We start from the raw sequence: 56,590 nt of genomic DNA, 5'->3' as shown, positions 1-56,590 counted from the left end.
CCGGAGCGGTTTGTTCGTCTCTTGTATGTTGTTTTCAGAGGTACGAACGCTTTCGGCTATGCCTCAGGTGCTTCTTTTCCAAGAAAAAGAAGGAGCCCCCGCGGCGGTGAGCGGTTCGATACCATAGCCTCACATCTATTGGAAACCAAGGAACAATAGGATTTCGCAAAACTTTCCCCGGACAACAGTGACCTCCGGGTGTTGACCATGCACATTCAATTGCAAAAATCTGCCGCTAAATTACCGCTATCATTCAGCCAATTCGGCTTAAATACCTATCTTTGCCCATGCACGAAAAAATCATTATTCTCGATTTTGGTTCGCAGTACACACAATTAATTGCACGCCGCGTACGCGAACTGAACGTTTACTGTGAAATCCACCCTTTTAACCACATTCCCGAATTTACTTCAGACGTAAAAGGTATCATTCTGTCAGGTAGCCCTTATTCGGTTCGCCAGGCAGACGCGCCGCAGGTAGACCTGTCGCTGTTCCATCAAAAATATCCGGTTCTGGGTGTTTGTTATGGGGCGCAGTACCTTGCTCAGCAATCGGGAGGAGAGGTTCAGCCATCAACCATCAGGGAGTATGGTCGTGCAAACCTGGGTTTCATTCAACATGAGGATAAACTTTTTAAGGGTATTCCGGCGCATTCGCAGGTCTGGATGTCGCATGGTGATACCATCGTCGGCACGCCTGAAAATTTTGAAATTACTGCAAGCACCGATACAGTTCGTGTAGCAGCCTACCGCGTAACAGGCACCGAGACCTATGGCATCCAGTTTCACCCGGAAGTTACACACAGTACTGATGGTAAGATGCTGCTGAAAAACTTCCTTGTCGATATCTGCGGTTGCAGCCAGGAATGGACACCGGATTCTTTTATCGAAGAAACGGTAGCCGCTCTTCAGACCAAACTGGGTAATGATAAGGTTGTGCTCGGACTATCAGGGGGTGTGGACTCAAGTGTAGCTGCCATGTTGCTGCACCGCGCTATTGGTACAAACCTGCACTGTATTTTTGTAGATAATGGGCTGTTGCGTAAAGACGAATACGAGTCTGTTCTGGAACAATACAAACACCTTGGCCTGAATATTCGCGGTATTGATGCCAAAGACCGCTTTCTGAGTCAGCTTGCAGGTATAAAAGATCCGGAATTAAAACGAAAAGCGATCGGCCGTGTTTTCATAGAAGTATTTGACGATGCAGCGCACGATGTGCAGGATGTGGTCTGGTTAGGGCAGGGGACAATTTATCCGGATGTGATCGAATCAGTTTCGGTAAAAGGTCCGTCTGCAACAATTAAATCGCATCACAACGTTGGTGGTTTACCCGATTTTATGAAACTTAAAATCGTTGAACCGCTGAACACGCTGTTTAAAGATGAGGTTCGCAGGGTAGGTAAAAGCCTGGGACTGGAAGATTTTATCCTTGGAAGACATCCTTTCCCTGGTCCGGGTCTGGCCATCCGCATACTTGGCGAGGTAACCGCAGAAAAGGTAGCCATTTTGCAGGAGGCAGATGCTATCTACATCAACAACCTCAAAGAAGCCGGTCTGTATGACCAGGTTTGGCAGGCAGGCGCGATTTTCCTTCCGGTACAATCGGTAGGGGTGATGGGCGATGAGCGTACATACGAAAATGTGATCTGTTTACGTGCAGTAGAATCACTGGACGGGATGACGGCAGACTGGTGTCATTTGCCTTACCAGGTGCTTGCGAAGATCTCAAATGAAATTATAAATAAAGTAAAAGGCATTAACCGGGTTGTTTATGATATTAGCTCGAAACCACCTGCGACGATTGAGTGGGAATAGAATTTGCTTTTTACTCGTTCTGCTGGTCATAGCCGGCTGTTCGCCAAAAATTCGTAAACCGGCCGATACGCCGGCGCGGGAAAAGGAAAAGGCAGTTGAAAAAAAGGAAGTAAAAAAGCGGTTCATGCAGGCGAACATTTCCCTGCTGCTGCCCTTTGATATTAACCGCGCCAAGCTGTCGACAATGACCAAACAGGATCTTGATAAGTCCTCGATGGCTATTGACTTTTATCAGGGTTTCAGGCTCGGACTGGACTCGGCGGCACAGTCGGGCCTGAACTTTCAGTTGAATGTGTTTGATACCCGCGATGATAATGCCCAGTTAGCTGCGCTTTACAAAAGGGAGGACTTTCAAAAAAGTCACCTTCTGGTTGGGCCGGTGTTTCCTGAAGGGCAAAAGTTTATTGCGGCCTATACCACAGAGAACCAGGTACCGGTCGTTTCCCCGCTTGCGGCCTCGCATCCCCGGGAATTTAATAACCCGAACCTGATATCTTCCGTCGGTAATATCGGCCTGCATGCCTCGAAAATTGTCGATTACATTGCCGCGCATTATGACCCTGCACGAACCGTCGTTGTGCTGATCAATCCTAAAAAAACAGACGATGAGGTTTTTGCTGCCCCGCTGCGCAAGCGCTTTCAGAGTAAGCCGAAATTTGTGTTTCAGGAATTTACTTCCGTTTACACACTTGAAAGGCGTCTGATCAAGGGGAAAAATTATGTTGTGATCATTGCATCGCACGACCGCAGCTTTGTAACGCCAAGCGTTGATAAACTTTATAAGCTCAAATACCTGAAAACCGGCGGTTATCCGATCAGTCTCTTCGGGCATCCGAACTGGGTTAAACAAAGTTACAATACCGATAAGCTGCAGAAACTCAACACAAGCATCACCAGCTCATACCGGGTTGATTATAAAGCAGCAGCTACGAAATCATTTATAAGAAAGTATCGCAAGGCCTTCGGTTTTGAACCCGGAGAGTATGCCTTCAAAGGCTTTGATAACGGCTATTTTTTTGGGCACCTGCTCTCCAGGTATGGCACAGATTATCCGAAATATCTGACTAAGGAGCTGTACAAAGGGCTGCACAATCAATTCCGTTTTGTTTACGACCCGGAGCTTGGCTATATCAACACCGCCATTATGCTTCTTCGTTACAGCAATTATTCATTGCAGGTTATTGATTAATATGAAGGCAGTGCACCAACTCAGAACGTTTGAACAGGTACTGTCTGCCTATGACGGAAGCCTGCCTTTGCATCGCTTTTTGCCCGGTTTTTTTAAGCAGAACCGGAAAATGGGTTCCACAGACCGGCGCTGGGCATCGCGTTACATATATAGTTATTTCCGTTCCGGAGATATGTTTTCAGCACTTCCGGCCGACCGGAAACTAGCATATGCAGATTTTCTTTGCCACGAAGACCTGAGTCCGGTAACAGCCTATCTCGAACCGCAGCTAGCAGGTATGGAGACATGGTCTGTAGAAAATAAATTAAATTTTCTTCAGGGAATTGGTCTCCCGGCCGATGATAAGCAGATTCTGCCATTCAGCGGACTGCTTTCGCAGGGAATTGACGAGGTAACCTTCAACAGATCCATGTTCATACAGCCCGATCTTTATATACGGATCAGGGATGAACACGTGCTGCGCTTGCTGGAAGCTGCCGGACAGCCCTTCGTGCAATTGAGTGATCGCTGCATTGCGTTGCCGAACGGGGCCAAACTGGAAAATCTGCTGCCTGAAAACAGTTATTATGTGCAGGACCTCTCGTCCCAGCACACCGCTACTTTTTTTGAGCCAGCCCGTTACTCCAAATGGTGGGATACCTGCGCAGCCTCCGGCGGAAAGTCACTTTTGCTGCATAGCATAGAACCTACCGTCGAGTTGGTTGTAAGCGATATCAGAGAGAACATTTTAGATAACCTGGAAGAGCGCTTTGCGCAGGCAGGAATAAGAAAATACCAGCGCAAACAGCTTGATCTGCTTCAAAACAACGACCAAATCCTGAAACACTATGCTTTTGACGGGATTATTCTGGACGCCCCCTGCTCCGGATCAGGCACCTGGGGAAGAACACCCGAACTTGCGCGGTTTTTTGACCAGCGCAGAATCGGGCAGTTTGCTGCCCTTCAAAAATCTATAGCACGAAACGTCGTGAACTACCTGAAGCCGGGCAAACCCCTCATATACATTACATGCTCGGCATTCAAGGCCGAAAATGAAGATGTTGTACAGTTTATGCTTGAAAATCTGCCGCTTGAACTGGAGCGAATGGAATTGATCTCAGGCTATACACAAAAAGCAGATACCATGTTTGCAGCCCGGCTCATTGGCAAATGACCCAAAAAAAATCCCCTCGCTGAGGGGATCCTGTTAATTCTGAACCATTCTGAGGAAAGCTGCAATCTTTGCTTTCATAGCCCGGCGATCTACTATAAAATCGAGAAATCCGTGTTCCAGAACAAACTCTGCTGTTTGGAATCCTTTCGGCAGATCTTTTTTAATCGTTTCCTTTATTACACGCGGACCCGCGAAGCCGATCAGCGCACCTGGTTCTGCAATATTGATGTCACCAAGCATTGCATAGGATGCGGTAACGCCACCCGTGGTAGGATCTGTAAGCAGCGAAATGTACGGAATCTTTGCCTGGCTGAGTAAGGCCAGTTTTGCTGATGTCTTGGCCATTTGCATCAATGAAAATGCCGCCTCCATCATTCTCGCACCGCCCGATTTTGAAATCATCAGGAAGGGCACCTTGTTTTTCAAACTGTAGTCGATCGAGCGTGCTATCTTTTCGCCCACTACAGATCCCATCGAACCTCCGATGAAATTGAAGTCCATACAGGCAATCATCAGTTCCTGGCCTTCAATCTTTCCGTGCGCTGCACGGATCGCGTCTTTTAGCCCGGTTTTTCTCATGCTGTCCTGAATGCGCTCGCTATACGGTTTGCTGTCTACAAAACTCAGCGGGTCGCCAGAGGTGATGTCTGCAAACAGCTCGGTAAACTGGCTGTCGTCAAATAAAACCTCGAAATATTCTTTTGAGCCCACACGAAGGTGGTAGCTGCAATAGTGACAAACGTATTTATTTTCCTGGAGTTCTGACTGATGAAGCGCCTTTTTACAGTTCGGACACTTGTTCCAGAGTCCGTCAGGAGCCTCTTTTTTTTCTTCTGTAGAGGTAATGATACCCTTTTTTTCTCTCTTAAACCAAGCCATATTTTTTTGAAGAATCGGTTACAAAGAAACGAAAAATATTAGAACTACGCGCAATAGATTGGGCAGCTACGCGTTCTGGGCGTTGAATTGTATACTGCGGTTTTTTTTTATAACTTCGGGCGCAACAAAAATCCAACTACAATGAGTTTAAAAGGCTACAAAGGCGTAATTTACGGAGATGCCGTTCAGGAATTATTTGAACAGGCAAAAAAACATCAGTTTGCTTTACCAGCGGTAAACATTACAGGAACAAACACCCTGAATGCCGTTATGGAGACAGCAAAAGCGGTGAACTCTCCGGTAATTATCCAGTTATCGAACGGCGGAGCCCAGTTCTATGCCGGCAAGTCATTAGACAATGAGAAACTTCAGGCATGTATCTTAGGTGCTGTTTCTGCAGCCCGCCATGTACACCTGCTTGCCGAACATTATGGTGTTGGCGTGATCCTGCATACCGACCACGCTGCAAAAAAATTGCTTCCGTGGATCGATGGCCTGCTTGAGCATGGTGAGAAGTTTTTCGCAGAAACCGGAAAACCTCTGTTCTCTTCACACATGCTTGATCTTTCAGAAGAGCCGATTGAAGAAAACATGGAAATCTGTGTTAAATACTTCGAGCGCATGAGCAAACTGAATATGACAATTGAGATTGAGCTTGGCGTAACAGGCGGTGAAGAAGACGGTGTTGATAACAGTGATGTTGACAGCTCTAAATTGTATACCCAGCCAAGTGAGGTTTGTTTTGCATATGACGAACTGAGCAAGGTTTCGCACCGTTTTACCGTGGCTGCAGCATTCGGCAATGTGCATGGTGTTTACAAACCGGGCAACGTAAAACTACAGCCGGTAATTCTTAAGAATTCGCAGGACTTTATCCGCGAGAAATATAACCTGGAAGCAGAGAAACCGATCAATTTCGTTTTCCATGGCGGCTCAGGCTCATCGCAGGAAGAGATCCGTGAAGCAATTTCTTATGGTGCCATCAAAATGAATATTGATACCGACATGCAATGGGCATTTGCTGAAGGCGTATTCGGTTACTACAAAGCAAACGAAGCTTACCTGCAAGCTCAGATCGGTAATCCCGAAGGCGATGACAAGCCTAACAAGAAGTATTATGACCCGCGGGTCTGGCTGCGTAAGGGCGAAGATGCCTTTGTAAAACGTCTGAAGGTTGCTTTCGAGGACCTCAATTGCGTAGATGTAAACGACAAGCTGTAAACCAGCTTTGTCAAACCCATATAACGCCGTATGCCCTGCGCATGCGGCGTTTTTATTTGTTTTTTCCGGCGGATCCTCCAACCTTATACCACACATGTATCCGCATATAATTTTAAAACATGGAGCAGACACTCACCGTTTCCAGGATAGATAGCGCGGAAGACCTGGAAAAAGCATTTGAAATCCGCAGAACAGTCTTCGTAGGCGAACAGAACTGTCCGCCGGAGCTTGAGTGGGAAAATGACGACGTAGCTGTCCATTTCCTGGCACTGTATGGAACGGCACCCTGTGGAGCCTGTCGCTGGAGGCAAACCGACCAGGGATACAAACTGGAGCGTTTTGCCGTACTGAAGGAGTACCGGCAGATGGGCGTTGGCGGGGCACTCGTTGCCGCGGCTTTGTCAGACCTGCCTGCCGATGCAGCTTATGTCTACCTGAATGCGCAGCTCGAAGCAGCCGGCCTGTACGCGCGTTTCGGCTTCATAGCGGAAGGCGAACAGTTTGAAGAGGCAGGGATCCAGCATGTGCGCATGGTAAAAAGGAGCCAGCCCTGAGTTTACTGCAGGTCTGCCCCGGCAGTCTGATAAATACTTCCTGAATCTACAGACATTACCCATACCCCCGGTCGTAATCTGACCGGGGTTTTTCTGTTCAAGGGCAAAGCTAAACATCCGGGGTGAAAAATCGGGAAGATTAATTTCTTGGCCTTTCCGATTTTTTGTAATTTAGTATATGTGGGAGATCGATTTAAGCTACCGTGCAGAATTTGAAGACAGCTTCCTCAGGCTTGAAGAGAAGGCATCTGTTCTGCGGGCAAAGCGGCCATTGTCTGCAGCGGCGCTGAAAAAGATTCGCGAGAGCCTTACTATTGAATGGACATACCACTCAAATGGTATAGAAGGAAATACCTTAAGTCTGCGCGAGACACAGATGGTGTTACAGGAAGGTATCACGGTAAAGGGCAAAACCTTACGCGAACACTTTGAAGCCTTCAATCACGAAAAGGCCATTGATCTTTTGTATAACCTTGCTGGTCAGGACTCACAGCTAAGATGCATAGACATTTTGTCTCTGCATGCCATGGTCCTGCGCAGCATAGAAGACGAGTCTGCCGGCCGCATTCGCAATGCAGGTGTGCGCATTTCGGGCGCAAACTTTGCTCCGCCGAATGCCTCCAAGGTGTCTGGTCTCTTAGATGAGCTTATCCAGTTTACAGAAAGTAATCCTCAGCAGCTCAATATCCTAGAGCTTGCTACCGTTTTTCATCACAAGCTGGTCTGGATACATCCGTTTTTTGACGGCAACGGGCGTACCGCGCGCCTGGCAATGAACCTGTTGTTAATGCGTAATGGTTATCCGCCGGCAATAATTCTAAAAGATGACCGTAAAAAATATTATGATGCGCTAAACCAGGCCAATCAGGGAAACTATCAGAAACTTACTTTACTCATGCTTCAGGCCGCCGAAAGAACACTTAACATCTATATCCAGGCACTACCAGGTCATGAAGAAGATTACATGGATATTTCATCCCTTGTTCGCGAGCCCGATATGCCCTACGGGCAGGAATACATCAGTCTTCTGGCCAGGCAGGGTAAGATTGATGCGCACAAGGAGGGGCGCACATGGGTGACAAGTAAGCGGGCTGTGCTGGCCTATACAGAGGCTCAACAAAAGAAAACCATAAAAAATTAATGAAATATGGAGCCTGATAACTGTATGGCCTCTTCCCACTTTTCAAAGTTGAGGGGCGGCAGTTGATTCTGTGCATTCAGATAACCGATTACCTCTTCTGTTGCAATATTTCCTGTCAATTGATCTGAAGCCATTGGGCAGCCGCCATATCCCCTTAATGCGGAATCAAATCTGCTGCAGCCTGCTTCAAAGGCAGCGGTTATCTTTTCCAGACGCTGTCCGGGCGTGGCATGCAGGTGAAGCCCGATCTCTGCCTCAGGCAGACTGTTGGTCAGCACAGGCAGAAGTTCGCGTATTTGACGGGCTGTAGACACGCCGGTGGTATCGGCAAGTGAAAGTATCCCTGCACCCTCACTGACCAGGCGTCCCGCCCAATCTGTAACCAATTGTGGGCTCCATTCATCTCCATAGGGGTTTCCGAAACCCATTGATAGATAAATTACAGCTGTCTTGTCTTTTGCCGAACAGATTTCCAGCAGCCGCTTGATGGTATCAACAGATGCAGCCATGCTGCTGTTTGTATTGCGCTGCTGAAAGGTTTCAGATATGGAGAACGGAAAGCCCAGGTAATCAATCTGCGCATGCTGTGCTGCTTCTTCTGCACCACGAACATTTGCCACTATAGCAAGAAGTCTGGAACCGCCCGCGGGCAGATCCAGAAGATCGAGCACAGCTGCGGTATCCCGCATCTGAGGGATCGCTTTGGGCGATACAAAACTCCCGAAATCTATCGTATCAAAACCTACCTGCAGCAGCAGATTCAGATAAGCCGCTTTCAGGTTCGTAGGTATAAAGTCATGCAGACCCTGCATGGCATCGCGCGGACATTCGACAAGTTTAATCGGGTGATTTCTCATGATCATTTTTAATGTCTTCGAGCAGGTTCAGAATACCGAGCGGCTCCTGATCCGGGCGCTGCTTTCTGAAATCTGACAGCGCCTGTTCATAGTAACTGATGGCTTTTGCCCGGTTCCCCGATAACTGTTCCAGCTGACCCAGCATAGTAAGTTGCTGCACATTGCCGCCCGCATCCGCCATGTTTTTCACATAGCCCATTGCAGAGGCCAGCACCTTCGGATCAGTCACCTTTCTGAGAACTGTGTTCGTTGCAAAGGCGTTTCTGATTTCGTCAGGACTTTTTCCCAAAGCCAGGAAAGAAGTGTCTTCCAGGCTCTTCAATAAATTATTATACTGTTTGTTATGAAAGTAATAATCAAGCTCAGTTTGCCACTTTATACTATTCTGATCAGGCAGCTGACTTATAGCCAGCTTTTCCATTGCCCGATCGAGCACTGCCCGATCTGATTGCCGGCTGGCATTATAAAGTGTGCCGTACATAGCCCGGTTTAATAAGTTCTGGCTTGCACCCTGGCCAAGAAGTGAATCGGTCCGGACCCTGTGCAGGCGGATATACTTGTAATCGGGAAGCTCGTCTGAAGAAATGTATCGCTGGCTATATTTCACGAGCGAGTAACGCACAAAATCAGCCTCGCTGGCGCTCATTACGAGCTTTTTGTATATCTCTGCAGTCATGGCAGGTTTTCTTTTCTCTGCCAGTTTCAGATAATCGAGCAGGAAGGGAACATCATGCCTGCCTGACGCAAATTGTGTCTCCATTTTTTTTAGCATCCGCTGCTCGGGGCTTCTGCTTTCGCGAAGTTTCACGAGCAGACCTGCGCCTGTCTGAAACCCCGCAAACGTAAATAATTCTTCCCCGGTATGGTCCAATACAACAAAGGCGGGCAGGGCCATCTTGTATTTTTTCTGCATCTTCAGCCCTTCAGCATCTTCATAGGCGGCTTTAACCGGAACAAAGTTTTCGTTTATAAAACGTATTACACTGTCTTCACGAAACGTTCGCTGTTCCATTTTAAGACAAGGACCACACCATTTGGAAGTAGCATAGAGGAGCAGGGGCTTTCCTTCAGCTTTTGCAAAGTTTAGTAAAGACGACAGACTGCCTTTTTGAAACCTGATATGGTCCTGTGCTTCGCTTGTTGAGGCAATGAGGGACCACAGCAAAATTATGCTCAATACGCGCATAAATATTTTATTTTAAGATCCGTTGCGTCCTACCAGCCTGTTTTTGTATGCATCGTAGTCGGTTAGCTGCGTCTGGTATTCTGACTGCATGAAAGGTGAAGATACTAAAAAATCGGCAGTTGCCCGGTCGCATGCCATTGGGATATTCCAGAGAATTCCGATACGCAGCAGGGCCTTAACGTCCGGGTCATGCGGCTGCGCTTCCATCGGGTCCCAGAAAAAAACAAGCATATCTATTTCACCCTGTGCAATGAGGGCGCCGATCTGCTGATCGCCTCCGAGTGGCCCGCTTAACATTTTACGCACCGGGATTCTGAGGCGTTCTTCAATGATCTTGCCTGTTGTACCGGTCGCAATCAGTTCATGCGACTCAAGCGAGTCGCGGTTAGCTGTAGCCCATTCAAGCAGGTCATCTTTCCTGTGGTCATGCGCCACAAGCGCAATACGTTTGTTCGGTTTTAACGTTCTGTATGTCATAAAATGGTTTCGCTGCGTTCAGGCTCCTTCCGCTCGCGCTCGTATTCCCTGATGATCAGCCTTGTCCCGCGGTCGTAACTGAAATAGTTCCATACCCAGTTTACAAAAACCACAACCTTGTTTCTGAAGCCTACAAGTGTCATCAGGTGAACAAACATCCATGCAAACCAGGCAAATACACCCTGGAACCGGATTTTGTGCAAATCGACAACAGCCTTGTTTCTGCCTACAGTGGCCATTGCGCCTTTGTCAAAATACTTAAAAGGTTCGAGTGCGCGATTGGATATGCGATTATACAGATTTTTTGCCAGGTGTTTACCCTGTTGTATCGCAGCAGGAGCTACGCCCGGCAGTCCATGCGGCGTTTCAGCGGTAATCATGGCTGCTACATCACCGATGGCATACACGTTCGTATAACCTTCTACAGCATTGAACGCATCTACTTTCAGCCTGTTTCCCCTGATGATGCTTGACGGAGCAAAGCCCGGAATCAGTTCGCCCATCACACCGGCAGACCAGATTACGGTAGAAGTAGGAATTGTCTGCCCATCGGCAAGTGCAAGTGTGGAGCCATCATATGAAAGGACGCGCGACTCGGTTAAGACAGTGACGCCCATCTCAATCAGAAAGTCTTTGGCTTTCTTCTGAGCCTGTGGCGACATCGCGCCGAGCAGTTCGGCAGAACCTTCTATCAGGTAGATATTAACTTTATTGATATCAAGCTCCGGATAATCTTTTTTCAGTACGTGCCGCTTCAGTTCAGAAAGCGCACCGGCCGTTTCCACACCCGTAGGACCGCCGCCAACCACTACAAAATTAAGCAGGGTATCGTATACGACTTTATTATTTTCGATAAGCGCATTCTCCAGATTTTGAAGAATCAGGCTGCGCAGATTCAGCGCCTCCGGAATTGATTTCATAGGCATTGCGTTTGCCTCGATCTCTTTCTGGCCAAAATAATTGGTCGTTGATCCCGTAGCAATAACCAGGTAATCGTAGCTGATCTCACCTATGTCTGTAATCACTTTATTGGCGTCTGTGACCACCTCCAGGACTTCAGTAACACGGAAAAGAAAGTTCTCCTGACCTTTAAAGATCTTACGCAACGGGAATGCAATCGAGTCAGGTTCCAGGCCGCCGGTAGAAACCTGGTAGAGCAGGGGCTGGAAGGTATGATAATTATGCTTGTCGAGCATGACAACCTGGAACGGTTTGTTCCTGAGTTTCTTTGCGAGTTCTATTCCACCGAATCCACCTCCGATCACCAGTACCCTGGGATGTTCGCTTTTTGGGAGTTCCAAATTCATTCTTGAGGGTTGTATATACAAATGTACAAAATAAAAAAAGGCGTTCTTTTTTTAAGAGAACGCCTTTTTGCGGGGAATGGTTTTCTAAATTATTTTTTGCCCTTTTGCGCCAGGTCGATAACGATTGGCGTAGAAATACAAAGTGACGAATACGTACCAATGATCCGGCCGATCAGCAAGGCGAAGATAAATCCGCGGATGCTGTCTCCACCAAAGATGAAAATAACCAGGAGTACAAAGAACACAGTTAGTGAGGTTAGAATGGTACGGCTTAGTGTGCTGTTCAAAGCAAAGTTGATCAGCGTGTTACGTTCTTCACCATACATATCTGTTTTGCCGGCTTCATTCAGGCGCTCACGGATCCTGTCAAATACAACTACCGTTTCTGTCATCGTATAACCCATAACCGTCAGGATCGCGGCGATAAAGTCCTGGCCGATTTCCAGCGAGAAAGGAAGCACACCATCAAGAATGGTGTAAAATGAAAGTACCATCAGTACGTCGTGGAAGAGGGCGATAACCGCACCCAGACCATATTGCCATTTGCGGAACCGTACAACAATGTAGATAAACATCAGGATACAGGAGAACAGGATGGCGCCATAGGCACTTGTAACAATATCGCTTGCAATAATCGGATCGACACGCTGTGAACTTACAATATCATATTTCACCGCTGCACCGTCCAGGCCTTTTTTCAGGGCCGATTCTACTTTTGCATCTGTAGCCTGACCAGGCTCAGAAACCAGGTAAGCGGTGGTGATTTTTAACTGGTTGTCGCCACCGGCAGTTTTTACTTCAGGTGCCTCATCTTCGAATGCTGTGGTCAGTTTTGCGCGGATGTCTTCCGTCTCCACGTTTTTATCGAAGTGAACCAGGTAGGTACGGCCACCTTTGAAGTCAATACCCAGATTTAAACCGCCATTTTTGAAATAGAAGATTATACCGAGTACAATGATCACCGACGAGATGATATAATAGAGCTTCCGGCGACCAACGAAGTTAAATGCAATGTTCTTGAATGCATTTTTCGTCAGGCTGTTATCAAAGCTGATGTCAATTTTGCGGTTCAGCATCGAGTCGAAGATGACGCGTGAGATCAGAACAGCAGCAAACAGTGATGAAGCGATACCGATACACAACGTGGTTGCAAAGCCCTGAACCGGCCCGCTGCCAAAAGCGTAAAGGATACCACCAAGAATGAACAATGTAGCATTCGAGTCAATGATTGATGACATGGCGTGTCTGAAACCGTCTTTGATTGACTGTGCCGTGCTCTTGCCCTGCGCCAGCTCTTCACGAACGCGTTCAAAGATCAGGATGTTCGCATCAACCGACAAACCGATCGTAAGAACGATACCGGCAATACCAGGCAGCGTAAGCACTGCACCAAGCGATACCAGGATACCCATGATGAAGAACAGGTTGATCAGCAATGCAAAGTTTGCCACCCAACCGGCCCGGTGATAATAAAGAGCCATAAACACCAGGATCACGATAAATGCAATCACGAATGAGATAAGGCCATTGTTAATTGCCGTCTGACCCAGGGTAGGGCCGACTACAAACTTACCGACAATTTTAGCCGGTGCAGGCAATTTACCCGCTTTCAGAATGTTTGCAAGGTCTTTCGTGTCATCTACAGTGAAGTTTCCTGAGATCGAAGAAATACCGTTTGGAATTTCGTTTTGTACGGTAGGCGCTGAGTACACATTGTTATCAAGAACAATGGCAATCGCTTTTTTATTGTTAGGGTCTGCAGATGCCTCAGCAGTGAGTTTCTTCCACTTGGTAGCACCTGAAGGTTTCATATACATGGTAACCTCAGGGCTGCCTTTCTGATCGTAGTCTGCACGTGCTTCGCTGATCGCGTCACCGCCAAGGGCAGGCTGTCCGTCGGCGGCCGTCACCTTGATGGCATACAGTTCAAATTTCTTGCTTTGTGCGTCAGGTTTTACGCTCCACATAAATTTCATGCTCTGTGGAATCGTAGCAGCGATCTCCGGCTTACGCAGGAAACCGTTTACTTTGGCTGTGTCTCTTTTTTCTACAAAACCAATAATTGCCGAGGTAGGATAAACCTGCGGACCCTGCTCGCTCTGGAACATCGGAAGCTCAAGAACGGCGAAAAGCGGGTTGCTTTTGCTTAGTTCCGACTTGCGGATATCTGTAGAATCTTTGCTGCCGCCTTTTTTTACAAGGTCGCCAAGTTTTCCGCCATCTTTTTTTGCGGTATCTGTAGCAGCGGCTGCAGTGGTATCTGCCACTTTACTGGTTGAAACAAGTGTTTTGTTGATATTATCAAGCAGCGGATATACCTCCTGCAACTGATATACCTGCCAGAACTGCAGTTCAGCAGACCCCTGGAGCAATTTCTGAACACGCTCCTGGTCCTGAACACCCGGCATTTCAATCAGGATGCGGTTGGTACCTTCCTGTTTCTGCATGTTCGGGCTTGCAACACCAAAACCGTCAATACGGCTGCGCAGAATGATAAATGAGCGGTCAATTGCGCTTGTCGCCTCACGTGAAAGGTAGTTCCTTACTTCCGTGTTGCTCGAAGTGGAATTGATCTGTTGTGAATTCTCGGTAGTTGCAAAGAAATCGGCCAGTTTTACACCGGGGCTCAGTTTTTCGAATTCAGAAATGAACAGGTTGATAAAATCGGTCGTGCTGCCCTGATCCTGAAGGCGCTGGGCATTTTGCAGGGCTTTATTGAAGTTTGCATCCGACGTGTTGTTTGCCAGCGATTTGACAAGCTCGTTCAGGGAAATCTCCATGGTTACGTTCATCCCACCTTTAAGGTCGAGACCCAGATTCATTTCCTTGCTTTTGCAGAACTGGTAGGTAAGACCAAAAACGGGGTAAACAGGCTCGGTCGCAATTGAATCCAGATAGGCTTTCTCTTTCACCGCATCGCCCTTGGCATACTCTTTCGCATCTTTCTCAACCTTAGCTGTGACCAGGTTGAACGACAGATAGTACGCACAGACAATAGCCAACAGTATTGCCAAAAACTTTATAAAACCTTTTCCTTGCATTGTTTGTTATAATTTTTTTATTCTATAGCTGTTTTTTAAAACAAGTCGGCAAATCTAATTAATTTTTCAATTAGTCGAACGCCCTTACTGATAATTTATTAAGATTATTTTGAAGCCCTTTTCCACTCTGAAAAGGTAAATGCGAAGGCATGTTTTTCATCTTTTTCATGCCGCTCTTCACCCGTCTTTTCCCATTCTGAGAAGTCTACTTCGGGAAAGTACGCATCCCCCTCAAAAGAGCTGTGTACAGTAGTCAGGTAAAGTTTGTCTGCAAGCGGGAGTGCCTGTTTATAGATCTCGGCGCCGCCAATAACAAAGATCTCATCTGCCCCTTCAGCCAGGCGGATGGCTGTATCAAGGCTGTTCATAAGTTCAACCCCCTGGATATCCAGATGCGGATTGCGGCTGATTACAATATTTTTTCTAAGCGGAAGCGCGCGCCCGATCGATTCAAACGTCTTTCTTCCCATAATGACAGGGTGCTGCGCAGTAATTTTTTTGAAATGCCTGAGGTCTTCGGGCAGGTGCCACAGCATTTGGTTGTCCTTGCCAATGGCACGGTTTTCTGCCATGGCAACAATGAGAGAAACTGGAGGTATGGCGGTCATGGGCCTGTGTTTGAGGTGTGTACTGAAGATTGGTGCCGGAGATCAGACCGCAACCACACCTTTAATATGCGGATGCGGATCGTAGTTCTGCAGATTGAAATCTTCGAATTTGAAATCAAAGATATCTTTTATTTCCGGGTTCAGATGCATAACAGGCAGCGGTCTGGGCTCGCGGCTCAATTGCAGTCTGGCCTGCTCAATGTGGTTATTATAGAGATGTGCATCGCCGAGCGTATGAATAAACACGCCATTTTCAAGGCCGCATACCTGAGCCACCATCATGGTTAAAAGCGCATATGAAGCGATATTGAATGGAACGCCCAAAAATATATCAGCACTCCGCTGGTAAAGCTGGCAGCTCAGTTTTCCGTCAGCAACATAAAACTGGAAAAAGGCGTGACACGGCGGTAAAGCCATCTGGTCTACATCGGCAACATTCCAGGCAGAAACGATCAACCGGCGCGAGTCGGGATTGGTCTTAATAGAATGGATCACTTTGCTGATCTGGTCAATGTGCCCGCCATCCGGGGTGGGCCAGGAGCGCCATTGTGAACCATAAACTGGTCCGAGGTTGCCCTCAGCGTCTGCCCATTCATCCCATATTCTTACGCCATGCGCTTTTAGATATGCAATATTTGTATCGCCCTTTAAAAACCAGATCAATTCATGAATGATGGATTTCAGGTGCAGCTTTTTGGTAGTAACCAATGGGAAACCTTCATTCAGGTCAAAACGCATCTGATAGCCGAATACACTGATTGTACCGGTGCCGGTACGGTCATGTTTCTGCGTGCCCTGATCGAGCACATGCTGCATTAAATCCAAATATTGCTTCATGTTCTTTTTACTTGATGTCCCGATGCGGGTGTACTGCAAACATCGTAAAAATATCTCTGATCGGCCGTCACCCCTCGGGCAGATTTTTTTGCGCAGGCGCTTTCGCAGCTTTTTCAGATATTTACAGCCATGCTCAGTTTTCCAAATGCAAAGATCAATCTGGGATTGGATGTTACCGCCAGGCGCCCCGATGGCTACCATGACCTTGAAACCGTTTTTTACCCGGTTAAAATCTTTGATGCTTTGGAATGTACCGAAGCAACCCATACACGCTGCCTGGTGGCGGGAAATGATATTCCTGATGATGGGCGGGATAATCTCGTATTACGGGCATTTAAACTTGTGTCAGCTGATTATGCGGTGCCCCCGCAGGAGATCAACCTGCTCAAGCGAATTCCCGTCGGGGCGGGCCTGGGTGGAGGTTCGGCTGATGCCGCTTTTCTCATCCGGCTGCTGAATGAAAAGTTTGCTCTGGGCATGTCTTCGGCGCAAATGCAGGACTATGCGCGGCAGCTCGGCGCCGACTGCGCTTTTTTTATAAATAATGTTCCCGTTTTGGCCTCCGGCCGGGGCGATGTGTTCGAACCGTTTCCCATTGATCTGTCAGCCTGGTTTCTTGTGGTTGTAAAGCCGCCTGTTCACGTCAGTACAGCAGATGCTTATGCCCGAATAAAACCCGAAAAGCCTTTGACATCGCTCAGAGAAACCTTACATTTGCCCCCGACAACATGGAAGAACAGGGTCTTCAATAGTTTCGAGCAATCTGTATTTGACTTGTACCCTGAAATTTCTCAAATAAAAGCCGATTTATACCATGCAGGAGCTGTATTCGCACTAATGAGCGGAAGCGGTTCTTCTGTATTTGCGATTTTCAGCGAACCCGTAAAATTGCAGGAATTGGAACAAAACAACCTTGTTTATTACAACATCTGATCAAGAATGGAGATCAACCTGATCCGCAAAAGCGGAAAATTTAATTTTGAGGCCTCTAACGAAAGCGGTTTCACCGTCGAACTGGATGCAAAAGCGGCAATTGGCGGCGAGGGTAAGGGCTTTCGCCCGATGGAAATGCTCCTGGTTGGCCTTGGCGGCTGCAGCGGAATCGACATGGTTAACATCCTGGAAAAACAAAAGGAGCCGCTCGAAGATATCAGCATCAGTATAAGCGCAACGAGACGGGAAGAAGAGGTTCCGGCCATTTTCGACGTCATCGACATTCAATTTGCGCTGAAAGGTCAGCTGAATCCGCAAAAGGTAGAACGTGCGCTGGAGTTGACGTTTGAAAAGTATTGTTCAGTTTCAAATATCCTCGGGCGCTCGGCAACGATCAATTTCAGCTACGCAATTATCGATTCAGAGTAACACGCTTTTACATTCATTTCCACTTAACAAATCAAGAGGCAAAACACACCATGAGCACCGAAAATTTTGAGACCATAGCGATTCGCACACAGACCGACCGCAGCCAGCATAAAGAACATTCTTCTCCTATTTACCTGACATCAAGTTATAAGTTTGATGACGCCGAAGAAATGCGGGCGTTGTTTGCCAATGAAAAGGAAGGCAATGTATACAGCCGCTATTCAAATCCAAATACATCAGAATTAATTGAAAAGATGGCGCTGCTGGAAGGCAGCGAAAGCGGCTGGGCTACTGCCACCGGCATGGCCGCGGTTTTTACAACTTTTGCCGCCTTTCTTAAGAATGGCGATCACGTCATTTCAAGCCGCTCTGTTTTTGGCTCAACGCATCAGCTGCTCAGCAATATTTTTCCAAAGTGGGGGGTAAGTTTTTCTTATGCGGATCTTGATAAGCCGGCCGACTGGGAAACACTCATCCAGGCCAATACAAAGATGATCTTTGTTGAAACCCCTTCCAACCCTGGTATAGACATTATTGATCTTGCCTTTCTTGGTGATCTGGCCCGGCGGCATGATCTGCTGCTTGTTATAGACAACTGTTTTGCAACTCCATATCTTCAGCAGCCGCTTAAATTTGGCGCACACCTTTCTATTCACTCAGCAACTAAATATATTGACGGGCAGGGCCGCACATTGGGGGGCATCATCCTGGGTACCCATAAACTGATTGCAGAGATCGAGGCCTTTGCACGCCACAGCGGACCCGCTATGTCGCCCTTCAATGCATGGATCCTGTCGAAAAGCCTGGAGACCCTTGCTGTTCGCATGGACAGGCATTGTGACAATGCGCTAAAGGTTGCCACATATTTGGAAAACCATCCAAAGATCAAATTGGTAAAGTATCCATTTTTAGCGTCCCATCCGCAGTTTGAGATTGCTAAAAAACAGATGCGTGCCGGCGGCGGCATTGTAACTGTTGTGGTAGACGGGGGTGCTGAAGGCGCCGGCAAATTTATGGATGGACTAAAAATGTTTTCTATCTCTGCAAACCTGGCAGACACGCGATCAATCGCAACACATCCTGCAACCAGTACCCACTCAAAGTTAACCGAAGCGCAGCGTCTTGAAGTCGGCATTGAACAGGGTTCTGTCAGGCTCTCAATTGGTCTGGAACATATTGATGATATCCTGGCAGACATTGAACAGGCCCTTGCCTGAGCCGTAACATGACAGATGTTGATTTTATAATCAGCGAACTCAGGACAGCGGCAGACCCGCAATACCTGGTACGGATGCAGCACTTTGGTATCAATGCGTCTAAAGCACTTGGTCTGCGGGTACCACAAGTCAGAGCGCTTGCCAGACAGATCGGGAAAAACCAGCCACTTTCGCTGGCATTGTGGAATACAGGCATTCATGAAGCGCGGTTACTGGCGGCTTTTATTGGGGATTACACACTGGTTACACCCGAGCAGATTGATGCCTGGGTTGCTGATTTCAGCTCCTGGGATATTTGTGATCAGGCAAGTACACTTTTCATAAAGACTCCCTGGTTTGCTGATAAAGTTTTTCTTTTCGCTGCGCGTGATGCTGAATTCGAAAAGCGCTGTGCTTTTTCAATGATTGCCGAAGCTGCCGTTCACCTGAAAAATGAGCCGGACGCAAACTTTCTGAAATTTTTCCCCCTCATTGCTGAACATGCCGCAGACAACAGGAACTTTGTAAAGAAAGCAGTAAACTGGGCATTACGTCAACTCGGTAAGCGCAGCGCTTTTTTACACGCCGCTGCGAAGTGTTGTGCAGAAGAAATCGTAGATCGGGGCGATAAACACGCTTCCCGGGTAGCAAAGCATGCGCTTGTTGAATTGAACAGTCAAAGTGTGTTCAAAAAGCTCGATTTGTACTCGTAGTCTTTCTTAACCTACATCAATAACAGCCCGGTTTCAGGGCTGTATTTTTGTATCATAAACGAAAGGAATTAAACATGGCACAATCAGTTTTGCACACCGCCAATATGCGCGGACACGCCAATCACGGATGGTTAGACGCTCACCACACGTTCAGCTTTGCCAATCATTACAATCCCGAGATGATGAATTTCGGTGTACTCCGGGTATTGAATGATGACCGGGTAGCCGGGGGCCGGGGGTTCGGATCGCATCCGCATGACAACATGGAAATCATTACCATCCCGCTAACAGGCAGCCTGGCACATGAAGACAGCATGGGCAATGCATCAGTGATCAAAAACGGCGATATCCAGGTCATGAGCGCCGGTACCGGCGTATATCACAGCGAATACAACGCAGATCCTGATCAGGAAGTGAACCTGCTGCAGATCTGGCTCTTCCCAAATAAAAAAAATGTAACACCTCGCTACGGTCAGCTGTCGCTTAACCTTGATGAGCGGCATAACCGGTTTCAGCAGATTCTGTCGCCAAATGCTGATGACGAAGGTGTCTGGATTCACCAGGATGCCTGGTTTTCACTCGGCAGGTTCGACGCCGGTTTTGAGACAGCCTATACAATTCGCAAGCCGGGAAACGGGGCCTACTTTTTTGTAATCAGCGGAAAAGTAACTGTAAGCGGGCAGCAGCTTGACACCCGCGATGGCTACGGTGTCTGGGATGCCGCTGAGATCAGTTTCAGGGCAGATACCGATGGTGCCGAAGTTCTGGTTATGGACGTGCCGATGCAATTACAATAACAGGTCAACAAACAGCCTGTGGTAACGTTTTACCACAGGCTTTGCTTTTTTTTATGGATACAAATATACTCTATATTGGCCGCGACCCGAAAATGTGCGCCATTCTGCACCGGCTTTTAAACGCCCGCGAAGGCTGGAACGGTTTCACCGCGCTGACCAATGCCGAAGCTTTTGAAGTGGCCAAAGCGCAGAGACTGTCTGTTGTTCTGCTGGGAAGCGGCATTACCGACGATGAGGAACGCGTGCTGCGGGGCTTTTTCGGAACCTTCCCTGATCTTAAAATAATCCAGCATTATGGCGGAGGAAGCGGCCTGCTTTACAATGAGATCCTTCAGGTAGTTGGCAATAGCCATGATTAGGGTTTCCTTATAGACCTCCGCGGCTTGCGAATCAAAGCGAGGTTTCTTACCTTGCAAAACGTTTTAGTAACCAATTCATATGAGCCATCATCATTTCAAAGCGCGCTTTTGTCGCCGCATATCGGGGTGTCTGTTTGCAGCCTTCCTGGTTGCTTTTGCAAGTCATTTTGCACAGGCCCAAAAGTCTTCGGCCACAAATTCCAGGCTTACCAGGTTTGTAGATCCGTTTATCGGCACCGGTTTTCACGGTCACGTTTTTATGGGCGCAAACGTTCCATTCGGGGCCGTACAGGTTGGTCCGGCTAACCTGTCGCAAGGCTGGGACTGGTGCTCGGGCTACCACTATTCAGACTCTACCATCATTGGCTTTGCACAGACGCATTTAAGCGGTACAGGTATTGGCGATCTTGGCGATATCTCAATTATGCCTGTTACCGGTGATGTAAAAATGGTAAAAGGCGAAGCTGGCAAACCGTCTTCAGGATATTACTCTTCATTCAGCCATGAGCAGGAAACGGCTAAAGCCGGATATTATTCCGTTCAGTTGCTGCGTTACGGCATCAAAGCAGAACTCACTGCTACAGAACGCGTTGGTTTCCATCAGTATACCTATCCCGCAGGTAAGGCGGGAAAACTCGTGATCGACCTGAAAGAAGGCATTGGCTGGGACGGGGTGACCGAGAGTTATATCAAACAGATCAATCCGACAACCATTGCCGGTTACCGGTACAGCAAGGGTTGGGCAGAAGATCAGAAGATATATTTTACCATGCAATTTTCCCGGCCAATCGAAACGCTCGCTGTTTTTGACAATACAGCCCTGAAGACCGGAAGCGAACTCAAGGCAAAGCGCACAAAAGGTCTCGTTACTTTCAGTGGCAATGGCGGCGTAGTGCAGGTAAAGGTCGGTATCTCGCCGGTTAGTATGACCAATGCAGCGGCAAATATTAAAGCCGAGTTGCCCGGATGGGATTTTAGCAAAACCGTAGCGGCGGCTGATGCCAAATGGGAACGGGAGTTACAAAAGATCCGGATCAAAACCAAAGACGAAGCGCGGCTTCGTACGTTTTATACAGCCATGTACCACAGCATGATCGCACCTTCGGTGTTTAACGATCACAACGGCGATTACTACGGTACCGATAAAAAGATCTACTCAAAACCCGGCTTTACGAATTACACGACTTTTTCGCTTTGGGATACCTACCGTGCCGCGCACCCGCTTATGACCGTGATTCATCCGGAGAAAGTTTCTGATATGGTGAACACCATGCTCAATATTTATAAGCAGCAAGGGAAATTACCGGTCTGGCACCTGATGGGCAATGAAACCAATTGTATGGTGGGTAATCCCGCTATAACCGTTGTTGCAGATGCTTACCTGAAAAGATTTGGCGGTTTTGACAAGAAGCTCGCCTATGAAGCGATGACAAAAACAGCCATGCTTGACGAGCGCGGACTAAACTTTGTTAAGTCAAAAGGATACATCCCGGCAGACAGTATGCCCGAATCGGTAGCGAAAGGAATGGAATATGCCATTGCAGACTGGGCAATCAGCCAGGTTGCAAAAAAAGATGGTAAAGCAAACGATTATGCCTACTGGCTGAAGCGAGGAAAAAATTATGTCAATTATTTTGAAAAAGGCAGCGGTTATATGCGCGGACGGATCAACGACAACACCTGGCGCAGTCCGTTCAATCCTTTCGAGTCCATTCACGGCAAAAACGATTATACAGAAGGCAATGCCTGGCAATATCTCTGGCTGGTACCGCAGGATGTAGAAGGACTGATCAATCTGATAGGAGGTGAAAAGCGTTTTATTCAGAAGCTTGATTCTCTTTTTATTGTGCAGGGCGACATGGGGAAAGAGGCATCGCCTGATATCAGCGGATTGATTGGTCAGTACGCACACGGGAATGAGCCAAGTCACCACATTACTTATATGTATGCCTATGCAGGTCAACCCTGGAAAACGGCCGATCAGGTTCGTCATGTTCTTGATCACCTTTATACAGATAAGAATGACGGTTTGAGCGGCAATGAAGACGTTGGACAAATGTCAGCATGGTACATTTTCTCTGCCCTTGGCTTTTATCCCGCTAATCCGGCAAACGGATTGTATGTTTTTGGCAGCCCGGTAGTCGATGAGGCAGAGATCCAGCTTGGAAAGGGTAAAACAATGAAGCTGCGGGTGCTAAACAATTCAAAAGAGAATAAATATATTCAGTCTGTGAAACTGAACGGGCGCAATTATAACAAGTCGTATATTAGTCATCAGGATCTGGTATCCGGTGGCATACTGGAGCTGACAATGGGTGCTAAACCATCAGCAACATGGGGTGTCGCTGCAGCAGACCGCCCTTATTCAGAATTGAAATAGTAGATACACCTTAGTCTTTGTTCGCAATGACTTGAGCATACAATGCCGGCCCCACAGCCGGCATTATTTTTTATAACAAAGATGACAGGCATGAAAAAGCCATTCAGGAGAGGACTCGTTGCAGGAGCTGTCGTAGTGGCAATCATTGTCAACGTGCTTACCTCTTATGCCCAAACGGCTGATTTGAGCCGCGCACCGTACAAAAATGCCCGTCTTCCCGTCGGTGAACGGGTCCGTGATCTGGTGGGCCGGATGACCGTCGAAGAAAAGGCCGGTCAGCTGCTTACCCTGCTGGGCTGGGAAATGTATACCGGTACTGCGGGGCGGATGACCGTATCTGAAAAATTCAAAACCGAAATCACAACCCGGCACATCGGCGCCCTGTGGGCAACGTTGCGGGCAGATCCGTGGACCAAAAAGACGCTGGCAAACGGGCTCAATCCGAGAACGGCGGCTGAAGCTGCTAACGCGCTTCAGCGATATGCGGTTACACGAACACGTCTTGGTATACCCTTGTTACTTGCCGAAGAATGTGCACATGGCCATATGGCTATAGGGGCGACGGTTTTTCCGGTTCCGCTGGCACAGGCCAGTACATTCAATCCTGAACTTATTGAACGGATGGCTGGCGTTACGGCAGTTGAAACACGACTGCAGGGAGCTCACCTTGGGTACGGCCCCATTCTAGACCTGGCCAGGGAGCCGCGGTGGTCGCGTACCGAGGAAACTTATGGCGAAGATCCCTTTCTTATGGCCGCCATGGGCAAAGCTGTTGTTAAAGGCTTTCAGGGTACAGATTTGAAGAGCGGAAGAAATGTCGTTTCTACATTAAAACACTTTGCAGCATACGGTACGCCAGATGGCGGACAAAATGGGGGCAGCGTGAGTTTAGGAAGGCGCGACCTTCTAGAGAACTTTCTGCCGCCCTTCGAGGCAGCTGTACGCGCAGGTGCCGGCTCGGTCATGACTGCTTACAGTTCTATAGATGGCGTACCAGGTAGCGCAGATCAGTTCCTTCTTAACGAAGTACTGCGGAAACGTTGGGGTTTCAATGGTTTTGTGGTCTCAGATCTCGGTAGTATCGGCGGACTTGTTTCGGGACACCATGTGGCCCGCAATCTGGAGGACGCGGCAGCCATGGCCATGAATTCCGGTCTTGATAACGACCTGGGCGGCGAAGCTTTTTATTTACCGCTGCTGCAGGCCATCAAATCAGGGAAGGTGTCCATGCACCGGCTTGACGAAGCTGTAGCCCGGGTGCTGCGCGTAAAATTTGAACTCGGACTTTTTGAAAATCCGTATGTCCAGCCAAAAGCTACAGGGATTGTAAACAACGCAGCGCATAAAAAACTGGCCCGGGAGGTTGCTGAAGAATCGCTCGTGTTACTAAAAAACAACGGTGATTTGCTGCCGCTTAAACAAAAACTGAGGCGTGTAGCTGTAATCGGGCCGAACGCAGATACGCAGTACAATCAACTGGGCGATTATACCGCCCCGCAACCACCTGAAAAAGTCGTTACGATACTTGAAGGTTTACGTGATGCCCTGGGAAAAGAAACACAGATTGATTATGTAAAAGGATGTTCAATCCGTGACACAACGGGCACTGAGATCCCGGCTGCTGTTGCTGCCGCCGGAAGAGCTGATGTGGCCATTGTGGTCTTAGGCGGATCAAGCGCCCGTGATTTTAAAACAACATACCTCGAAACAGGAGCTGCAGCCGTAAAAGAAGACCAGATCAGTGACATGGAAAGCGGGGAGGGGTTTGACCGGGCCAGCCTCGATCTGATGGGCCGGCAACTGGAATTGCTGAAGGCGGTTGTTGCAACCGGGAAGCCTGTTGTGCTGGTCTTGATAGAAGGGCGCCCACTAAACATCAACTGGGCCGCCGAAAACGTACCGGCCATTCTCAATGCATGGTATCCCGGGGAACAGGGCGGTCATGCCGTGGCCGCAGCGATTTTAGGCAGCATAAATCCTTCGGGAAAACTTCCGGTTTCGATACCCCGATCAGTCGGACAACTCCCGGTGCATTACAACGCGAAATTTCCGACGCGTCATGACTATGTTGAGGAAAGCGCCAGACCAAGGTATGCTTTTGGTCATGGTTTAAGTTACACGAACTTTGTATACAGTGATCTGAAGATCACCGTACAGGATAGACTTCCTTCACCTAAAGTTACCGTAACACTGAATCTGAAAAATACCGGCCGGTTTGCCGGCAGTGAGGTTGTTCAACTGTACCTGACTGATGTGGTGCGCAGTGTGTCAGGACCGCAGAAACAATTGAAGGGTTTTGCGAAAGTCAGGCTCAAACCAGGTGAGCAGCAGTCTGTCAGTTTCCAGTTGAGCCATCAGGAACTGAGCATGATTGATGTGCACGAGAGACATGTGGTAGAGGCCGGTGAGTTTCGCATCATGCTGGGCAGTTCTTCAGAAGACGTCCGCCTGCGGGGGAAATTTGATCTTTAATATCGACTGCACAACCGCCGTAAATATAGGTTTTTCCGCTAGGGGGTGGAAAAAGGCATCGCCTTGTACATAGGTAACGTAAGAAAAAAGGAACTGCCTTTATCTGGACCTTTACTGCGGGCCCAGACCTGGCCACCATGTAATTCTACCAGCATTTTAACAATAGATAAACCCAGGCCGTTTGAACGTTCATGCGCTGTGGGCACCGAGCTGAGCCTGGCGAATCTGACAAAGACTTTTTGAAGATCTTCTTCGGTCATTCCGACGCCCTGGTCGCGAAACTCAATTGTGGCCATGTTTTCAGATGATTCAACTATCAGCCGGATTTCAGCGTCACGGTGAGAATACTTAATGGCATTACTTAAAAGGTTATCCAATACATCCTGGATACGTTCCCTGTCTATATATAAGGTCAGACCGGCCGGTTGTATAATGTGCAGTTTCTGTTTCTTGTTATTCAGGGATAATTCGAACGTGTTTTTTAGTGTTTCTGTCAAGTCCGAGAACAGTACCGGCTGCTCGACAAGGTAGATGCCTTCATTGTCTATCTTGGCTTCATTAAGTACATTATTCAGATGCTGCTCTACACTTTTTGCGGCCGTCTCAATCTTATTCGATATTTCAGAAACCCGTTCAACCGCAAGCATTTTGCGCCCCATGATCTGGGCATACATTGAAATTGATGTGATCGGGTTTTTCATGTCGTGCACCATGCGGTGCAGACGGTCATCATAGGCCCTGATTGTCCGCCTCCCTGCAAGCCGTGTTTCGAGTTTTTCTATGACGATGAAAGACAGCAGTTCCAGCATTTCAAGCTGCTCCGCTGTTATGTCATTGCGGGGTTTTGTATCTGTGACGCAAACCGTTCCTATTCTGTGGCCGTCTGAGGTGATGATGGGAGCACCCGCATAAAAAATGATTTCCTGCTCAAGCAGTGCTTCCAGATCATATTCATCGCTTTCCAGCTGCCGCGTATCAAGAATCAGTGTAGGGCGCTCACTTTCAATTGCAATCGAACACAAACTTTCAATGCGCGTAAATTCGCGATACCGGGAATTTATTGTGCTTGATTTTAAAAATACCCTGTCGGCATCAACAAAAGTGATGAAGCCTGCATGCGCCACGAAAAGTCGCTGGGCAAGCCTGGCCACAGTATCAAAAGAAGCCTCCGGCGGAGTGTCCAGAATCTCGTACCGGTGCAGTTTCTTTACGCGTGATGCTTCATTTACAGGTGAAAGGTGTTCTGCCTGCTTTTTGTTTTTCATAGTTAGGTTTCCCCTGTACAGGTAATTTACTAAGGTCTTTAAAGATAAGATATTAGATGAAAAAAAGCTAAACGGCGTCGGATAAGGCCTGGTTCACTGCTACGGAACGGCTCCGGGATAGGTAGTATGGTTTGAAATACTGCCTTTTATTGAGTCATAGCCTCCAAATTTTTATATTCGCCCGAAAAATTAATTTGAGTCATGCATGCAGATATAAAAGTAGTGGCTTTTGATGCGGACGATACACTTTGGGCAAATGAAGGGTATTTCCAGGAAGTTGAACAGACCTACTATGAACTCATGGCGGGATACGCTTCAAAACAGGAACTGAGCCGTACCCTGCACGAAACGATTCTTGCGAACCTGCCGCTATACGGCTACGGAACAAAGGGTTTTATTTTATCTATGACCGAAGCAGCCCTTGCTGCAAGCGGAGATAACCTGCCGGGGGCGCTCTTGCGGCAAATTCTTGAGCTTGGAAAGAAACAGATTAACCAGCCGGTAGAACTGCTGGAAGGTGTTGAGCAAGTGCTTGCTGCACTAAGGCCTAAGTACAGGCTGGTTCTCGCTACCAAGGGTGATTTGCTTGACCAGGAACGAAAGCTGCGCAAGTCAGGATTGATGCCGTACTTCCACCACATAGAGATCATGTCTGAAAAAGATGAGGGCAATTACAGCAAGCTGATCAAACACCTTGATATAGAGGCTTCACAACTGTTGATGATCGGTAATTCGCTGAAATCAGACGTGCTGCCCGTGCTCAAAATCGGGGGTTATGCCATTCATGTTCCCTATCACATTACCTGGGCCCACGAAATGGTTGATCACGATATTGACGATGACCGCATGGCTGTCGTTGAGCGTATTACTGATGTCTTGAAGATCGTGTGAGGGGGCAATGAGATCAAAGAAAAAGAACAAAGAGGCAAGACCGTTGCTGAGTTGAAAGTAAAAAGTTGAAAGTATAAAGCCCTGGGCGCCTGACTCCTCACGAGACCAAAGAAAATGGAAAAAGGATGAAAGACCGCTCTAAGTTAAAAGTAAAAAGTTGAAAGTATAAAGCCCTGGGCGCTGCCCCCTCACGAGACCAAAGAAAATGTAAAAAGGATGAAAGACCGCTCTGAGTTGAAAGTCAAAAGTGAAAAGTTGAAAGCCCTGGGCACCTGACTCCTCACGAGACCAAAGAAAATGGAAAAAGGATGAAAGACCGCTCTGAGTTGAAAGTAAAAAGTTGAAAGTATAAAGCCCCTGGGCGCCTAACCCCTCAATACGCCATACTGGCCGAGGGGTTCTGCACCCTGTCCAAATACGAACTACGAATACCTATGTACTACTGCAGGTCTCAGGACTCAAATCTCACATCTCAAATCCGGCAGAAGTGCGCCACGTCTAAATACGAACTACGAATACCTATCCACTATTAAGGTCTCATATCTCAACAGGAAGGCCTATAAAAAAAAGAAGGGATAACCCTATCCAGGCATTATCCCAATCTAACCAAATATAAACCTGTTATGAGCCAGGCTTGCCTTTACAGGTTTGCGTAGTACTCGACAAATTTTGCCAGGGCTGATGAATATCCCCACTCATTGTCATACCACGAAACCACTTTAACGAAGTTGTCGTTCAGGGCGATGCCTGCTTTTGCATCAAAAATAGATGCATGATCGTCTCCGATAAAGTCAGATGAAACCACTTCATCTTCTGTATATCCTAATACGCCTTTCAGATCGCCTTCAGAGGCTTCTTTCATGGCTTGTTTAATTTCTTCGTAAGTAGCCGGTTTTTCCAGACGAACTGTCAAATCCACTACTGAAACGTCTGCTACCGGTACCCGGAATGCCATCCCTGTCAGTTTGCCTTTCAGTTCAGGAATTACTTTTGTAACCGCTTTTGCTGCGCCGGTTGCAGAAGGAATGATGTTCTGGTAAGCACCACGACCACCTCTCCAGTCTTTAGCAGACGGGCCGTCAACAGTTTTCTGCGTAGCAGTAACCGCGTGTACGGTACTCATCAGACCTTCAGCGATACCCCATTTTTCGTGTAATACCTTTGCAATAGGAGCAAGGCAGTTGGTTGTACATGACGCATTTGAAACGGCAGTCTGATCTGCAGTAAGTTTGTCATGATTTACACCCATTACATACGTTGGGATTGACTCGTCTTTTGCCGGTGCAGAGAAAACTACTTTTTTCGCACCTGCAGCAATGTGTTTATCGGCATCCGCCTGAGTCAGGAATAAACCTGTCGATTCTATAACAACTTCCACGCCAACTTCGTTCCATTTCAAGTTTGCAGGATCTTTTTCTGCGGTAACGCGGATGGTTTTTCCGTTTACAACGAGATTTCCGTCTACAACTTCGATCGTACCATCAAATTTTCCATGAGTTGAATCATATTTCAGCATATATGCCATATAATCCGGCTCAATAAGGTCATTTATTGCAACAACATCCAGTCCTCTTTTCAGTGCAGCCTTAAAAACAAGCCGACCGATACGACCGAAGCCGTTAATTCCAATTTTTTTGCTCATGGTTTGTGTCTAGTTTGTATAAAATTTTAATAAATTATATATAGGTTCCTTGGTAATCGTTTTGATCTTTAATCCAAACCCATCTGCCACTTTTTCCAGCTCTTTGCCAAAATTTCCTGCCACGATACCGACAAAATGTATCTCGGCGCTTTTATGTTTTGCTGCCATCGGCGCCAGGTAAGTTTCAATATACCGGCTGAACGACAGCGTCAAATTTTTACTGATGTACTCATGCTCCCGGTTCCTGATATAAAAATCAAGAAAGGAACTTAGAAACACCTGCGGATTTGGCTTGCGGTAAACCTTTTCCAGAATCAATGTCCGGTCAAGCTTGAACTCATGATCCATCCGTTTCTGAAGATCAGCCGGAAGTTTCGCTCCGATCAGATCACGCATCAGCATAATACCGAGGTTGTTTGATGACCCTTCATCACCAAGCACAAAGCCCAGGCCGAAGTTGTTCTTTTTGGTCTTTTTCCCGTCGAAATATGCACAGTTCGAACCGCTTCCCAGCGTGCAGATAATGCCTGGCTGTTCACCGCATGCCGCGATGGCTGCGCCATGAATGTCGCTTTCTACCGAGATCCTGCTGTTGCGGAAAAACTCTTTCAGATTGGCAGACAATTCGCGCTGACGCGCGGCTGAAGAAGCGCCGGCTGCAAAAAAGTAAATTTTGCGAATGTTTTCAGCATAATTTACCAGCACACTTTCTTTATTCAAAACCTGCAAAGTCGCTTTTTTATCAGCGAAGCAGGGATTGATACCAGCTGTTCTGCATTCAGCAACCAGGGTTTTGCCGTCGGTTATTTTCCAGTAAGCAAACCTTGAACCGCTGTATACAATGGCTGTCATGTTCTTTAAATCGACAGTACCGATGCCATTTCCAATAAGTCATCTTCCAGCTTGAAGGTATGGGTGTTCAGGGCTTCGTCAAGGCTTGTCAGCTTAACTTCATTGCCCCTTAATCCAACCATCTGGCGGGTTTCACCGTTCAGAAGCGCGTTGACTGCGGCAAAGCCGAGCCTGCTGCCCAGAATACGGTCAAAACTGCTCGGGCTGCCACCACGCTGCAGGTGACCTAAAATAGTCACTTTGGTGTCGTAGTGATCAAACCGTTCCTCAACCTGTTTGGCAATTTCATAGGCACCTCCGTGCTTATGTCCTTCTGCAACGATAACGATGCTCGAAGATTTTTTCGTAGATGCCCCACACTCCAGTTTTGAGATCAGGTCTTCTACACTTGTAAATTTTTCCGGTAACAGAATCGCTTCTGCGCCGCTCGCAATACCGCTTCTTAATGCGATGCAGCCTGAATCCCGGCCCATCACTTCTATAAAGAACAACCGGTCGTGCGAGTCTGCGGTATCCCTGATCTTGTCGATGGCTTCAATTACGGTATTGATGGCCGTATCGTAGCCAAGGGTAAAATCAGATCCGTAAAGGTCATTATCTATTGTACCGGGAATACCGATTACTTTAACGTCAAATTTTTCTGAAAACCTCTTGGCGCCGGTAAACGTGCCATCGCCACCAATCACAACCAATGCATCAATGTCATTGGCCTGTAGATTACGGTAAGCCGTTTCCATACCTTCGTCAGTTTTGAACTCAAGGCAACGGGCCGTTTTCAAAATTGTGCCGCCCATGTGCAGAATATTGCTCACAGACCGTGCATTCATCGGGATGATATTGTTTTCGATCAGTCCACGGTATCCCTGTTGTACACCAAACATATTTCTACCATGGAAGATCCCGGTTCGGATCACCGCTCTGATTCCTGCATTCATTCCCGGCGCGTCACCCCCGGAAGTAAGTACAGCTATGTTTTTGATATTTGGCTTCATTTGAAAGCACGAATATAGTGTGTATTTTTTACACTAAGTAATTTTTTTTGTAATTTTTTGTGTAATCTTGCAACAAGTGCATTTATTTTGTCCACCAAATTAAAGAAAATATTTTGAAGGAAGGTTTAGCTCAGTTCAATTCGGTTTTTTCGATTGACTGTGTCATTTTCGGTTTCGATGGAGGTGAGTTAAAAATACTCCTGATAGAGCGTGCCGAAGAGCCGTTCAAAGACTGGTGGGCCTTGCCGGGCAACCTGGTCAGCGAAGATCAGAGCCTGGATCAGTCCGCTTCTTCGATTCTTACCAGCCTTACCGGGCTGCGCGATATTTACATGGAGCAGTACTATGCTTTTGGCGATCCAGGCAGGCACCCGCAGGGTCGTGTAGTTACGCTTGCCTATTACGCGCTGATCCGCCTGGGCGGCGAGAAAGAGCTTCATCCGGTAACCAGTTATGCAAAGCGAGCTGTATGGTGGTCTGTTAATGACCTGCCAAAACTGGCTTTTGACCATAAGAAAATTTTCGACAAGGGGCTTGAGAAAATCAAGCGCCGCATCAAACATCAGCCCATTGCTTTTGAACTGCTTCCTGAGAAGTTCACGCTTACACAGCTTCAGCATGTTTATGAACTCATCCTGGGCAAAAAACTCGATAAACGTAATTTTCGTAAAAAAATGCTGAGCTTTTCGGTACTCCGCGAACTCAACGAAAAACAAAAGGGCGTTTCCTACCGCGCTGCTACCCTGTACAAATTTGACCGCCGCAAATACGCTAAGTTATTTGGGAAGGAGATATCTTTTTAGATTTCAGTCTGGAGGTTGTCGAGACGGTATATAGGTATTCGTAGTTCGTATTTAGACGTGGCGCACATCTTCTGGATTTGAGATGTGAGATTTGAGTCTTGAGACGTGCAGTAGTACATAGGTATTCGTAGTTCGTATTTGGACAGGGTGCAGAACCCCTCGGCCAGTATGGCGTCTTGAGGGTTTAGGCGCTCAGGGCTTTCAACTTTTCACTTTTGACTTTTAACTTAGAGCGGTCTTTCATCCTTTTTCTTTTTTCTTTGGTATCGTGGAGGGGTCAGGCGCCAAGTGCTTTCAACTTTTCACTTTTGACTTTCAACTCAGAGCGGTCTTCATCCTTTTTCCATTTTCTTTGGTCTCGTGAGGGTTAGGCGCTCAGGGCTTTCAACTTTTCACTTTTGACTTTCAACTCAGAGCGGTCTTCATCCTTTTTCCATTTTCTTTGGTCTCGTGAGGGTTAGGCGCTCAGGGCTTTCAACTTTTCACTTTTGACTTTTACTTAGAGCGGTCTTTCATCCTTTTTCTTTTTTCTTTGGTCTCGTGAGGAGTCAGGCGCCCAGTGCTTTCAACTTTTCACTTTTGACTTTCAACTCAGAGCGGTCTTTCATCCTTTTTACATTTTCTTTGGTCTCGTGAGGGGGCAGCGCCCAGGGCTTTATACTTTCAACTTTTTACTTTCAAATCAGCAACGGTCTTGCCTCTTTGTTCTTTTTCTTTGGTCGCCCTGCTTAAAAGCTCGGTACTTCTAGCCAAAAAAAAACCGGGCTAAACCCGGTTTGTATCTTAGTGCTTCAATTAAGCCTTGGTTGCTGTAAGGTGGTAGGCTACCAGGTCATCTATCGGTGAGCGGATAATTTTGCCGACGCCCATCTCATAACGGTCTGCTACAATGCTCAGGATGTCGCGGAAGCTGTAACCAACCGAACCAACGCAATTCAGTTTGTGGTCTTTGTAGTTCGGGTAATGGATCACCAGGTTCTCGAAAAATGCGGTGAAGGCATAATCGATCGTTGCAAAGGTATAATCTTCAAAGCTGTCTTTGAAGTCGTACAAAAACTTGCTAAAGCTCGCGCAGAAACGGTTTGGTAGCGGTTTGTTGTAAATTTGTTCAAAGATATCTTCATTGGTCAGGGCATAGTTATCGTAAAAAGCTTCACGCAGTCCCTTCGGCATATACCCTTTCATGTAATCAGCCAGGATACGTTTGCCTATGAAAGATCCGCTGCCCTCATCGCCCAGGAAATAGCCAAGAGAATCAATGTTCAGCGTGATGTCCTTTCCGTCGTAAAGACAGCTGTTTGTTCCGGTGCCCAGGATGGCGGCAAATCCGGCTTCGTTGCCAAGCAGTGCGCGGCAGGAAGCCAGAAGGTCATGACCTACATGAATCTGTGCATTTACGAAAACCTTCTCCATCGCATCAGATACTATTTTTTGGTTCGCAGGGGTCGAACAACCGGCTCCATAGTAATATACTTCGGTCAGCTTCTCCCGCTCCAGGTGATCCGGCAGCGACTCATTAAGCGATTTGGTGATATACTCGGTTTTTGAAAAGTACGGATTGTAACCTTCTGTGTTGAAATAAATCTTTCGTCCTGCTTCATTGATCAGGCACCAATTGGTTTTAGTTGACCCTCCGTCGGCAATTACTATCATCTTTGTTTTAGTTTTTACGGCGCAATAAAAGTAAAAATTCTCTAATTAAATACCCGCCGGTGTAAAAAAAATCAAAATGTGTATTATTGACGTGTTAATAAACAACTCATTATCTGTTAATTATCTTGCATAAGTGTGTACAGAATTCATTGTGTAAAAAATACACTATTAAATAATTAAGCGGGAAAAAAGCAATATTTGTGTCTCTGTCGCAACCGGCAGCTAATTCATACAACAACACATGCAAGAGAAGATAGACCTGAGGAGCGATACGGTTACCAGGCCCACGCCCGGAATGCTTGAGGCCATGTTCAGCGCCAAAGTTGGCGATGACGTGTTTGGAGAGGATGAAACCGTTCGGGCACTTGAAGAGAAAGCGGCGGGAATATTCGGAATGGAAGCGGGGTTATTTTGCCCGTCGGGTACGATGACCAACCAGATAGCGATCAAATATTTTACCAGGCCCATGGATGAAGTGATCTGCGACCAGACAGCACATGTTTACCGCTATGAGGTAGGCGGCATTGCCTGGAATTCGGCGGCATCTGTGCGGTTACTTCACGGCGACAGGGGCATCCTGAGTCCTGAGCTTATCGAACCGGAAATCAATGAAGACAATATTCATTATCCCGATTCTACGCTGGTTGTACTTGAAAATACCGTGAATAAGGGTGGAGGAGCCTGCTACCACCTTAACCAGATCGAGCCGATCCATAACCTCTGCAGCATAAAGGGTATCAAACTGCACCTGGACGGCGCGCGGGTTTTTAACGCGCTTGTGGCTACCGGCGACAAAGCGCTACAGTACGGGCGGTATTTTGATGGTATTTCAGTTTGCCTGTCTAAAGGCCTGGGCGCACCGGTTGGTTCTGTACTGCTCGGATCAAAAGACATGATAGCGCGATGCAAGAAAATTCGTAAAGCCATGGGCGGAGGTATGCGACAGGCAGGCTTTCTTGCTGCAGCAGGGATCTATGCGCTTGACAACCATGTAGACAGGCTGCGTGAAGATCATGTGCATGCGCACGCCATCGCCGAAGCGCTTGCCGGTACAAATTGGGTAAGGTCTGTGCTCCCTGCCGAAACCAATATCGTGCTTTTCGACCTCGATCCGCGTATCCATGCTCAAAACGTGGTGCGGCAGCTGGGCGATAAGGGCCTGCTCTGCAACGCTACCGGACCGCATAGCATCAGGATGGTTACGCATCTGGATGTAAGCAGCGCGCAGGTGGACAGGGCACGAGAAATTATCTTAGATTTGGAATACTAGACTGGACGCTATCCCGACACCCCGGGGGAATGGCTCTACACCTGTTTGATAACCGTTCAAAAAATAAAAGATGAAAATTGAGAAGATACTTGTGGCCAACAGGGGGGAGATCGCCCTCCGCATTATGCGCTCTGCGCGCGAAATGGGAATCGCTACAGTAGCAATTTTCTCAGATGCCGACCGTGAGGCCTTGCATGTCAGGTATGCGGATGAGGCCATTTGCGTCGGAGCGCCGGCATCGGCTGAGTCTTACCTGAATATTGATAAGGTCATTGCAGCAAGTTTGAAGACCGGCGCGCAGGCTATTCATCCCGGCTATGGTTTTTTATCTGAAAATCCGGCCTTTGCCCGCGCCGTTCGTGATGCAGGCCTTATCCTGATCGGGCCTTCGCCAGAGGCTATGGAGATCATGGGAAACAAGCTGGCAGCGAAGGCCGCGGCACTAAAATACGGGATACCCATGGTGCCAGGCACTGAGCAGGCTGTAACTGATGTTGCCGAAGCCAAAGCGCGGGCGGCTGAAGTCGGGTACCCCATCCTGATCAAAGCTGCAGCCGGCGGCGGCGGTAAGGGTATGCGCATTGTGCGCGATGCAGGGAGCTTCGAAGAGCAGATGCAGCTGGCGGTTAGCGAGGCCACGACGGCATTTGGCGATGGCGCAGTGTTTATTGAGCGGTATGTCTCCTCGCCGCGACATATCGAGATCCAGGTGCTCGGCGACAGCCATGGCAATATTGTTCACCTGTTTGAACGCGAATGTTCAATACAGCGGCGACATCAGAAGGTTGTCGAAGAAGCCCCCTCTTCGGTGCTTACACCAGAATTACGCGAACAGATGGGGAGGTGTGCAGTCGATGTGGCGCGGTCGGTCAGTTATACGGGAGCCGGAACGGTTGAGTTTATCCTCGACGAAAAGCTTAACTTTTTTTTCCTGGAGATGAATACGCGTTTGCAGGTGGAACATCCGGTAACGGAACTGATCACCGGTGTCGACCTGGTTAAGGAACAGATTCGCATCGCAGCGGGTGAGCCGGTCAGCTTCAACCAGGAGGAACTCAGCATACGCGGTCATGCGGTTGAGCTGCGGGTATATGCTGAAGACCCGGCAAATAACTTTCTTCCGGACATCGGAACCTTACAAACCTATAAGACGCCTCAGGGACCGGGCATACGTGTCGACGATGGTTTTGAACAGGGGATGGATATCCCGATCTACTACGACCCAATGATCGCAAAACTTATTACATATGGAGGCGACCGGAACGAAGCGATTTCCCGTATGCAGCGCGCCATTGCGGAGTATGACATTACCGGGATACAAACAACGCTTGGCTTTGGTAGTTTTGTCATGCAGCATGAGGCCTTCCGGTCGGGAAACTTTGATACTCATTTTGTAGAAAAGTTTTTTAGGCCGGAATTTCTTACTGCTTCTGAAGAAGAGGAGGCGCTCGTAGCAGCGATTGCCGCCCTGTCTTACCTGAAAGAGCGCAGATCTGCACCAGTAGCAGCTACGGCCCAGGCAGCAGAAAACAATTGGATACGTAACCGCAGACAGCTGCGGTAATAAAAAACTTAGGACGACAAACGTGTTTACAGGAATTATAGAAGCGCTCGGTACAGTCCGGGAAATCAGTGCCGAGGGCAGCAACCTTCATTTTATCATCGAATCCGAAATCAGTTCAGGTTTAAAAATCGACCAGAGTGTGGCCCACAATGGCGTATGCCTTACGGTGACAGCAGTAGAGGGCAATACGCATACCGTAACAGCGATCGAAGAAACGCTTCATAAGTCGGCTCTGGGCCGGCTACAGGTCGGCAATATGGTTAACCTTGAGCGCTGTATGCTGATGAATGCCCGGCTTGACGGTCATATAGTGCAGGGGCACGTAGACCAGACTGCTGTATGTGAGTATGTAAAAGAGATGGATGGCAGCTGGGAGTTCCGTTTCAGTTATGATCCTGCAGGCGGCAATGTAACCGTCGAGAAGGGGTCTGTCTGTGTAAATGGTATCAGCCTCACAGTCGTGAATTCAGAAGCCTCGTCATTTTCGGTGTTTATTATTCCTTACACGTTCGACCATACAAGCATTGGCAAAATCGTTCCGGGCGATCTGGTAAACCTGGAGTTCGATATTATTGGCAAATACGTGGCGCGGCTGATGGGCGGCGTGAACCGTTCCGCAATGGATTAGAAAAGTTCTGGCTGTTGCTGCGGATTGCGGTTATACTTGTCGCGGTATGCCTTTGGTGTAAGTCCGGTGTTTCGCTTGAATAATTTCCTGAAGGTTTTTGGGTCGCTGTAACCGCAACGGAACATCACATCTGAAATGCCTTCATTTCTGTCTTCTTCAAGCATTTGTCTGGCAGCTTCGATACGTGTGCGCTGCAGGTATTCAATGGGGGTTAGATTCAACGCTTTTTTAAACCTTCTCAAAAGGTTTCTTTTACAGGATGGAAGGCTGTCTGTCATGTCTTCAATGGTCACAGACGGCTTGCTAAAGGCCGCCTCAATCTTTTCCTGCAGCGCAATGACCAGTTCGTCGCCATGAGCGCGTTCGGGCTGGATAACGCCAAAATAAGATTGCCCGATCCGGTCAATATCAATGGCGAAAAATTTAGCCACTTTAACAGCCATCGGTTTTCCGCAATATTTCTCGATGAGGTAGATCAGCAGGTGGAAGGTACTGGTTGCTCCGCCGCCGGTATAAATTCCGTTCTCATGGGTGATAACCGCAGAGACATCAAGCTGAACTTCAGGGAAAAGCATGGAGAAGGGACGGCTCATTTGAATATGAGTCGTTGCCCTGCGGTTGTTTAACAGTCCCGTTTCTGCAAGCAGGAATGCGCCGGTGCAGAAACTCGCAACCTGAGTGCCGCGTGCCTGCAGCTCGCGGATTACAGGGATAAAGGACCTGTTCTCCGAAAGGGCCGCCCGGATGTCGGTGGTTTCAAAGGCCGGAATCAGCAGGAGACTTGGCTGTGTATTCGCACCCGGTTCAACGCGGCGATACTTCTTATACAGCGTGGCCGCTGTATGATCGCCCGCAAGACCCGTTATCCCGACATCAAAAAACGGCCGACCCGTTTCCTGTTCATGAAAAAAGTTAACGGTATCTAATACGTCGAGAATGACAGCGGTGCTGATCAGCCGGTGTTTTGCCGTAATGAGTAAGAGTACGTTGATCATAGTCGGGGCTTCGGCACCAAGATACGGATTTCGGCGCATTGGTCCATGGATGGTAGATCCCGGCCAATAAGCACGGACCATGGCCTACCGGATATAATCCCGGTCTTCGTCGCTCAGGCCATCGGCGGGAGCACTTTTTGTTGTGGTGCTGTCAATGCGGTCGTCGTAGCTCGTGACAGTTGTTTTTGGTCTGCCTACCAGGAAACCAAGAATAAAGCCGATTACCACGCAAACGCCGATGACAAGCAGTTTCGAAACGGGAACATCCTCGACAAACAGGAAGTTAAAATCTACCGCGTCGGTATTAACCATCAGGAAAACGGTTACGAGGACCGTAAAGATGATAATGAAGATAGTTTTTGCACTCATTTTATAGATGTTTAAAAGCTGTAATTAAAAGAAAATTCTAATATCGGCTTTTGATTATAAATTCTGTTCACAAACACCGCTCTGGCGCCGAGGTCTATAACAGGTTGATACCGCAAAAGGTTCATGCTGCTCATCAATTCAAAGCCAAAAGTTTTTGGTTCTGATAAATTCGTGTCTTTGGCGATGTTCTCATAGTGTGAAAACAAACCACCCCGAATATTCCTGATGTAGGCAAGCGGTCCAATCTCCCAGTCAGGAAAAGCTATAGGAAAACGATAATTTAGCAAAAGGGTGTTTTGGAGTGTGCTTCTTGCGCGAATGTTATTGTACCCGTATACGGTGGGTATGCCAACGGCGAAACGGTTGGCTCCTTCGGCCTGCTGATAACTGAAGCTGGCCAGTGTGGAATGATTTTTCAGCAGTCCGGGAAAATAGAAGAAACTTTCCAGCGATAGGATATGACCTGGAAGAGCCTTATCGAACGGCTGGTGGTCGTAGCCAAATCTCACGATCTGTGCAAACTTTGGCGCAATATCGCGTTCCGCCCGGCGAACCTGGTGAGAGAATGAAAAAGCATACTCAAGCGGAAATTGCTGGCTGCTGGCAAAGCTGGCTGGAAGATTCTGAAATGCATAGCGCTCCGTATAACTCGTGCCGGCCTGGGCCGAAAAACTGTAGTTGTGGTTGCCTGCATTAACAGATAATGGAAGGGATGCGCTTAGTTTAACATAATTTTCGCGCCAGTCGCCCTGTTGCATGACGCCTCGGTTGCTGTAGAAGGTCCTGCGTGGACGGTTCCGGTAGAGTACGCTGATCACGGGGTATAACGCACGGTAGTAAATATCCGCCGTGTACTCAAAACGTTTCAGATCGCTGTGGTATTTAGCCGCGCTGTAAACGCTAAACGTGTTCAGCAGATTGTCTGACTGAAGCTCCAGCCCGGCAGTGTTCCGGTCGTCAACGATGGGGACAATGCTGTGGAAATTTAAAAGATCTGCAAAGCGGCTGTATTTTGAAGAAGTCCTCGGCTCCTGGGTGACGGGCTCTTCAAAAATATTTCCGGTTGCCTCCTGAGCTGTAGCGGCGGCGGCAAAAAACGGAAAGTTACTTTGCGGAACCGCGGCTGGATCAAACTTAGTTTCTGCAATGGTCATGCCGGTCGCCGTGTAATTGTTAAACACAAGCAGGTTGCCGCCTGCCGGGGAAGGGTTAAAAGCGCCGTATTTAGAGGCTGTCAGAGCGCTTATCTCTTTCGATTTGATGTCCAGCATGTAAATGTTGTCAACGCCGCTGTAATGGGCGTTAAATGCGATATTTTCTCCGACATACACGGGTCTGCCCAGTTGTTGCCTTTCAAACGGGGTAAGTTGCTTGGTTTCATTTCTGCTGTTAACTTCAAAGATTGCCTTGCCTTTTTCGCTTACCGCGATGTAGGCGATGCGCCTGCCTGACTGGTCAAATGCCGGCGTCTGGAGAATGTGGTTTTCCGGGTTTTGAAAGGTCTTCAGAACCCCTCCGTTTATGCCGTCTAAAACGACGAGTTTGAACTCATTTTTAAGGTCGACACTGACCGCAACAATCTGTTTGCCGTCGGCCGAAAATGACGGCGAAAAAAGCCGTGATCTGCTGCTTATTTTTTGTGTCTTTTTTGTGCTGAAATCGTAGCTGCAAATCACGCTGTAAGTTCGCTGTTTGTAGCGTGGATCTTCGCGGATTTCATCCCATACAATTTTGCCGGCGGCATAGCTGAACCAGGGCAGTTCCTGACGTCCGATTCCGACGAGACGTTTCTCATTTTTGTTTGAATCGATCACAACAAAATGCGGCGGCTCGGCCTTGCTGCTTTTTAATGCAAGGACTTCTCCGGAAGGAAGGCGAACCGGCAGGTGGTAGTCAGTTGCAAACCGGGGACGCCTCTGTAACTCCGGATAATTTTCAACCGGCGTGGCTGCGGCCTGGGAAGACCATTGGGCAGCGGCTCGCTCCTGACTGGCGAGGAAATGCCGGCGCGTCGTCTGGCCGGTTAGCTTTTTCAGGCTTTGCGAAAACGGGTAAGGTCTGAAGGGGCGCTCTTTAATGTCAGCCAAAAGGCTGTCACTGAAAAACTGGCCTGACTGATTTCTGAGATCGGCCATCAACACGTAACCCAGTTGATAGTAGCCGGGAGTCACATCCCGGTTAGAACCGAAGTACGCTTTGCTGTAACTGTATCGTTTTCCTTCAAGCACATTTGCACGCCAGGCCATAATCCATGAAGGCTGTCGCCCGCGTCCCGACATTGTAAGGGCGGTCTCATTCACAACAGCATCGCCTTCGAAAAACCAGGTTGGAATGCTCAGTCCGAACCAGGCAAAATAAATCATTTCAGGAAAGGGCTTGCGCTGAGAGTCTGTCAATTTGTCAAACTGCGCGATGTGCCTGAGTTCATGCACAGCCAGGTTGTTCAGCCAGTCCTGGCTGTCGAATGCCTGGGGCGGAGTAGTAAAGAACTCAGACTTCCGCGGACCCAGTTGCACAAAGCCGTTTGCAATCACACCCCGGTTCTGCAACAGGATAGGAATGCGCGTTCCTTTTAGCCGGTAGCCAGCTGCAATAGAGGGGTAGATTGCTGGTAGGGTAGTGGCCATTCTTTGTGCGTTAGTCTCCAGCTCAACGGGGTAAATGATCCGGAAGCCTCCGCTGTCAATTTTTCTCCATTTTACACTAAGCGGATTTTGGGCCGAGGGGAAGAGTTGCGCATTTGAGTGTAGCGCATAAAAAGTTGATATAAATAAGCTTAAAATGCTGATCGTATGTTTATTAAATGGATTCATATGCGGCCGTTCCCGTGTATGCTAAAAATATTAGTATTTTAAACTTTAGTTCTATTCTTTAAATTCATTAAAAATTTAAGTTAAAGCAAATCAAAATCCTGATAATGATGAAAATGTGATCTTGGTTAATCCAGTCGTAATCTTATAAAAACGTCTCGAAAATTCTCCATTATTCAATTTTAAATCCATCATGAAGCTGAAATTATCTGATTCTACTTTGAGGTGCTGAAAATACACTAATTAATCGGATTGCCGGCGCCTTGCGTGATTATTTCCAAATGTAATGTGTAGTTTATGTAAGCCTTTATTAGCGTTAAGCGACTCAATATTGCCGGTATTAATCGTTGTTGAAATGATTGCCGGACCGATCAGTGTGGGCGATAAACTCTGCAAAATTTATAGGTTTTGCTAACGGCATTATCAGTGAAAGCTCAGCGGATAAAATATTTCAGTCACCTTTTTTTGCGATAATCCGGCCTTCTGTAATGTTGCTTTCTGCCACGAATTGACCTGAAAAGCGCACATTACTGATATCGTTTCTGGTCATATGGAAGTAGGGTATGCTGCCATGTTGACATGGTTTATAGGGATGCTAACATCAACTGAAAAATGGAAGTTGCAGGCTTTTTGAGCCGAAAAGAGCGCGTGCCCGGCGGCACTTAGCGAAGGTAATAATTCAGGTTATCTGGAATCGTTCGGGAGTCGCTATGTACGCTTCGTGGGGGTATAGCGACATGTAAAGTCCTCGGAATGTTTCCAGCCTGAAAGGTCGTGTCTAGGGTTCTCAAAGGTGTAACGCATCCTTGGTATTGACCTGAATTACTTAAATGCCAAAGGCCGTAAAGTTGTCTCAGCGGGTAATATGCGACATAGAATTTTGCTTTGCGTATAGGGCATTCTAAAATGATTTCAGGGCCAAATACATGCGGTCCGCTTTCCTCTGAACAGGAATCAGACATGTTCATTTCAGCCCGGAGCAGACCTAATTGTGGTGTAAGCAGCTGGCGGATTCCGCTGTATCTTCGCCCGGAATTCCCGAGGTTTGGCGCTCAAAGTATCGCTGGGCCCTGGCTTATTTAAGTTAATATAGTATGGTTTTTTGACTTGCTTTACTGGCTGCGACCTCCTCAGGGTCTGCCCGGAAGGTGGACTGTTTGCAGCTAAATCCGGCAACCGGAAGCGCAATATCTGTAACATTCCGGGAGCCTGATTTCGTATAAATCAGCCGGTCTTGTTCATATGCTTTTTGCATGAGACCTGGTTACGGCGCCTATCTTTTGCTGCTTTTTTCGGGAGACCGGCAAGGCAGGCGGACGCCGTTTTGGTCGTTTCCAACGGGCTAAAACCCCCTCAAATATGGTTCCAGATCCTGTCATTTTCACCGGTCTTTTTCACCGGTTTTGGATGTGAAAAAGCGTCCTGTCCGGGATAAAATCTGGCGCGTTGCAGACTTCACAATCGTGTCTTAAAAGTTAACTTTTTAAGGCCGCTTTCCTGGCTGAATTGAGTGAAAAGCTAAGTGTCGCAAAACGCCCTAAGCGGGTAAAAACCGGCTCCCCGGATTGAGCGTTTTTTTGGTTGTTAACCCGGGGTTTTTATGGCGTTTTTTTTGGGAAATTTTTGATGTCGTATATGGACTGTTATGCCTGTTTTGCGACAGTGTTTTTCGGCCTGTTCAGATGTCTGCCTGCACGTCGTTTCAGATACATTGGGTAAAGAAATACAGCAGCAAGGATGAGGCATGCGCCGGCGTAAAAGCCCAGGCTCATCTGCTCTTTTGCGCCGAAAATCAAAAGGGCCAGTAATACGCCATAAATAGGTTCAAGATTGGTCACGAGCGCAACTGTAAACGCAGAAAATTCCCGCATAACGCCTACCGCGAGGACATACGCCAATGCCGTGCAGATCGTCCCTAAAACGAGGAGAAAGAGCCAGTCGCTGGCCGACAGGTCAAACCGTTCCTGTAGCAAGGAACCATCAAACAGACGGTAAATACTGATCCATACAAAGGCAGCAATCATCTCGTAGAAGCTGATCACAACGGGCTCCTGCTTGTTGACCAGCTTTGAATTCAGCGTAGAAAACAAGCTCGCCGAGAATGCTGCCAACAGGCCGGCAGCAATACCCCAGGCATATCCCGTTTCGAATTTGAAGATCAGAATGATACCCAGAATGATGATGATGCCAACAATTACATTGCCCTTGTGTATGCGTTGTTTTTTGAGAAGCGGCTCCAGGAAAGAAGTAAAGAGGGTAACGGACGAGAGGCAAACCAGGCCGACAGAGACTGTTGAAGTTTTGATCGATTGAAAAAACATGATCCAGTGAAGCGCTACAATACCACCCACGCCAAATAATTTAAGCAGGTTTTTGCGGTCTGTACGGTATTTCTTGCCTGAAAGTATAAACCAGATCCAGAGGGCCAGGGTAGCGATCAGTACGCGGTACCAGACCATCGTCACAGCGCCGATAGAAATTGCTGCTCCGAGAATGCCGGTAAAGCCCCAGATAAATACCGTGGAATGCAGAATCAAAAGATTTTTTTTGCCGGTTGTTTGCTCAACGGCAGTCGGATTGCTCATCATTGAGCGCAAATTTAAGTTATTTCGGCGCCTTTTTGAGCAGCACGAAGCCCAGAACGCCAAACAGGGCAGTAGGCAGGATAGCTGATATGAGCGGCGGGAAGCCACCCTTTAACGAAAACATTTGCGCAAACTGGTTTAGTACGATATATAAAAAGCTGAGAACAATTCCGATACCGAGAGGTAAACCTACTCCGCCGCGCACTTTTCTGCTTGATAGTGCCACGCCGATCAGCGTAAGTACGAATGCCGAAAGCGGGTGGAAATAACGCTTGTAACGTTCAAAAAGAAGGTCGTTCATGATGCCTGACCCACGTGTTTTTTCCTTCCTGATTTTATCTGAAAGCTCGCGCATGCTCAGGTTTTGCACAACATTATCGTAGGCAGAGAAATCATCAGGTCGCATATCCAGTACCGTGTCTTTTTCCTTACCTGTGCCGTAGATCATCTGTTCTTTTAAGCCGTTTACGCTTCTTACAGAATAGTTAGACAGCTTCCAGACACGTTTGGTAGAATCCCATTTGATCTGATCGGCTACCAGTTTTTTGACCAGCACATCCCCGTTGAAATTATCGAGTGAAAACCGGTAGCCCATATTGGTCCGGTTATCGAAATTGTCGATGTAGATATACGTTTTGTCATCCAGCTTCATGTGAATATTTGACTTTGACGAAGGGTCGTTACGTTTCACATACGTGTTCTCAAAATCGTTCTTAAGCTTATTCGTATAGGGCAGAACATAGAGATTAGAAGCGAGATTAAACGCAAAGATCAGGAATGCAGAGAAAAAATAGGGGCCGAGAAAGCGGTTAAAACTTACGCCACCGCTGAGAATCGGCACAATTTCGGTCTGGTCTGCCATCTTCGCTGTAAAAAAGATAACCGCAATAAAATTGATTAGCGGCGACAGCATATTGACATAAAACGGTACCGAGCCTGCATAATATTTAGTCAGGATTCCCCAGAAATCCAGCTTGCTCTCCATGAAATCGTCCAGCTTTTCAGAGAGGTCAAAAATCACAATGATCAGCACAAAAATGCCCAGGGTAAATAAAAATGTACCCAGGTATTTCCGTACAATATAACGGTCTATAATGTTTGTCTTTTCTCTGAGGAAGTTCACGCTACAACTTACTGCCTAAAATCTGTACCATTTTATTTTTCCATTCGTAAAATGTCCCCGCAAGAATGCGGTTCCGGGCTTCAGTAACCAGCCAGAGATAGAAATGGAGATTGTGAAGCGTAGCAATCTGCGCCCCTAACATTTCTTTCGAGTGGATCAGGTGACGAAGATACGCTTTTGTGTGCATGCGGTCAACGAGAAGGTCGCTGTCTTCCTCAATAGCAGAGAAGTCATTTTCCCACTTTTTGTTCCGTATGTTGATAATGCCTTGTTTTGTAAACAACATGCCGTTTCGGGCATTGCGGGTGGGCATCACGCAGTCGAACATATCAACGCCGAGTGCGATATTTTCAAGAATATTTACGGGGGTGCCCACGCCCATCAGGTAGCGTGGCCGGTCTTCAGGCAGAATATCGCACACGATTTCCGTCATGGCATACATTTCTTCGGCAGGCTCGCCAACAGAAAGTCCGCCGATGGCGTTACCTTCCCGCTCCATACTGGCTATGAATTCGGCAGATTTAATACGCAGATCTTTGTATACAGAACCCTGTACTATTGGAAAAAGCGTCTGACTGAACCCATATTTTGGTTCGGTACGGTCAAAATGAGCGCAGCAGCGCTTAAGCCAGCGGTGTGTCATCTCGACCGAATCAGCGGCATAGCGGTAATCGCAGGGGTAGGGTGTACATTCATCAAAAGCCATAATGATATCGGCACCAATGCTGCGCTGGATATCCATAGCATATTCAGGCGTAAAAAGATGCCGCGATCCATCGATATGCGAGTTAAAAGTAACGCCCTCTTCCTTGATCTTTCTGACATTACTCAGCGAATAGACCTGATAGCCGCCGCTGTCTGTAAGAATCGGACGGTCCCAGCCAATAAATTTGTGAAGGCCACCGGCCCTTTCAAGGGTGTCTATGCCCGGGCGCAGGTAAAGATGATAAGTATTGCCCAGAATAATCTGCGCATCAATATCTTCTTTCAGCTCACGCTGATGAACCGCTTTAACAGTGCCGGCGGTGCCAACAGGCATGAAGATGGGCGTCTGAATGGCCCCGTGATCGGTTGTGACTACTCCGGCCCTGGCTTTGGATGACAGGTCTTTTGCCTGTAAATCAAATTTCATATGTGTGTTTTGAAAAAACAGCGCAAATTACGAAAAAAGCGCGGGCCTGAGAAGGGGCCTGGTGTTACAAGAGGAGTAAGGACAAGGATGCTCCGGTCAACGATCATAGACACTGCGAGCCGCCTTCCGCTTTACCACTCAATCTCCTGCGGTTCCCTGAGGCTTCTGCGCACTTGTGTTGCCCACTCATGCGATCACTATCGCCATAGACGCAGCACGCTGCTTTTCAGTGGCACCGCGCCCTGACAAATAACTTATAAGGTAAACGTGGGACTTACAACCACACTTCTAGCTCAATGACTTTTCAACACCGCCGGTTTTTGCGGTTAAAAAATCAGAAATTTGTCGTTTTGTAAAATCGTGAACTTCACCCAGTTTGATCTAATTTTGCTTGCCGCTCTCGCCGTATGCCTGTTGTTGCAGTTATACTATACTTTATTTGTGCATTCGCGGTTGCTCAGACATACATCCAACGAATCAGCTCCGGCTATACATCCGCTTAGCGTCATCATATGCGCGCGAAATGAGGCTCTGAACCTTGAAAAATTCCTTCCTGCAGTCCTGGCTCAGGACTTCCCTGAATTTGAAGTCATTGTAGTTAATGACCGTTCGTGGGATGGAACAGCTGACTTGCTTGAGCGAATGGCTGCTTCGGAACAGCGTCTGCGTATCGTCACTGTCTCAGAAAACGATAAGTTCCGTGCGGGGAAAAAGTTCGCCGTGACAATGGGTATCAAAGCTGCTAAATACGATTGGCTTGTTTTTACTGATGCAGACTGTATCCCGACATCAGATCAATGGCTCAGGCACATGCAAGTGCCCGCATCCCCGCAAACGGAGATCGTTCTGGGTTATTCACCCTACATCAGAAAACGCGGATTGCTGAACGCACTGGTCAGATTCGAAACTTTCTTCACTGCGGTGAATTATTTGTCGTTTGCACTGAAGGGCATGCCATATATGGCTGTGGGCCGCAATATGGCCTATAAAAAATCACTATTTTTTAAAAATAAGGGCTTTGCTGCGCACATGCATATCCCTTCGGGCGATGACGACCTTTTCGTAAACGCGAACGCAACATCATCAAATACCGAAATTCGCATTGCCGCTGATGCGCATGTTTGGAGCGAGCCAAAAACAACCTGGTTGACCTATCTTCGGCAAAAGAAAAGGCATGTGGGAGCAGGCAAATTTTATAAAAAAAAGCACCAGTTTATTCTCACCACGCAGATCGTTTCACAATTTTTATTTTATGTGCTTCTTGGTGCAGGGCTTTGTTTTCAGGATACACGTTATCCGGCCTTATCCATAGGTTTATTCAGTGTGGTTGTCCGTTCTCTGGTTTATCCCCGTTTGCTGTCGCGTCTGAACTGCAGGGGCCTGCGGTGGTGGTTCCCCCTGCTGGATCCTATTCTTTTTCTTTTTCTGACCTTTAATGGTCTTATTGCTATTTTTATCAAAAAAGTTCAATGGAAATAACATCCGCTATTATTCAGAAATATTTTCCGGATCTTTCAAGCCAACAGATCGATCAGTTTGAACGGTTATATGAGCTGTATAGCTTCTGGAATGCGCAGATCAATGTGGTGTCAAGAAAGGATATCGATCTTTTGTATGAGCGGCACGTATTGCATTCGCTGGGCATTGCCAAAGTGTGCCGGTTCACTGCGGGCGAGACGGTCCTGGATGTTGGTACCGGTGGTGGTTTTCCCGGCATTCCACTGGCCATTCTTTTTCCGGAAACATCATTCCACCTGGTGGACTCAATCGGTAAAAAAATTAAAGTTGTAAATGAGGTAAGTTCTGCCCTTGGGCTCACAAACCTCCGCGCTGACCATCTGCGGGCTGAGCAGCTGAAAGAGAGCTACAATTTTATCGTATCGCGCGCGGTCACGCGCTTGTCTGAATTTTATCCCTGGATAAAAGGCAAAATTAAAAAACAGAATATCAACGCACTTCAGAACGGGATCCTGTACCTCAAGGGCGGTGACCTGGAAGAAGAAATAGCTGAATCGGGGCTGCCTGCTCAGCTATTTTCACTCGCTGATTTTTTTGAGGAGCCATTTTTTGAAACGAAATACGTCGTTTATATACCGCAGTAATACGGATGGCTTACATGTTATCCATTGCATATAGCAGACAGGTTTCATAAAAAAACCGGGCCTTTCGACCCGGTTTTTCAACTTATTTATAACCATCATTTTGCACCAGAACACCCTGGCTCCGGTCAATCTGATCCTGCGGAAGCGGGAAGTATTCATCCCGGGGTTCGAACGTTATACCCTGTAAATAGTTAAAGAAACCACCTTCAAAGGCGAAATAACTTTCAAGAACCTGTTTAGCTATACCCCAGCGAACCAGGTCATAAAAGCGGTGACCCTCCATAGCAAGTTCCAGCCTTCGCTCGCGGCGCACGGCCTCACGCGCAGCATCAGCGCTTGCGAAAGCAGGGTACTGGCCTACGTTATATGCCGCGGCAGCAGATCCGCCTACACTTTTTGGTGCCAGGTTGGCTGCGCGCTGTCTCACTTTGTTGATTCGCACAAGTGCGCCGCCAAGGTCCCCGCTTTCAATCTGGCATTCAGCGGCCATCAGGTAAACATCCGCCAGGCGGATGATATTCACATTCAGACCGGTTACGTTTGTATTGCCGGGACCGGTACCGCTCGAGATCTGCGATGACTCGATCGTATTCTTATAGGCAACAAAAGGACCGCCGTTCGAGGGGTCACGAATCCAGGTATCGCCGGCCATATTGCCCCAGTCGCGGAAGGGAACACCGCGTCTTCCAACTGTATAGTCAAGCCGCGGATCAACCGCAAGAGAGCGGTCTATCGTATAACTTGCCTTTTGCGCAGCGCTGAGTCCGAAGTCAGATTTGTATGGATTGGTCCGGTAAGCCGCGGTGCTGAGTGGCAGGCCGGCCGCATCTACGCGGTATGCGTTCACGAGATCGATGGTAGGCTGATAGAATCCGCAGCAGGTAATTGGGAGGCCGTTACCATAAGGAAAGTTCAGGATATCACCCACGTTTCCGTTGTCGCCACCGGTACCGTCTGTACCCACCGCATGCTGCACTGAAAAGACTGCTTCAGGCCCGTTTTCCTTTGTAATATCAAAGTTGTCGGTGTAGGGAAGCGTAACGATATCAGGCCGCGCAGCAATTACGGCATTGAATTGTGTAAGTGCTTCGGCATATTTTTTCTGATATAAAAATACCTTTCCCAAATAGGCCTGAGCGGCAATTTTATCCACCCGGCCGATCTGTCCCAGCGGTTTTGCAGCTGTAAGGTTGTCTACCCCAAACTGGAAGTCGGCAACAATATTCGGATAGATATCCGCATTGTTAGGCACCAGAGGCGCTGTAGTTGTTTCGCTGATGTAAGGAACATTTTTGAAGACCCTGACCAGGAAAAAATAATAGTGACCTCTCAGTATTCTCGCCTCTGCCTGGATTTCTTTTGCCCGGGCATCAGAGAATTTTCCGGCCCCGCCCTGCAGCGCAGCAAGAATTTTCAGGGTATTGTTGCAGCGTTTGATGCCTTCGTAACACCTTTCCCACAGGTTCAGCAGGTTGTCATTTGTACTCGTCGGCGCATGCTGCTCAAGCAGGTTCATGTTCGGCTGGTCGCCGTTGTTACTTCCCTTATGGGCGTTGTCTGATGTGACCTCACCAAATAACCATTGGCTCGGTGCAGCCCCATAGTTGCCATATGTTCCATTTACATTTCCATTTAACAGGCCATAGGCGCCAATCAACAGCCCTTCCACACCATCCTGCGTAGTTAGCTGGTCAGGGGTAAGTTGGGCCTGCGGATTCTTTTCGAGAAAGTCGCTGCTGCAGGAGAACAGGAACATGCAGGTCAGCGATACACAGATATATTTTAGCTTTTTCATGTTTTCGGTTTTACGTTAAAATCCAACATTGATGCCCAGAAGAAATTGTCTTGGGGTAGGGTAAATGCCAAGGTCTACGCCCGGGGCTGAAAATGTTGACGACAGCTGACTTACTTCAGGATCCAGGCCGGTGTACTTGGTTAGGGTGAACAAGTTCGTAGCACTGGCATAAATCCGGAAGTTAGAGATGGCCTTTGTTTTGCCAAATACTGATGTCGGGATTTTATAGCCAATCTGCAGGTTCCTCATCCGGAAAAAGCTGCCATCCTGGATATAATAACTTGATGAAGCGTACTCAAAATCAGAAACACCGTTGTATGGAGAGGGTGTCAGGCTTGAGGGGTTTGAAGGGCTCCAGGCATCAAGCAGGCGCGTGCTTCGGGCGCCGTCGAAAGTAGGGAAGTCTGTGAAATAGCGGGTAGCTTCGTACAAGTCATTTCCCTGAGAACCGTTAAAAAACATAGCGATATCCCAATTTTTCCATGCCGCATTCAGGCTTAACGAGTAAATAAAGTCCGGATAAGGATTGCCAATGGTCGTTCTGTCATCGGGTGTAATGCTGTTGCTGCCATCAATATCTCTGAACTTAAGGCCGCCTACACGTGCGCCGGTGTATTTTGCAACGTTTGGATTTGCAAGGTCTGCAGCAGTATAGATACCATCGACTTCATAACCATAAAATGCTGCGAATGGCTCGCCGGTTTTAAGGCGGCTTGTAGTCAGGCTTCGCAGGTTGTTGTATGGCTGCTGAGCTACGTTGGGGGCAAGTTTTGTCAGCGTGTTCACGTTCCGCGAAACATTGATACCGGCATCAAACGTAAAATCGCTTTTGGTGTTTCGGCCGTAGTGATAGAAAAGTGAAAGCTCAAAACCTTCATTCGTCATATCGCCAATATTGGTAAACGGGGACCTGCCAAGTCCGACGGCTGTCGAAGGCAATGGTACCGGATAAAGCATGTCAGTTGTTTTCCTGTTGTACCAATCAATCGAACCATCAATTGTTGAGTTCAAAAACGCAAAGTCCAGACCAATGTTCAACGATCTTAATGCTTCCCATCTCACGTCCGGGTTTTGGTAATCAACTTGGGCAACGCCGGTCAGCAGGCCGTTGCCTCCCCCAACTGGATACGCTGTTGTTATAATTGATGACTCGAAGCGGTCAAGGTACTGGAAACCCGGGATACGCTGGTTACCGGTTTCTCCGTAACCAACACGCAGCTTCAGGTCATTAACCCATTTTGATTCTTTAAGAAAACTTTCCTGAGACAAGCGCCAGGCAGCACTTGCAGCGGGGAAATACCCGTACTGGTAATTGCTGCCGAAATTTGATGAACCGTCGCGCCGGATAGTTGCGCTAAGCAGATAGCGGTCATTGAATGCGTAATCGGCCTTCGCGAAAAGCGAGAATAGTGCACCCACAGAGCCCGTACTGGAGTTACTGATGTTCGATGCACCCACATTCAGGTAGTAATAATCCTGGTTACCAAGAATAAAATAGTCATTTCTACCCCCGTTCAGCTGGCGGTTCCTTGATTTTATGGCTTCGGTGCCGGCAAGCAGGGTAAGCCGGTGGCGCTCCATCTCAAGGTTATAGGTCAGGGTATTGGTCCAGGTCCAGTCTGTCGTGTAACCCTGATATTCGTTGAGGTTATTTGAGTTATTGCCTTCAGAGAATTCCAGGTTTGGATAACGCATGCTCATGCCGTTGTAATTCTCGTACCGGAGACCAAAGCTTGTTCTTGCCGTCAGACCTTTTATAATATCCAGTTCGCCGAACACATTCCCGAAGAAAAAGTTGCTCCGGTTCTTATTATCCTTTGCTCTGAACAGCGTGGCAAGCGGGTTTTCGGCGTTACCAAGCTGGCTTCCGCGGCTGCCCGCGTAGTTGCCCATGATGTCGTACACGGGGATAATGGTTGGTATCCTGTAAGCCCAGCCGATTGCACTGCCCTCAGCCTGGTAACCACCCGATGTGTTCGGATTAACCCCAAAGCCAAAGCCTTCAGAATAACTGTATTGTGCATTTTCGCCAAAACGCAGCCGCTTGTTGAAAGCTGAAAGCCTGGTGTTTGACCGGATGTTGTACCGTTCAAAACCGGTATATTTTATCGTTCCACGCTGGTTCAGGTAACCGCCGGTAAAGGCATAACTGGAATTTTCACCACCGCCGGTGGTACTGAGCTGGTAGTTCTGAATGGGTGCATTCTCTGTGATCTCATCGAACCAGTTTGTTCCGGCCTGGTTGGCGCGTGTGATCTGGTAAAAGGTAGAAGGATTGCGCGAATACAGGTAACGGGATGGGTCAGCATCGGCGGCTGTGATTTCCTGCCCTGTTTTGCCACCAGCCACAAGGTACTCAGGGAGAGTTGGACTGCTTCCGCTGCCATAGTTGGTGCCGGTAGCGGGCGTTTTGCCCGCATTGCGGTAACTGGCGAACATGTATTCAGCATACTGAATCGGACTCATCATTTGCGGGAAAGCGTCCTTGCGTGGCGCCTGCGAGCCGTAATAAACGTCGAGGTTGATACGCGGCGGACCTTCCGTTCCGATCTTGGTTGTAATGATCACGACACCGTTGTTGGCCCGGGCACCATAGATCGATGCTGCTGATGCGTCTTTGAGCACCTGCATGCTTTCAATATCGTTCTGGTTTAGCCAGGAAAGTTTGCCTTCGTAAGGCATACCGTCTACCACATAAAGCGGGTCGTTATTATTAATGGTACTGTTGCCGCGAATACGGATCTGCGGCGTAGATCCCGGAGCGCCGTCGTTAATGATCTGTACGCCGGGTGCCTTGCCTTGCATCGCCTCGACAGCACTGGCAGCCGGTTGGGCTTTCAATTGCGCAATGTCGACGATGGCAACAGAGCCCGTCAGGTCTTTTTTGCGTTGTGTGGTATAGCCGGTCACCACAACCTCGCTCAGATCCTGGGTTGATGGTTTTAGCATAACGTCGACGGTTGTGCGGCCGTTGACAGCCGCTTCGCTTCTTTCAAAACCGACAAAAGAAATGACCAGCGTGGCGTTCGCCTGGCTCAGTCTGATCTGGTAATTTCCGGAAGCATCTGTGGTAACTGTGTTGGTGGTGCCTTTTTCCATAATAGTAGCACCGGGAATGGGTTCGCCCTTATCATCGAGAACAGTTCCTTTGACAGTGGTTTGGGCAAAAACCTGGAGTGTGCAGAAAAAGCACAGCAAAAAGGGCAGGACAAGCCGCACCCATGGGTAAGGTTTTTTCATGGAGTTTACAGTTGGTTATAAATGGATAGTTGATTTTTGCAGTTCGGAGTATAGTCACCCGGGCGGGCTCAACCCCTGCCTCTGCAGAGCAGGCATAGCAAGCGTAAATAGCAACATAAGAAATAGGTTAGACACTACAAGATACTTATATGTCTTTTAAAAAAAGAAATAAAACCGAGAAATTTACTTTGTTAATCGGCCGCGGGAAGTCGGCTGCCTAAAATGGCGGCCATAGCCGCGGCTTTAAGCAAACATTCTTCGTATTCAGTTGCCGGATTTGCGGCAAAAGTTATGGCACTGCCTACCTGAAAGGAGAGGTATTTTCGTTTGGCGTTATATAAAATACTACGAATAACGACGTTAAAATCAAAGTCATCATCTGGGTTGAAATAACCTATGGCGCCTGAATAGAGGCCACGCCTGCTGGTTTCAAGGTCCTCAATAAGCTGCATGGCCCGGATCTTGGGTGCGCCGGTCATGGAGCCCATCGGAAAGGTGTGCTGTATCGCCTCTACGGCGCTTACCGACGGATCAAGTTTGCAACTTACCGTAGAGATCATTTGATGCACCTGGCGAAAGGAGTAGATGCCAAACAACTCATCGACCTTCACGCTGCCGCGCAGGGCGCTCCGGGTCAGGTCATTTCGAACAAGATCAACGATCATTACATTTTCAGCCTGCTCTTTGGCATCAAGACGAAGCTTTTCAGCCGCCGCCTTGTCAGCCGCTTCATCTGCTAACCGTGCTGCGGTACCTTTGATTGGCTGGGAGATAAGCCGGTCGCCACGCTTACAAAGGAAACGTTCAGGACTGGCGCACAAGGCGTAAAGGTCCTGTAGTTTGAAATAGGCTGCAAAGGGCGTAGGGGAATAGGCGTTCAGGGCTGCAAACACAGAGGCCGTATTGATAGTCGTATATTCTGCAAAGAACTCCTGGCAGAAATTCAGCTCATAAACCTCGCCAAGCGTTATTCGCGACCTGATCTGTTGAACCCGGTCAAGGTACTGTTGCCTGCTTAGCCGGCTGCTGATGCTGATTTGTGCCTTGTTTGCAGCCGGTAGGGTACATGCATTAATATCGTTTAATATGTCTTCGTTCCCGACCAGCACTTCGGCTTTCCCGTTGCGCCAGCCCACTACATGTACCGGTGAAAAAAAATAAAGACCCGGAAATTCGATATAGTCGGGATTTGACGAAGAAAGTTCTTCCGTTTCATTTTTCAGGTCGTAGCTAAAGAACCCAAACAGCCAGCCTGGGTACTTATTTCTGAATTGCAGAAGCGCAGAAAAGGCAGCTCCCGGCTGTTCACAAAGCTCGGCAGACACACCCGCAGCCACCAGAAATTCATAACCGGAAAACCGGTCGCTTGTATAGCTGTTAGAATCGAGCAGGCAGCAGACGGGGAAACTGTCTGCCCAGGATAATGCTTTAAGCCTGAAGTCGCTGCTGTTCATCTAGAGTGTAAAACGTCGCCAAAACTACACAAAATGCCAAAAAAAAGCAGCCTGCTCGTTAAACAGGCTGCCATATAGCTAACAAATGTCCGGTTAATGGAGAACCAGCGTCTGCGTACGATCGGGACCTACTGAAAGGTATTTGATCGGCGTTTCAAGTTCTTTTTCGAGATACGTAATGTATGCATTAAGTTTTGCCGGTATTTCTTCTATTGCAGTAATTTTTGTAATGTCAGATTTCCAGCCTTCAATTGATTTGAGTACAGGAGTAGGTTTAATGGTAATAATGTCATACGGCATGTAATCAATGGTTTCACCATTATATTCATAATGTGTACATACGTAGATTTCATCAAAGTCATTCAGTACGTCTGCTTTGGTCATCACAAGCTCTGTCACCCCGTTAAGCATGATCGCGTATTTCAGTGCAGGAAGATCGATCCAGCCTGTACGGCGGGCACGGCCGGTCGTGGCGCCAAATTCATGACCTACGCTGCGAAGCGTTTCGCCGGTTTCGTCTTCCAGCTCTGTAGGGAAGGGCCCGCCGCCAACACGGGTACAATATGCTTTAAATATGCCGACAACCTCGCCGATTTTATTTGGCGCAATGCCCAGGCCGGTGCAGGCTCCTGACGTGGTGGTGTTTGATGAGGTTACAAACGGATAAGAACCGAAATCAACATCAAGCAAGGTGCCCTGCGCACCTTCAGCCAGCACAGTCCGGCCTTCTTTCAGGTATTGGTTTACGAAATGTTCGCTGTCTACATGCGGAATGCTGCGGATAAATTCAATCGCCTCGAAAAATGCAGCTTCTTTTTCCTCAAGCTGATAAGCAAAGTCGTAATGCGACAACAGTTCCTTGTGTTTGTCTACCAGGCGGTTATAACGCTCGCGGAAATCAGGAAGGGTTGTATCACCGACACGAAGACCATTGCGCCCGGTTTTGTCCATGTAGGTAGGACCAATGCCTTTCAGAGTAGAACCGATTTTGTTATGGCCCATCTTCTGCTCATTCGCAGCATCAAGCAACTGGTGCGTTGGTAAGATAAGATGTGCTTTGCGTGCAAGAACAAGCTTGCCGGCCTCAACAGGATCGTGGCCTGCGGCTTTGAGGTTATCAAGCTCTCTTTTTAAAATGATGGGGTCGATGACCACGCCGTTACCGATCAGGTTCATGGTTTCGGCGTTAAAAATTCCCGACGGAATGGTATTCAGGACGAACTTCTTTCCATCAAATTCCAGGGTATGACCCGCATTCGGACCGCCCTGAAAACGGGCTATCAGGTCGTACTTCGGACTGAGCACGTCAACAATTTTCCCTTTGCCTTCATCGCCCCATTGCAGGCCGAGAAGTACATCTACTTTTGTCATTATTAAAATTTAGCTTGTTATAGTTTCAGATCTCTAATTGTGGCTTTCGGCGAGGGCGTTTTCCTTCATTTTTTGCTTCACACTGCAGTCGAGGCAAAAACCATAAAGGTTTAATGAATGGTGTTTGATGTCGAATTTAAGCAATTCGCCTACCATGCTCTGGATCTGGTGAATGCGCGGATCACAAAACTCGACCACCTTGCCGCATTCAATGCAGATTACGTGGTCGTGCTGGCGATAACCATATGACTTTTCAAACTGGGCCATGTTTTTGCCAAACTGATGTTTGGTTACCAGGTCACAGGACACAAGAAGTTCAAGTGTATTGTAAACCGTTGCGCGGCTCACCCTGTATTTCTGATTTTTCATGTGAATGTACAGGGTCTCTACATCGAAGTGATCATTTCGGGAATAGATCTCTTCGAGGATAGCAAAACGTTCGGGGGTTTTTCTGAGATTTTTATTCTCGAGATAGGCCTCGAATATCTTGCGAACCAGCTCGTTGGTA

General features: G+C 47.8%; 45 protein-coding genes (1 of these 45 cut by a window edge). 21 read left to right on the top strand and 24 right to left on the bottom strand.

Features of this window, described 5'->3' with window-relative positions; genetic code table 11:
- The first annotated feature begins 287 nt into the window (after positions 1-287).
- The 3 genes from guaA to EJV45_RS00985 all read left to right on the top strand — a co-directional run bounded on the left by guaA (position 288) and on the right by EJV45_RS00985 (position 4,159).
- The gene (gene guaA / locus EJV45_RS00995) at positions 288-1,817 is read left to right on the top strand and encodes a glutamine-hydrolyzing GMP synthase (RefSeq protein ID WP_129713750.1); all 1,530 of its coding nucleotides are present in this window, start codon (positions 288-290) and stop codon (positions 1,815-1,817) included.
- Between the two features lie 124 nt (positions 1,818-1,941).
- Positions 1,942-3,006: an ABC transporter substrate-binding protein gene (locus EJV45_RS00990; RefSeq protein WP_240755152.1), complete on the top strand. Its 1,065-nt coding sequence runs from the start codon at positions 1,942-1,944 to the stop codon at positions 3,004-3,006.
- Between the two features lies 1 nt (position 3,007).
- Entirely contained in the window at positions 3,008-4,159 is a 1,152-nt protein-coding gene (locus EJV45_RS00985) for an RsmB/NOP family class I SAM-dependent RNA methyltransferase (RefSeq protein ID WP_129713748.1), read from the top strand.
- A gap of 33 nt (positions 4,160-4,192) precedes the next feature.
- Here EJV45_RS00985 and accD read toward each other — a convergent pair whose 3' ends face one another.
- A complete protein-coding gene (gene accD, locus EJV45_RS00980; protein ID WP_129713747.1) occupies positions 4,193-5,038 on the bottom strand; it encodes an acetyl-CoA carboxylase, carboxyltransferase subunit beta in 846 nt (281 codons plus the stop codon).
- A gap of 141 nt (positions 5,039-5,179) precedes the next feature.
- Here accD and fbaA point away from each other — a divergent pair, with 141 nt between their 5' ends.
- The 3 genes from fbaA to EJV45_RS00965 all read left to right on the top strand — a co-directional run bounded on the left by fbaA (position 5,180) and on the right by EJV45_RS00965 (position 7,954).
- A complete protein-coding gene (gene fbaA, locus EJV45_RS00975; protein ID WP_129713746.1) occupies positions 5,180-6,259 on the top strand; it encodes a class II fructose-bisphosphate aldolase in 1,080 nt (359 codons plus the stop codon).
- Between the two features lie 119 nt (positions 6,260-6,378).
- The gene (locus EJV45_RS00970; RefSeq protein WP_129713745.1) at positions 6,379-6,813 is read left to right on the top strand and encodes a GNAT family N-acetyltransferase; all 435 of its coding nucleotides are present in this window, start codon (positions 6,379-6,381) and stop codon (positions 6,811-6,813) included.
- A 178-nt stretch (positions 6,814-6,991) separates the two neighbouring features.
- Entirely contained in the window at positions 6,992-7,954 is a 963-nt protein-coding gene (locus tag EJV45_RS00965) for a Fic family protein (RefSeq protein WP_129713744.1), read from the top strand.
- Here the strand turns inward: EJV45_RS00965 and EJV45_RS00960 are convergent.
- The 7 genes from EJV45_RS00960 to EJV45_RS00930 all read right to left on the bottom strand — a co-directional run bounded on the left by EJV45_RS00960 (position 7,951) and on the right by EJV45_RS00930 (position 16,267).
- On the bottom strand, positions 7,951-8,811 hold the full coding sequence (locus EJV45_RS00960; RefSeq protein ID WP_129713743.1) for a hydroxymethylglutaryl-CoA lyase: 861 nt from the start codon (positions 8,809-8,811) through the stop codon (positions 7,951-7,953). The two genes, EJV45_RS00965 and EJV45_RS00960, sit on opposite strands and share 4 nt — an antisense overlap.
- Entirely contained in the window at positions 8,792-9,988 is a 1,197-nt protein-coding gene (locus EJV45_RS00955; protein ID WP_165304950.1) for a thioredoxin family protein, read from the bottom strand. Before EJV45_RS00955 ends, EJV45_RS00960 begins: the two co-directional genes overlap by 20 nt.
- A 21-nt stretch (positions 9,989-10,009) precedes the next feature.
- On the bottom strand, positions 10,010-10,474 hold the full coding sequence (locus EJV45_RS00950) for a methylglyoxal synthase (RefSeq protein WP_129713741.1): 465 nt from the start codon (positions 10,472-10,474) through the stop codon (positions 10,010-10,012).
- Positions 10,471-11,781 carry an NAD(P)/FAD-dependent oxidoreductase gene (locus EJV45_RS00945; protein ID WP_129713740.1) on the bottom strand — a complete coding sequence of 437 codons (1,311 nt, stop codon included), beginning with the start codon at positions 11,779-11,781 and terminating at the stop codon, positions 10,471-10,473. Before EJV45_RS00945 ends, EJV45_RS00950 begins: the two co-directional genes overlap by 4 nt.
- Positions 11,782-11,870: 89 nt before the next feature.
- Entirely contained in the window at positions 11,871-14,822 is a 2,952-nt protein-coding gene (gene secDF, locus EJV45_RS00940; protein WP_129713739.1) for a protein translocase subunit SecDF, read from the bottom strand.
- A gap of 104 nt (positions 14,823-14,926) precedes the next feature.
- The gene (locus EJV45_RS00935; RefSeq protein WP_129713738.1) at positions 14,927-15,430 is read right to left on the bottom strand and encodes a dihydrofolate reductase; all 504 of its coding nucleotides are present in this window, start codon (positions 15,428-15,430) and stop codon (positions 14,927-14,929) included.
- 42 nt (positions 15,431-15,472) lie between these two features.
- The gene (locus EJV45_RS00930; protein ID WP_129713737.1) at positions 15,473-16,267 is read right to left on the bottom strand and encodes a thymidylate synthase; all 795 of its coding nucleotides are present in this window, start codon (positions 16,265-16,267) and stop codon (positions 15,473-15,475) included.
- A gap of 129 nt (positions 16,268-16,396) precedes the next feature.
- Here EJV45_RS00930 and ispE point away from each other — a divergent pair, with 129 nt between their 5' ends.
- The 8 genes from ispE (at position 16,397) to EJV45_RS00890 (ending at position 25,546) form a co-directional block, all read left to right on the top strand.
- The gene (ispE, locus tag EJV45_RS00925; RefSeq protein WP_129713736.1) at positions 16,397-17,200 is read left to right on the top strand and encodes a 4-(cytidine 5'-diphospho)-2-C-methyl-D-erythritol kinase; all 804 of its coding nucleotides are present in this window, start codon (positions 16,397-16,399) and stop codon (positions 17,198-17,200) included.
- Positions 17,201-17,206: 6 nt separating this feature from the next.
- Positions 17,207-17,629, top strand: a complete 423-nt coding sequence (locus EJV45_RS00920; protein WP_129713735.1) for an OsmC family protein — start codon at positions 17,207-17,209, stop codon at positions 17,627-17,629.
- Between the two features lie 50 nt (positions 17,630-17,679).
- Positions 17,680-18,846, top strand: a complete 1,167-nt coding sequence (locus EJV45_RS00915) for a PLP-dependent aspartate aminotransferase family protein (protein WP_129713734.1) — start codon at positions 17,680-17,682, stop codon at positions 18,844-18,846.
- Between the two features lie 8 nt (positions 18,847-18,854).
- Positions 18,855-19,538, top strand: a complete 684-nt coding sequence (locus tag EJV45_RS00910) for a DNA alkylation repair protein (protein ID WP_129713733.1) — start codon at positions 18,855-18,857, stop codon at positions 19,536-19,538.
- A gap of 74 nt (positions 19,539-19,612) precedes the next feature.
- Complete coding sequence (locus tag EJV45_RS00905) at positions 19,613-20,335, top strand: pirin family protein (protein WP_129713732.1); 723 nt, start codon at positions 19,613-19,615, stop codon at positions 20,333-20,335.
- A gap of 53 nt (positions 20,336-20,388) precedes the next feature.
- Positions 20,389-20,694: a hypothetical protein gene (locus EJV45_RS00900; RefSeq protein ID WP_129713731.1), complete on the top strand. Its 306-nt coding sequence runs from the start codon at positions 20,389-20,391 to the stop codon at positions 20,692-20,694.
- A gap of 79 nt (positions 20,695-20,773) precedes the next feature.
- A complete protein-coding gene (locus EJV45_RS00895; RefSeq protein WP_129713730.1) occupies positions 20,774-23,074 on the top strand; it encodes a GH92 family glycosyl hydrolase in 2,301 nt (766 codons plus the stop codon).
- Between the two features lie 90 nt (positions 23,075-23,164).
- Positions 23,165-25,546: a glycoside hydrolase family 3 N-terminal domain-containing protein gene (locus EJV45_RS00890; protein ID WP_129713729.1), complete on the top strand. Its 2,382-nt coding sequence runs from the start codon at positions 23,165-23,167 to the stop codon at positions 25,544-25,546.
- A gap of 38 nt (positions 25,547-25,584) precedes the next feature.
- Here EJV45_RS00890 and EJV45_RS00885 read toward each other — a convergent pair whose 3' ends face one another.
- Positions 25,585-26,811: a GAF domain-containing sensor histidine kinase gene (locus EJV45_RS00885; RefSeq protein WP_129713728.1), complete on the bottom strand. Its 1,227-nt coding sequence runs from the start codon at positions 26,809-26,811 to the stop codon at positions 25,585-25,587.
- 201 nt (positions 26,812-27,012) lie between these two features.
- Between EJV45_RS00885 and EJV45_RS00880 the strand changes: the two genes are divergently transcribed.
- Positions 27,013-27,702, top strand: a complete 690-nt coding sequence (locus EJV45_RS00880; RefSeq protein ID WP_129713727.1) for an HAD family hydrolase — start codon at positions 27,013-27,015, stop codon at positions 27,700-27,702.
- A 640-nt stretch (positions 27,703-28,342) separates the two neighbouring features.
- On the opposite strand, the gene gap is transcribed toward EJV45_RS00880, so the two are convergent.
- The 3 genes from gap to pfkA are packed head-to-tail and all read right to left on the bottom strand — an operon-like array spanning position 28,343 to position 31,188.
- Complete coding sequence (gene gap / locus EJV45_RS00875; RefSeq protein WP_129713726.1) at positions 28,343-29,344, bottom strand: type I glyceraldehyde-3-phosphate dehydrogenase; 1,002 nt, start codon at positions 29,342-29,344, stop codon at positions 28,343-28,345.
- Positions 29,345-29,353: 9 nt separating this feature from the next.
- Positions 29,354-30,196, bottom strand: coding sequence for a hypothetical protein (locus tag EJV45_RS00870; protein ID WP_129713725.1), 843 nt, complete (start codon positions 30,194-30,196; stop codon positions 29,354-29,356).
- Positions 30,197-30,201: 5 nt separating this feature from the next.
- Positions 30,202-31,188, bottom strand: coding sequence for a 6-phosphofructokinase (pfkA, locus tag EJV45_RS00865; RefSeq protein WP_129713724.1), 987 nt, complete (start codon positions 31,186-31,188; stop codon positions 30,202-30,204).
- Between the two features lie 113 nt (positions 31,189-31,301).
- Between pfkA and EJV45_RS00860 the strand changes: the two genes are divergently transcribed.
- Positions 31,302-31,991, top strand: coding sequence for an NUDIX domain-containing protein (locus EJV45_RS00860; RefSeq protein WP_129713723.1), 690 nt, complete (start codon positions 31,302-31,304; stop codon positions 31,989-31,991).
- Between the two features lie 795 nt (positions 31,992-32,786).
- Here the strand turns inward: EJV45_RS00860 and EJV45_RS00855 are convergent.
- The gene (locus tag EJV45_RS00855) at positions 32,787-33,644 is read right to left on the bottom strand and encodes an N-acetylglucosamine kinase (RefSeq protein ID WP_129713722.1); all 858 of its coding nucleotides are present in this window, start codon (positions 33,642-33,644) and stop codon (positions 32,787-32,789) included.
- A 241-nt stretch (positions 33,645-33,885) separates the two neighbouring features.
- On the opposite strand from EJV45_RS00855, the gene EJV45_RS00850 reads away from it, so the two are divergent.
- The 3 genes from EJV45_RS00850 (at position 33,886) to EJV45_RS00840 (ending at position 37,106) form a co-directional block, all read left to right on the top strand.
- Complete coding sequence (locus tag EJV45_RS00850; protein WP_129713721.1) at positions 33,886-34,914, top strand: low specificity L-threonine aldolase; 1,029 nt, start codon at positions 33,886-33,888, stop codon at positions 34,912-34,914.
- A gap of 70 nt (positions 34,915-34,984) precedes the next feature.
- Positions 34,985-36,478, top strand: a complete 1,494-nt coding sequence (gene accC, locus EJV45_RS00845; RefSeq protein ID WP_129713720.1) for an acetyl-CoA carboxylase biotin carboxylase subunit — start codon at positions 34,985-34,987, stop codon at positions 36,476-36,478.
- A gap of 22 nt (positions 36,479-36,500) precedes the next feature.
- A complete protein-coding gene (locus EJV45_RS00840) occupies positions 36,501-37,106 on the top strand; it encodes a riboflavin synthase (RefSeq protein WP_129713719.1) in 606 nt (201 codons plus the stop codon).
- Here EJV45_RS00840 and EJV45_RS00835 read toward each other — a convergent pair.
- From EJV45_RS00835 to tgt, 6 genes are all read right to left on the bottom strand, one after another.
- Complete coding sequence (locus EJV45_RS00835) at positions 37,103-38,182, bottom strand: GlxA family transcriptional regulator (RefSeq protein ID WP_240755151.1); 1,080 nt, start codon at positions 38,180-38,182, stop codon at positions 37,103-37,105. The genes EJV45_RS00840 and EJV45_RS00835 overlap by 4 nt on opposite strands.
- 3 nt (positions 38,183-38,185) lie before the next feature.
- Complete coding sequence (locus tag EJV45_RS00830; protein WP_129713718.1) at positions 38,186-38,470, bottom strand: lipopolysaccharide assembly protein LapA domain-containing protein; 285 nt, start codon at positions 38,468-38,470, stop codon at positions 38,186-38,188.
- 11 nt (positions 38,471-38,481) lie between these two features.
- A complete protein-coding gene (locus EJV45_RS00825; protein WP_129713717.1) occupies positions 38,482-41,283 on the bottom strand; it encodes a hypothetical protein in 2,802 nt (933 codons plus the stop codon).
- Between the two features lie 1,640 nt (positions 41,284-42,923).
- Complete coding sequence (locus tag EJV45_RS00820; RefSeq protein ID WP_240755150.1) at positions 42,924-43,868, bottom strand: DMT family transporter; 945 nt, start codon at positions 43,866-43,868, stop codon at positions 42,924-42,926.
- 16 nt (positions 43,869-43,884) lie between these two features.
- Positions 43,885-44,988: an LptF/LptG family permease gene (locus EJV45_RS00815; protein WP_129713716.1), complete on the bottom strand. Its 1,104-nt coding sequence runs from the start codon at positions 44,986-44,988 to the stop codon at positions 43,885-43,887.
- 1 nt (position 44,989) lies between these two features.
- The gene (gene tgt / locus EJV45_RS00810) at positions 44,990-46,120 is read right to left on the bottom strand and encodes a tRNA guanosine(34) transglycosylase Tgt (protein WP_129713715.1); all 1,131 of its coding nucleotides are present in this window, start codon (positions 46,118-46,120) and stop codon (positions 44,990-44,992) included.
- Between the two features lie 360 nt (positions 46,121-46,480).
- On the opposite strand from tgt, the gene EJV45_RS00805 reads away from it, so the two are divergent.
- Together EJV45_RS00805 and rsmG are read left to right on the top strand one after the other, a co-directional pair.
- Positions 46,481-47,599: a glycosyltransferase gene (locus EJV45_RS00805; protein ID WP_240755149.1), complete on the top strand. Its 1,119-nt coding sequence runs from the start codon at positions 46,481-46,483 to the stop codon at positions 47,597-47,599.
- Positions 47,590-48,222 (top strand): 16S rRNA (guanine(527)-N(7))-methyltransferase RsmG, encoded by a 633-nt coding sequence (gene rsmG / locus EJV45_RS00800; protein ID WP_129713714.1) that lies wholly within the window; start codon positions 47,590-47,592, stop codon positions 48,220-48,222. Before EJV45_RS00805 ends, rsmG begins: the two co-directional genes overlap by 10 nt.
- 82 nt (positions 48,223-48,304) lie before the next feature.
- Here rsmG and EJV45_RS00795 read toward each other — a convergent pair whose 3' ends face one another.
- The 5 genes from EJV45_RS00795 to EJV45_RS00775 all read right to left on the bottom strand — a co-directional run.
- The gene (locus tag EJV45_RS00795) at positions 48,305-50,017 is read right to left on the bottom strand and encodes a RagB/SusD family nutrient uptake outer membrane protein (protein WP_129713713.1); all 1,713 of its coding nucleotides are present in this window, start codon (positions 50,015-50,017) and stop codon (positions 48,305-48,307) included.
- A gap of 15 nt (positions 50,018-50,032) precedes the next feature.
- Positions 50,033-53,257, bottom strand: a complete 3,225-nt coding sequence (locus EJV45_RS00790) for a TonB-dependent receptor (protein WP_129713712.1) — start codon at positions 53,255-53,257, stop codon at positions 50,033-50,035.
- 191 nt (positions 53,258-53,448) lie between these two features.
- Positions 53,449-54,711 carry an anthranilate synthase component I family protein gene (locus EJV45_RS00785; RefSeq protein WP_129713711.1) on the bottom strand — a complete coding sequence of 421 codons (1,263 nt, stop codon included), beginning with the start codon at positions 54,709-54,711 and terminating at the stop codon, positions 53,449-53,451.
- Positions 54,712-54,804: 93 nt separating this feature from the next.
- Complete coding sequence (locus EJV45_RS00780; RefSeq protein ID WP_129713710.1) at positions 54,805-56,082, bottom strand: adenylosuccinate synthase; 1,278 nt, start codon at positions 56,080-56,082, stop codon at positions 54,805-54,807.
- A 33-nt stretch (positions 56,083-56,115) separates the two neighbouring features.
- Positions 56,116-56,590, bottom strand: the 3' portion of a protein-coding gene (locus tag EJV45_RS00775; RefSeq protein WP_107216330.1) for a Fur family transcriptional regulator. 14 nt of this gene lie beyond the right edge of the window; the window shows 475 of its 489 coding nt (coding positions 15-489); the start codon falls outside the window, past its right edge; its stop codon occupies positions 56,116-56,118.

The sequence above is a fragment of the Pedobacter sp. SYP-B3415 genome, from assembly GCF_004138205.1.
GTDB lineage: Bacteria > Bacteroidota > Bacteroidia > Sphingobacteriales > Sphingobacteriaceae > Pedobacter.
Note: the sequence above shows the minus strand (reverse complement) of the source record. Positions and strands in the feature narration are given on the sequence as shown.

Coding starts and splice junctions, on each gene's coding strand:
- guaA (WP_129713750.1), top strand. CDS start 288: ATGCACGAAAAAATCATTATTCTCGATTTTGGTTCGCAGTACACACAA.
- EJV45_RS00990 (WP_240755152.1), top strand. CDS start 1,942: ATGCAGGCGAACATTTCCCTGCTGCTGCCCTTTGATATTAACCGCGCC.
- EJV45_RS00985 (WP_129713748.1), top strand. CDS start 3,008: ATGAAGGCAGTGCACCAACTCAGAACGTTTGAACAGGTACTGTCTGCC.
- accD (WP_129713747.1), bottom strand. CDS start 5,038: ATGGCTTGGTTTAAGAGAGAAAAAAAGGGTATCATTACCTCTACAGAA.
- fbaA (WP_129713746.1), top strand. CDS start 5,180: ATGAGTTTAAAAGGCTACAAAGGCGTAATTTACGGAGATGCCGTTCAG.
- EJV45_RS00970 (WP_129713745.1), top strand. CDS start 6,379: ATGGAGCAGACACTCACCGTTTCCAGGATAGATAGCGCGGAAGACCTG.
- EJV45_RS00965 (WP_129713744.1), top strand. CDS start 6,992: ATGTGGGAGATCGATTTAAGCTACCGTGCAGAATTTGAAGACAGCTTC.
- EJV45_RS00960 (WP_129713743.1), bottom strand. CDS start 8,811: ATGAGAAATCACCCGATTAAACTTGTCGAATGTCCGCGCGATGCCATG.
- EJV45_RS00950 (WP_129713741.1), bottom strand. CDS start 10,474: ATGACATACAGAACGTTAAAACCGAACAAACGTATTGCGCTTGTGGCG.
- EJV45_RS00945 (WP_129713740.1), bottom strand. CDS start 11,781: ATGAATTTGGAACTCCCAAAAAGCGAACATCCCAGGGTACTGGTGATC.
- secDF (WP_129713739.1), bottom strand. CDS start 14,822: ATGCAAGGAAAAGGTTTTATAAAGTTTTTGGCAATACTGTTGGCTATT.
- EJV45_RS00935 (WP_129713738.1), bottom strand. CDS start 15,430: ATGACCGCCATACCTCCAGTTTCTCTCATTGTTGCCATGGCAGAAAAC.
- EJV45_RS00930 (WP_129713737.1), bottom strand. CDS start 16,267: ATGAAGCAATATTTGGATTTAATGCAGCATGTGCTCGATCAGGGCACG.
- ispE (WP_129713736.1), top strand. CDS start 16,397: ATGCTCAGTTTTCCAAATGCAAAGATCAATCTGGGATTGGATGTTACC.
- EJV45_RS00920 (WP_129713735.1), top strand. CDS start 17,207: ATGGAGATCAACCTGATCCGCAAAAGCGGAAAATTTAATTTTGAGGCC.
- EJV45_RS00915 (WP_129713734.1), top strand. CDS start 17,680: ATGAGCACCGAAAATTTTGAGACCATAGCGATTCGCACACAGACCGAC.
- EJV45_RS00910 (WP_129713733.1), top strand. CDS start 18,855: ATGACAGATGTTGATTTTATAATCAGCGAACTCAGGACAGCGGCAGAC.
- EJV45_RS00905 (WP_129713732.1), top strand. CDS start 19,613: ATGGCACAATCAGTTTTGCACACCGCCAATATGCGCGGACACGCCAAT.
- EJV45_RS00900 (WP_129713731.1), top strand. CDS start 20,389: ATGGATACAAATATACTCTATATTGGCCGCGACCCGAAAATGTGCGCC.
- EJV45_RS00895 (WP_129713730.1), top strand. CDS start 20,774: ATGAGCCATCATCATTTCAAAGCGCGCTTTTGTCGCCGCATATCGGGG.
- EJV45_RS00890 (WP_129713729.1), top strand. CDS start 23,165: ATGAAAAAGCCATTCAGGAGAGGACTCGTTGCAGGAGCTGTCGTAGTG.
- EJV45_RS00885 (WP_129713728.1), bottom strand. CDS start 26,811: ATGAAAAACAAAAAGCAGGCAGAACACCTTTCACCTGTAAATGAAGCA.
- EJV45_RS00880 (WP_129713727.1), top strand. CDS start 27,013: ATGCATGCAGATATAAAAGTAGTGGCTTTTGATGCGGACGATACACTT.
- gap (WP_129713726.1), bottom strand. CDS start 29,344: ATGAGCAAAAAAATTGGAATTAACGGCTTCGGTCGTATCGGTCGGCTT.
- EJV45_RS00870 (WP_129713725.1), bottom strand. CDS start 30,196: ATGACAGCCATTGTATACAGCGGTTCAAGGTTTGCTTACTGGAAAATA.
- pfkA (WP_129713724.1), bottom strand. CDS start 31,188: ATGAAGCCAAATATCAAAAACATAGCTGTACTTACTTCCGGGGGTGAC.
- EJV45_RS00855 (WP_129713722.1), bottom strand. CDS start 33,644: ATGATAGTAATTGCCGACGGAGGGTCAACTAAAACCAATTGGTGCCTG.
- EJV45_RS00850 (WP_129713721.1), top strand. CDS start 33,886: ATGCAAGAGAAGATAGACCTGAGGAGCGATACGGTTACCAGGCCCACG.
- accC (WP_129713720.1), top strand. CDS start 34,985: ATGAAAATTGAGAAGATACTTGTGGCCAACAGGGGGGAGATCGCCCTC.
- EJV45_RS00835 (WP_240755151.1), bottom strand. CDS start 38,182: ATGGTCCGTGCTTATTGGCCGGGATCTACCATCCATGGACCAATGCGC.
- EJV45_RS00830 (WP_129713718.1), bottom strand. CDS start 38,470: ATGAGTGCAAAAACTATCTTCATTATCATCTTTACGGTCCTCGTAACC.
- EJV45_RS00825 (WP_129713717.1), bottom strand. CDS start 41,283: ATGAATCCATTTAATAAACATACGATCAGCATTTTAAGCTTATTTATA.
- EJV45_RS00820 (WP_240755150.1), bottom strand. CDS start 43,868: ATGATGAGCAATCCGACTGCCGTTGAGCAAACAACCGGCAAAAAAAAT.
- tgt (WP_129713715.1), bottom strand. CDS start 46,120: ATGAAATTTGATTTACAGGCAAAAGACCTGTCATCCAAAGCCAGGGCC.
- rsmG (WP_129713714.1), top strand. CDS start 47,590: ATGGAAATAACATCCGCTATTATTCAGAAATATTTTCCGGATCTTTCA.
- EJV45_RS00795 (WP_129713713.1), bottom strand. CDS start 50,017: ATGAAAAAGCTAAAATATATCTGTGTATCGCTGACCTGCATGTTCCTG.
- EJV45_RS00790 (WP_129713712.1), bottom strand. CDS start 53,257: ATGAAAAAACCTTACCCATGGGTGCGGCTTGTCCTGCCCTTTTTGCTG.
- EJV45_RS00785 (WP_129713711.1), bottom strand. CDS start 54,711: ATGAACAGCAGCGACTTCAGGCTTAAAGCATTATCCTGGGCAGACAGT.
- EJV45_RS00780 (WP_129713710.1), bottom strand. CDS start 56,082: ATGACAAAAGTAGATGTACTTCTCGGCCTGCAATGGGGCGATGAAGGC.